This window comes from Flavobacterium sp. RSP15, from assembly GCF_003968755.1.
GTDB lineage: Bacteria > Bacteroidota > Bacteroidia > Flavobacteriales > Flavobacteriaceae > Flavobacterium.
Genome location: NZ_RYDL01000010.1, coordinates 57,672 through 115,342, shown reverse-complemented (window position 1 = coordinate 115,342; position 57,671 = coordinate 57,672). Strand labels below are relative to the sequence as shown.

The window sequence follows — 57,671 nt, the reverse complement described above, 5'->3', positions numbered from 1 at the left end:
CGGTAGGGTCTGTTTTATTTTAACTAAATGGTATTTTATTCCTCTTCCTTTTGTCCCATCATCATTAAATAAGCTTTCAGGAACTCATCAATTTCTCCATTCATAACGCCGTCAACGTTGCTGGTTTCATAACCGGTGCGAACATCTTTGACTAACTTATAAGGTTGCATGACATAATTCCTGATTTGGGAACCCCATTCAATTTTCATTTTACCAGCTTCAATATCAGCGCGTTGTGCTTGTTTCTTTTTTAACTCGATTTCGTACAATTGAGAGCGTAACATCTGCATGGCACGCTGTCTGTTGTCTTGCTGCGATCGCGTTTCGGAACATTGTATTTGAATTCCGGTAGGTTTATGAAACAATTGTACTTTAGTCTCCACCTTATTTACATTTTGTCCACCAGCTCCGCTGGATCGCGAAGTAGTAATCTCAATATCAGCAGGATTGATGTCAATTTCGATACTATCATCTACCAGTGGATACACGTAAACGGATGCAAATGAGGTATGACGTTTGGCATTGCTGTCAAAAGGAGAAATTCGTACCAGTCGATGCACGCCGTTTTCGCCTTTTAAATATCCAAAAGAATAATCGCCTTCAAATTCGAGTGTTACGGTCTTGATACCGGCAGCTTCTCCTTTCTGGAAATTCAGTTCTTTGATTTTGTAACCGTATTTTTCGCCCCACATCATGTACATGCGCATGAGCATTTCGGCCCAATCACAACTTTCGGTTCCACCGGCACCAGCAGTAATTTGTACCACAGCACTCAAAGTATCCCCTTCGTCCGAGAGCATGTTCTTGAATTCAATGGCTTCAATATGCGCTTGAGTGGCGTAGTAATGTTCGTCTAATTCTTCTCCGGTAAGTTCACCTTCTTTGTAAAAATCATAGGCAAGTTGCAATTCGTCCGTCATTTCGACTGCTTTATTGTAATCTTCAATCCACTTTTTCTTATTTCGCAGATTTTTTACAATGATCTCAGCTTCTTTTGGATTGTTCCAAAAATCAGGGGCAAAGGTTTTCTCTTCTTCGTTTGAGATCTCAATTAGCTTGGCATCAACGTCAAAGATACCTCCTCAACGCACCAAGGCGCTCTACAATACCTTTAATTTGTTCGGTAGTTGTCATAAAATTATATTAATTTGGTTGGTCTGTTTTCAATAATTTATCAAAATTGCTGCCGTGTACTACATTTAGTGTAGTTTTAACGGAACTAGTTGGAATTAATAAACGGTATTGTGTAAATTTGTGGCACAAAAATAGAAAAATTTTACGAAGGGACAATTCGCGAATTGTCCGTACTGAAAATAAAAATAAATATGGAAATAAATTTAGTTAGCGACACAATCACGAAACCTTCACGTGAAATGCTGGTTCATATGTTAAATGCTGAAGTAGGCGATGATGTTTACAAACAAGATCCTACAGTTATAGCCCTAGAAGCCAGAGTTGCTGAGATGTTTGGTATGGAAGCGGGTCTTTTTTTTCCATCAGGAACGATGGCCAATCAAACAGCGATAAAATTGCATACCCAACCCGGAGAACAATTAATTGCTGACAAATATGCACATGTATACCATTATGAAGGCGGCGGTGTTTCCTTCAATAGTGGCGTTTCTTGTTGCTTATTAGACGGAAACCGCGGAATGATAACTGCAGAGCAAGTGGCTGGAGCCATCAATGATCCGGAGTTTTACCACAGTCCTTTAACAAGTTTAGTTTGTGTAGAAAACACCACTAATAAAGGTGGCGGCGCTTGCTATGAACTGGAAGATTTGCAAAAAATAAAAAAGGTTTGTGATGCTAATAATTTGAAATTTCACCTGGATGGAGCCCGAATCTGGAATGCTTTGGTAGCCAAAAATCAAGATCCAAAAGCATTTGGGGAATTATTTGATACCATTTCGGTTTGTTTGTCTAAAGGTTTGGGAGCACCAATTGGTTCGGTGTTGTTAGCGGACAAAGCCACGATTCACAGAGCATTGCGAATTCGAAAAATATTAGGTGGCGGAATGCGTCAGGTAGGCTATTTGGCAGCAGCCGGAATTTATGCATTGGACAATAATATAGAACGCCTTGCTGAAGATCATAGACGAGCGAAAGAAATTGCAGAAGTTTTGAAAAAGGTAAGCTGGGTTGCATCAGTAGAGCCGGTTGAAACTAATATTTTGATTTTCTCGTTGGTTCCAAATTGTATCGAAAAGAATTTAATTGAATTGTTAAAGCAAAAAAATATTTTAATCAGTTCCATGGGGCATGGAAAACTGCGAATAGTCACGCATCTTGATTATAAGGAAGTTATGCATACCTATGTGTTGGAAACTTTGCAGAAGTTAGTATAGTTCTTCTTGGAGAATTTGTTTAAAGTTTAAGGTTTAAAGTTTTTATCGTGATCAAAAAACGTTAAACCTTAAACTTTAAACTTTTTTATTTAAACAAATCTTCCATTCCGGGAATCATTGGCATATCCATTTTAGTAACGACATCCAGTTCGCTCTGATTGACATTTGTCGCTTTTTCGATTGCTTTATTCAATACTAAAATCAAATAATCTTCCAGTTGCTCTTTATCTGCTAATAGAGTGTCGTCAATAATAATTGATTTTAGGGTTCTGTTGGCAGTCAAAGTAACTTTCAATAAACCATCAGTGCTTTGTTCGTCTATAAGAACAGTATCTAAACGTTTTTTTGTGTCTTCTATCTTTTGTTGGGTCTCTTTAAGTTTGCCCATCATTCCCATTAAATCCATGTTTTAATTTTTTAAATTAATTTGATTTACAAAATTACTATATTGCATAGTTATAATCAATAAAATATTCATGAAAAATAAACTCGTCTTAAGTTGTCTTTGTGTTATTTTTGCACCATCAATTACTAATATAAAAGCGCAACAAATGTCAAAAAATATTCCTTCTCCCGTAGCTAAAATAATTCCAAAAACTTTAGAAAAACACAACCAAAAACGGGTAGATAATTATTTCTGGTTAAACGAGAGAGAGAACCTGGAAGTGATTGATTATTTGAATCAAGAAAATACGTATTATGAAGCCATGACTGTGGATACAAAAGGGTTTCAGAAAGAATTATACGAAGAAATGAAAGCCCGCATCAAGGAAGACGATCAATCGGTTCCTTACTTATACAATGGTTACTATTATATCACGCGTTTTGAAACCGGAAAGGATTATCCCATTTATTCCAGAAAAAAAGGAAGTCTTACCGCTACTGAAGAAATTTTATTCAACTGTAATGACTTAGCCAAAGACCATTCTTACTTTCAATTGGGTGGTTTGAGCGTGAGTCCGGACAATAAATTTGCGAGTTTTGGTATTGATACCGTTGGAAGACGTATTTATACGATACAAATCAAAAACTTAGAGACGGAAGAAATTCTTTCGGATAAGATTGAAAATGCTACTGGAAGTTCTGTTTGGGCCAATGATAATAAAACGATATTTTACACCAGACAAGATAAAGTTACCTTGCGGTCTGATAAAGTTTTTAAACATAAATTAGCCACAGATTCAACTACTGACATATTAGTTTTTAATGAAAAAGACGATACGTTCAATGTTTCTGTAGGCAAAGAAAAATCAAAAAAATATATTGTAATAGGCTCCGGAAGTACCTTAACAACCGAGTACAGAATTTTAAATTCAGATACTCCAGATGGAGAGTTTGTGGTTTTTCAACCAAGGGTTCGCGGCTTAGAATACAGTATTTCTCATTTTGGAGATTCTTTTTATATCATGACCAATAAGGACAAAGCAACTAACTTCAAGTTGATGAAAACCCCTGAAAACGCTACTGCAAAAGAAAATTGGAAAGATGTCATTGCGCATCGAAAAGACGTTTTACTGGAAGATATCGAAATTTTTAGAAACTATTTAGTTGTAGAAGAACGTTCCAATGGTTTGAACCACATTCGTATTATGCCTTGGAGTGGAGAAGGAGAATATTATTTGCCATTTGGAAGCGAAACGTATAGCGCATATACGACGACAAATGTGGATTTTGATACTGATATTTTGCGTTACAGTTACCAATCATTGGCAACGCCATCTTCAGTTATTGACTTTAATATGAAAACCAAAGAGAAAGAAATCAAGAAAGAGCAACAGGTTCTTGGGGGTAAATTTGATAAAAATAATTATATCGAAGAGCGTGTTTGGGCCACAGCAACAGATGGTACCAAAGTACCCATATCTATGGTGTACAAAAAGGGGTTGAAAAAAGATGGGAATAATCCGGTATTGCTTTATGCCTACGGTTCATACGGCGTTACCATGGATGCTTATTTTTCATCTACGCGTTTGTCAATTTTGGATCGAGGATTTGTATTTGCCATAGCACACATTCGCGGTGGGGAAGATTTAGGAAGACAATGGTATGAGGACGGAAAATTATTGAGAAAGAAAAACACCTTCACTGATTTTATTGATTGTTCTAAGTTTTTGATTCAGGAAAAATATACTTCACCAAAGCATTTATATGCCGAGGGCGGTTCAGCTGGTGGATTATTAATGGGAGCAGTAGTCAATATGGCACCGGAATTGTACAACGGAGTAATTGCGCAGGTTCCTTTTGTAGATGTTATCACCACGATGCTTGATGACACGATTCCGCTGACAACCGGAGAATATGATGAGTGGGGCAATCCAAACGAGAAAAAATATTATGATTATATGGCATCCTACTCTCCTTATGACAACGTAAAAGCTCAAAACTATCCTAACATGTTCGTTTCTACCGGACTTCATGATTCACAAGTACAATATTGGGAGCCTGCCAAGTGGGTTGCAAAGCTCCGTACTCAAAAAACAAATGATACCGTTTTATATCTTAATACGAATATGGATGCGGGTCACGGCGGTGCTTCAGGTCGGTTTGAAGCCTTAAAGGAATTAGCAAAGGAATATAGTTTTTTATTAGATTTAGAAAAAATTAAAAACTAGATAGCTTTTTTTTGTTAAATTTGTAACTTTCGTCGTGTAATCAGAAATTGCTGCAACTAACTATTTTTTTTATGAAAAAAAAAGTAAACGCTTACAATAATGTCTTAGAACTTATAGGTAATACTCCTCTTATTAAGTTAAATAAAGTCACTGAAGAGTTAGAAGGTGCTTTTTATGCAAAAGTAGAAGCTTTTAATCCGGGACATTCCTCCAAAGACAGAATAGCATTGCACATAATTGAAGAAGCTGAAAAGAGAGGCGTTTTATCTCCTGGTGATACTATAATTGAAACAACATCCGGCAATACGGGTTTCAGTTTAGCAATGGTGAGTATTATAAAAGGATATAGCTGTATTCTGGCTGTTAGTTCTAAATCATCTAAAGACAAAATAGACATGCTTCGCAGCTTAGGCGCTAAAGTGTATGTTTGTCCGGCGCATGTTTCTGCTGATGATAAACGTTCGTATTACAATGTTGCCAAACGTTTGCATGAAGAAACAAAAGGCTCGGTGTATATCAACCAATATTTCAATCAGTTGAATGTTGATGCGCATTATAAGTCTACTGGTCCAGAAATTTGGAAGCAAACAAATGGTGCAATCACACACTTAATTGCTTGTAGTGGAACAGGAGGAACTATTTCCGGTACTGCAAAATACTTAAAAGAACAAAATCCAAACATTAGAATTCTTGGAGTCGATGCTTTTGGATCCGTATTAAAAAAGTACCATGAAACTGGAGAATTCGATAATGATGAAATTTATCCGTACCGAATAGAAGGTTTAGGGAAGAACTTAATTCCATCAGCAACGGATTTTGATATTATTGATAAGTTCATGAAAGTAACTGACGAAGAAAGTGCTCATGCGGCTCGAGAAATCACAAGGAAAGAAGGTTTATTTGTAGGATATACTTCAGGAGCTGTTTTACAAGCCATCAAGCAATATGCTGATGAAGGAGAGTTTGATGTTAACAGTGTTGTTATTGCCATATTTCCAGATCACGGTTCTCGTTATATGAGTAAAGTATTTAGTGATGATTGGATGCATGAACAAGGTTTCTTTGACAGTATAAACCAAGAAGAAGTTCAAAAAATAGAAATGATAAAATAAGTTGAAATTAAATAAAAAGTCCCATTAGCTTTTGCAAATGGGACTTTTTTATTGATCATATAAAGAAGAATACTTTTTTGGTTAATCCAATAATTCAGGAGTACTAAGTATTAATTCGATTTTTTTAATAGTGATCGTGATCTGGCTCATTTGTAATTCTATGTTTCTAAAAAAGAGACTAATATCTCTGTTGACCCAACTTTCAGAAATAACTCTTGCTCCCAAACTAATTCTTAAAATAGCACTTTCAATTTCAGTAGTATATTTTACATTAACTGCTTGACCAATATGGCATTTTTGGGCAGCAAGCCGAATGATTTCTAATGAAGAACCTTCAAACTGATCCGATAAATCAGTATTTAATAACGTATATAATTTTTTTACATTATCAACAGATAAAACTTCATTATCTTTAAAAATAAAGAAAGGAAAAATGGTACGGATATTTCGTATTCCAAATTCTTTACTACTGTAACTCTTCGTTTTTGTTTCATCACCATAAATAGGCTGTAAAAAAGTGGCTTCTTTTATGGAATCATCAACAAAATTGCAAAACATCTCAATACCCATATTTCGATATAAAACAGGTGTTTTGTAGTATCTGTCCATTTCAACTACGGCCGCATTCCAACGCATATAGGAACCATAGTTATACCCATCGGATAATTCATTGGAACAAAACCACGAAGCCGGCCAATCAGAATGATTGTAATATTGGGTTAAACCTTTGGGCAATGTGTTTTTTACAGAATGTATTAATTTGTTGACACTTTTAGGTAGAATTAATGCACCGCAGTATGGAGGGCCCGTGAAAAATTTACTTCCTGTTATAGTAACAATATACCCTTTGTTTAAATAATTTTGTATGTCTTTTGGATCTAATCTAAGCTGTGAGCCATCTACAATAATCTGAATTGATAAATTTTCAAGTGTATTTAGTTTTTTTATAAATTCGTCACTGGGAGATTGATACCCTAATTTTGATTGGTCCATAGTATGTAACACGATGTGCCTGCCTTGATTTTTGGTCTTGATAACGGCATCAAATACTTCCTTATCTAATTGAGCAGAAGATTTTGATGCGCCATTTTCATCTCGAAAAGGGATTTTAATTAAATCAACCTCTCTAAAGCCTTCAATTTTAGTATCTTTTTTAATTGGATAATTTAGTGCAGTAGTGTTTTCAAAGTGGCATCCCTTTAAGGCGGCAGCAACGCCACTACCAGTTTCATCAGAGGCCACCAAAATGTGTGTAATTTCTTTGTCGGAAATAATTTGTGTTATAGCTGCTATTTGCAGCGACGAATCGGTACCTGATGGAGAAAAAATTATTTCACATTCCTCATTTAATTTAAATATTTTTCTAAGGTTATTTTTTAGTAATTCAGAAAAGTCGGTAGTAGTATTTTTAAAACTGTTTTTCAAGCTGTTTCTAATTAATATACTTCTCACTTTATCGGTTTTATCAAAAGCAAAATTTGAAACGCTGGACGCCGTAGATGAGGCAAAAGTAAATGCATCAGGTCTTGGGAATGGGCGACATCCGTATTTGTTTAGCAAATGAATTTCGTCGATATTCAATCTAAGATCTCCTCCAGACATCAATAAGTATTCGGTGGGTTTTGCTAGATTTTCAACAATAGGTTTCCAAGATTCTTTGAGTTCAGTATTTAAATTTTTTAAACCATGGAAAGATTGTAGCTCTTCGTTTATTAATGAAGATTCTGTATTTAAATAGGTGTCATTTTTGATTAAATTAATTAAAACATAATCAAGATCTTCTAATTTTTCTTTATCATCTTTAGGCAGTAAATTATAAAATATTCGAATCACTTTAAGTGCAGCGATATCGCATAAAACAGCCTCTTTTTTTTCGTTATTCAACGCTTTGTACCATAACTGCCATTCAATACCATATCTTAAATAAACTAGAGCTAAAATAGGTTTGTTCAAAAAGGACGAGCCAATAATAATCGATTTATTGGGTATAATTTTGAAAATAGTAGGCTCACTAGTTGAGGTGATTATATTGATGTTATTTATCTTTGGTACAGTATTAAACCTTTTTAAAATACGCACTAAATAGTTTACATTTTCTTTTTCAAATAAACTGGTTCTTTTATATTGATTTTCAATTAGAATGTTGTTTGTCATATATGTTATAATTTAAAACGTTCCTTAGAACGATATTCTGTATTAGGAATATTTAGTTAATTCACTACACGCATTCAATCAGTGACTACATTCTGCTGAAAATTGTCACAAAAAATAATTTTCCCTTTTATTCTTAATATTCAATGATGGTGCTCTATTTTTAAATAATTATGTTCTCACTTGCTGGCTGTTTCGCTTGTTTTTTGGGCGTCGCATTTATCAAAAAGTAGGCAAATATAAGAAACTTGATATCAGGAAAAAATATATTAAAAATACTCGTTTGCTAAATCTCATCGTGTTAATTATAGACCGTGAATTAAACTTATATTCACTAAATAATGGAACTTGTATTTTTTAATTAAATATTGTATTTTTTTATTTTTGATTTATTACTTGAGCACCTGATAAAAAAGGATATGGGACACTCCAGAGAATATTTAAAACAATAAATGACCGAGGCTTAATTTTAAAGTCATACATTTTCAGGCAAAAAAACTCCAGCCGAAGCTAGAGTTTAAGTTATTGTAGAAATTAAGTTTATGCTTCTTCCATAGTATGATACACGTTCATGACATCATCGTCTTCTTCCATTTTTTCAATTAATTTTTCTACATCGGCCATTTCAGCTTCCGATAGTTTTTTAGTAATTTGGGGGATTCTTTCAAATCCGGAAGAAAGAATTTCCAGTCCTCTGTTTTCTAATTCTTTTTGAATGGTTCCAAAACTTCCAAAGGGCGCATATATTAAAATACCATCTTCGTCTTCAAAAACTTCTTCAGCACCAAAATCGATTAACTCTAACTCTAGTTCTTCAGGATCAATTCCGTTTGCCGGGATTCTAAAATTACAGGTGTGATCAAACATAAATTCAACTGAACCTTGTGTTCCCAATGTGCCATTGCATTTGTTAAAATAACTCCTAACATTAGCCACCGTTCTGTTATTATTATCAGTAGCAGTTTCAACCAGAATGGCAATACCATGGGGTGCATATCCTTCAAATAAAACTTCTTTATAATTGGCCGTGTCTTTATCGATTGCTTTTTTAATGGCGCGTTCCACATTTTCTTTTGGCATATTCACTGCCTTAGAGTTCTGGATCACGGCTCGTAATCTAGAATTGGCATCAGGATTTGGTCCGCCTTCTTTTACGGCCATTACAATATCTTTTCCTATTCTGGTAAATGCTTTGGCCATTGCTGACCAACGTTTCATTTTTCTTCCTTTTCTAAACTCAAACGCTCTTCCCATTTCTATTTCTTATTTTGAACTGCAAAAATACAGTTATTCTAAACTTTATCCAATGATTTTATTTCTTGTAAAAAGGTAATTTTACCACTTTGGCAGGGACGTCATTTTTACGGATTCGGATAAAGATATCGCTTTCCAAAGCACTGTTTTCTGAAGTTACATACCCCATTCCTATTCCTTTATTCATTGAAGGTGACATCGTTCCCGAAGTTACAATTCCGATTACATTTCCTGTTGCATCTACAATTTCGTAATCGTGTCTTGGCACCGCACGTTCCTGCATTTCAAAAGCAACCAGTTTTTTAGAAACACCCGCTTCTTTTTGTTTTTTCAGATTTTCTGAATTCGTGAATTCTTTTGTGAACTTTGTAATCCATCCCAAACCAGCTTCCAGTGGCGAAGTCGTGTCATTAATGTCATTTCCGTACAAACAGAAACCCATTTCCAATCGCAACGTGTCACGAGCTGCAAGACCAATTGGCTTGATTCCAAATGCTGCACCTGCTTCAAAAACTTTAGTCCAAATTTGTTCTACTTCTGAATTTTTGCAATAAATTTCAAAACCTCCAGAACCAGTATATCCTGTAGCCGAAATAATTACATCTTTGATACCCGCAAATTCACCCACTTCAAAATGGTAATACGGAATCGCAGATAAATCTTTTGAAGTCAACGATTGCATTGCTTCAACCGCTTTTGGCCCTTGAATTGCCAATAATGAATAATCATCCGAAAGGTTTTTCATCTCCACACCCAAATCATTTTGAGCCGAAATCCAATCCCAATCTTTCTCAATATTCGACGCATTTACTACTAATAAATACTGCTCATCTTTCATTTTATAAACAAGCAAATCATCTACAATTCCACCATCATTATTTGGCAAACAAGAATATTGCGCTTTTCCGATAGTCAAAGTCGAAGCGTCATTCGTAGTCACTTTCTGAATTAAAGCCAATGCATTTGGACCCGTAAGCAGGAATTCACCCATGTGAGAAACGTCAAAAACACCCACGGCATTGCGCACCGTTTCATGTTCCGCATTCACTCCTTCATATAAAATGGGCATATTGTATCCGGCAAACGGTAGCATTTTTGCTCCCAAACTCTCGTGTATGTGCGTAAGCGCAGTATTTTTCATTGTGTTTTTCTATAAAATTTAATTTTGCTAATTTATTGATTTTATTTCGGGTGACAAAGGCAGAGCGAAGCAAAGTTTAAAGTTTCAAACGTTTTCGGAACAACACGTACCATATCATTTATCATAAGTTTTTTTAGGAGCTATTTCCTGCTTTTCACTGCAATCTTATTATTCGCCAAAAAGGCGTATAATAAGGATTTCCGTTATAATCAGGGCTAGGGAATTTCGGTTCAAATAACGAATTTGTTTCCTATTAAAGTCGTAATTTTAAACAAATAAATTTCCATGACGAATCCTATTAATATTGACCAAAAAGAAATTCTAAAACGCTTCAAACAATCAGACAAACATACCCACAAAGGTATTCAAGGACACGCTTTAATCATTGGCGGAAGTTACGGCAAAATAGGAGCAGTGAGCTTATCCTCTAAAGCGGCTTTGAAAACCGGCTGCGGATTAGTCACGGTTTTTATTCCGAAATGTGGGTACGATATTTTACAAATTTCAATCCCAGAAGTCATGGTTTTAACTGACAATCAGGAGAAATCAATTTCCAATATTACTTTCGACATTACACCACAAGCCATCGGAATTGGTCCTGGATTGGGTCAGGCCGTAGAAACCCAAAATGCGCTGCATCAGTTTTTAAAAACAAATAAAACGCCTTTAGTGATCGATGCCGATGCACTGAATATTTTATCCCAAAACAACGAATGGTTTTCTTTAGTACCGCCCAAAACAATCTTAACGCCACATCCCAAAGAACTGGAACGATTAATTGGAAAATGGCATTTCGAAGAAGAAAAAATGAATAAAGCAATCTCTTTCTCCAAACAACACGAAATTATAATCGTTATGAAAGGCGCACCCACCCGAATCATTGATGGTGAAACGGTATATGAAAATACCTCCGGAAATGCTGCGCTTGCAACCGCTGGAACTGGTGATGTTTTGACGGGAATGATTACAAGTCTCTTGGCACAAGCCTATGAACCCATTAGTGCCGCAATTCTTGGCGTGTATCTTCACGGATTAACCGCGGATATTGCTTTGTCAGAAACCAGTTATCAATCTTTTATCGCTTCAGATGTAATTGCAAATATTGGGAAAGCTTTTTTGAGTTTAGAAAAATTGGAGTAAATCGCGTACCTAAATGAATTTTACCCCACTTATTTGTAAGTTTGTAACCGAGCAAATTAGCTTAACCACTTTAAATTATGAAAAAAATACCTCTTTTAAGAACGGTCAATGTGACCAGATACATCACACCATTGCGCGAAGGTGGTTCCTTGCCAGCTTTGGCGGAAGCCGATGATGATTTTAAATACGTATTGAAATTTAAAGGTGCTGGACACGGTGTAAAAGCCTTAATTGCCGAATTAATAGGTGGAGAAATTGCCCGTGTTTTAAATCTAAAAATGCCAGAACTCGTTTTTGCAAATCTCGACGAAGCTTTTGGACGTTCCGAAGGCGATGAAGAAATTCAGGACTTGCTTCAAGGCAGTCAAGGACTTAACTTGGCATTGCATTATTTATCGGGAGCCATAAATTTTGATCCTGTTGTCACTTTAGTAGAGCCAAAATTAGCATCCCAAATTGTTTGGTTGGATGCTTTTATTACCAATGTAGACCGAACGTTTAGAAACACCAATATGTTGATCTGGCATAAAGAATTATGGTTGATCGATCACGGCGCAAGTCTTTATTTTCATCATTCGTGGACCAATTGGGAAAAGCAAGCACAAAGTCCTTTTGCACTGATTAAAGACCATGTTTTGTTGCCTCAGGCTTCTTTATTAATAGAAACTGATGTAGCATTCAAAAAAATAATGACTGACGATGTATTGCAAAATATCGTGAATCTGATTCCGGAAGTATGGCTCCATTGGGAAGATACCGATGAAACTCCGGATGCAATTCGGGAAGTCTATTTTCAGTTTTTAATAACGCGTTTGAACCATTCCGAAATTTTTATAAACGAAGCACAAAATGCAAGAAAAGCACTTATATGAGTATGCCGTAATCCGGGTTGTGCCAAGGGTAGAACGCGAAGAATTCCTCAATGTGGGTATTATTCTTTTTTGTAAAAAAGCAAAATTCATCAAGGTTTTGTATGCAGTAAATGAATCCAAACTCCAAGTTTTTTCAGATGATTTGGATGTTGAACAACTGCATTTAAATATACAGGCATTTGCCAAAGTAGCGCATGGCGAAAAATCAGGAGGACCAATAGGACAATTTGATATTCCATCGCGTTTCCGGTGGTTAACAGCACTTCGCAGTTCCGCCATTCAAACCTCAAGACCACATCCAGGATTGTGTGATGATTTAGAACAAACAACACAACGCTTGTTTGAAGAAATGGTGTTGTAATAAAATCTAAGAAAGACTGTTTAAGTGGCGCGCGAGGTGCATTCCCATACTAAAACAAGCTTGCAAGAGATAGCCGCCGGTAGGTGCATCCCAGTCGAGCATTTCACCAATGCAATAATTACTTTTTTTATCTTTTAGTTGAAAATTTTCGTCCACAGCATTCAGTTGGATACCGCCTGTCGTTGATATCGCATCGTTCAATAACGCAGCACCGGTAATTTCGAGGCTTAATTTTTTAATATTTTGAGCCAATAATTCTGGATTCAAGTAGATTTCTTTCGAAAGGTATTTTTTCAAAAGTCCAATTTGAGCGGGACTCAATTTTACTTCTTTCTGTAATGTTTCGCTCGTCTTTTTAAAAGTTGATTTTCTAATTTTGTCAAGCAAATCTTCATGACATAAGGTTGGTTTGAGATCTAGGAAAATTGTAGCTTTTTGTTGACTTTCCAATTCTTCCCGAATGTGTGGACTAAGAGCATAAATAGCATTTCCTTCTAAACCAAAACGTGTGATAACCGCTTCGCCTTTTTGTCTTTTATTCAAACAGCTAATCGCAATATTTTTAAGCGGACTGCCTTCATGTTCCAAGATGAAATCTTCCGGCCAGTTCACCCGATACGCACAATTCGAAGATTGAAAAGCAACGATAGGAATATTTTTCCTTGCAAATAAATCTAGCCAGGCACCATCAGAACCGGTGATCTTCCAGCTACCACCGCCCAGGGCAAAAATGGTGTAGTCGGATTTTATTGCTGTATCTGTATTGAAAACGATGTCATCTTTGTTCCTCCAGCCCGTCCAGGTGTGTTGGTATTGAATAGCGACCCCTTGCTTAGTCAAAACAGCCAGAATTGCGTTGAGTACTGTTATGGGTTTGATGCCACTTTCAGGATATACTCGTTTGCTACTGCCAATATAGGTTGGGATACCGATGGTATCTATCCACTGTCTAAAGTCTTCATTATCAAAATCAAGCAATGCTTTTTCCAAAAAATGAGGTGGTGTATAGCGTGCAATCAATTCAGCAATGGGTTCCGAATGGGTGAGGTTAAATCCCCCTTTTCCGGCCACCAAAAATTTCCTTCCCAGTGTTTTGTTTTTTTCGTAGACTGTAACCTTGAATTTCTCACAATCCAATAATGCAGCCAGTATAAGTGCTGCGGGTCCTCCTCCAATAATTGAAACTGATTTTTTCACGTCACAAAAATAGGTTTTGTTTCACCCATAAATGCCGTTACGTATTTTATATTAGCCAATGTATATGTAAAAAATAAAAAAGGCTGTTCAAAATAATTTTGAACAGCCTTTTTAGAAATTTTTTATCCACTAATATTTTGCCGACTCTCCGGCTTTCGGCAAGGATTGTTTTATAAATTGTCTGATATCCTCGTTGGCAGTTTCTAAATCTACTTTTCTCAAATACATCATGTGCCCGCTTCTGTAACCTTTCCAGGACATTCGATCTTTTAGTCTTCCGCTTGGATCCATTTGCCACATGTTGTATTTCGAGTTGAAATAATCACAAGCCCCGTCATAATAGCCGGACTGAACCATTACATGCAAATACGGATTTTGAGCCATGGCTTGACGCAGGTTTTCTCCGGTTTTATCATTGGAATCATTCCAAGGCCGCACAGAACCAAACATATTGTATTTGAAATCGGTTTTGTAATTCAAATTATTGCGCAAGTACATATTGATGGCAGGAGTAAAGGAGTGGAGCCAAGAAGTAAGTTCGGCATTAAAATCAGGACTGTCACCAGCGGTTTTACGGTCAATTCCTTTGTAACGAGAATCTAATCTTCCTACGGTAAATCCTTGATCGCGTAACAATTCTTTCCAGAAATAATCATAGGGAACATCTAAATTATTTTGTAAAACCACTTTTTCCGAAAGCCCGGAATAGCGCGCAATTTTGGACGCGATTTCTTTTCTTTTTTGATCGTCCAATGCGCCTCCTTTGCTCATTGCGGGAAGCAGTTCATTTATGGTGAATTCTTCTACTTCAGGCAGCATATCCGTTAAATCTTTGTTCTGTAAATCAGCAGGTAATTTTTTATGGAACCAAGCCGTAGCAGCAAAATAAGGCAGTTTCAGCGCAGCTTCAGAAGCGACTCCACGAGTGATTCCCAATTCAGTTGGCGATACTAAAATAACGCCGTTCAAATACATCCATTCACTATTTTGTAATTCTAGTGCCAATCCGGAAACACGCGTAGTACCATAACTTTCACCAATGAGATATTTGGGTGAAGCCCAACGATTGGTTCGGGATACAAATCCATTAATCCAATCAGCAAGGTATTTAATGTCGGCATTTACACCAAAGAATTTAGTGGTTGGTATTTCTTTACTTGTCGCTCTTGAATAGGCGGTATTAACAGGATTTACAAAAACAATATCGGCGACATCCAATATCGAATATGGATTTTCCTTGATTCCATAAGGCTGTAACGGATAGCCTTCATCATCAATATTAATTAAAGTAGGACCCGTGTAAGCAATCTGCATCCAAACCGAAGCGGAACCTGGACCGCCATTAAAGGAGATGACTAAAGGGCGGGCAGCACGATCTTTTACATCAGATCGCTCATAATACGTGTAAAATAATCCGGCAATTGCTTTTCCATCCTCGTCCCAAACCGGCATCGTCCCAGTGGTTGCTTTGTAAGGCACTTTTTGACCTTTGATAGTTGTGCTGTGTTCTGTTATGACCTGCGAATCCGGATTGAAAATAAGATTTGCAGCTGAATATTCTTCTTTTGGCGCAGGAGTAGCTGCTGGTGTTTTTGATGGTTGGGCATGCATTGTCGTAAAAAATCCAACTAAGAGCAACGATAGTACTGTTTTTTTCATAAAGAGATCGGTTTGAGGTGTTTTTTACAACAATTTTTTGATAAAATTTAATTTCACTAATGTATTGTTTTTTATTGGAGCATCTATAAAAGAAAGCAAAATTGTGATTTTCAAACTAAAAAATCTTTATAAAAGTAGGTTGAATAAAATAACACCGCTAAAATTCGGGAGTTATTCTTGGACTTCCAAATCTTGTTTTGATTCAAAATAGAAGGAAGTTGTTTTTTATGAACCGAGCTCAGCTCTTGGTTTTTGCCTTGAAACTGACTGACTTTTCCATTGATGATAACTTTTTTAACCAACATGTAGTACTTTATCTATCTTTTTAATCGGAAATATTTTTACGTTGTTTTTTATGAAACTATAAATCATCGACTACTCTTGGAAAAAATGCCGATTGCTTTTTTTATATATCGCGCTCTAGCTCTGTATATTTGCGTCTTTTCTCCAGTTCGTGAATTTTTTCTTGTTCAGGACTTAGTTTTAAATTCCCTTTTCAGGAAAACTTCCCTCTCTAAACTCCTCGAACTCTTTGTACCATTTGTGCAACTGCTATGCTGTTACTCCCAGTTCTCTGGCTAGTTTAGATCGATTGGTTCACTCATAACTCAATTGGATGGCTTTTTCTTTGAAATCTTTGTCATAAATTTCACTTACTTGTTGCATAAGTTAAAATCAAGGTTTTTATACTTTACTTTTTGTGCGGGTAAAGTTTGCGCATCTAGTATAGAGGTGAGAAGAAAATCGTCGCTCAATAATAAATAAAAAGGATTTGGAATATAATTTTACGACAGCGCGGGAAGATTGTTAGTTGTCTAATATTTGGAATAAGGAGGAAATGCAACTGCGGGGGCACGGGGCTCTTTTTAGTAAGCTGCGTTGCAAGCGCTACGAATTGTTTTTATAAGTCAAAGTAGGCACTCATTATAAATGTGTGCTTGTGGGAGGTTACGATTGTATCACACTGTTTATTTTTTGTTTAAAAAAGGTTTGTTTTTTGTTTAAAAAAGGTTTGTTTTGAAAAAAAACTTTTTTTGATTTAGATAAGGAATTGTCTTTTGCAGTGTGACATTAAAAGGGATTAAAGCCTTCTTTTAGTTGGTTGATTGTTGGTAAGAAAAGTGGTGAGGGTAAATTATCCCATTCAAACCATTCCCATTTGTCGAATTTATCAGGTTCCATAAGTTTTACTTCGCCGGATTCATAGTCTGAGATCATGCTAATTGTGATATAATGTTTATGTTCGTTTTCAAAAATATCGTTGGTAATGGTTCCAAAACGAAGATTTTTAATTTGAATTCCTACTTCTTCCCAGACTTCTCTGCGGGAACATTCTTCCCATGACTCACCAAACTCTAGGTGGCCTCCAGGGTAGCACCAGCTTCCTTCGCCATGTGTATTTTTTCTTTTGCCAAGAAGGATTTTGTTGCCTTTAATTATAATTACTCCAATGCCAACTTTGGGTCTGTTTTCCATTTATAGTTTTTATTAATGCCAAGATCGTATTATGAAGTCTCTAGCTGTTTTTTGTGTTTTGACAGCCATGTACGTTAGAGGTTTAAGAAATATCTTTGATGTTGTCGCGTTACTACCAAATTATTATTCTATCCTTCATTGGTAAAAACATTTTATCTTCAGGTTTTACATCAAATGCTTCGTAAAAAGGGGAGGTATTCATTAGAGGACCATTGACACGCCAAACTGGTGGGGAATGAGGATTGTTATTGATCCACAAGCGCAGGTATTCGTCTTTCATTTTTACTCTCCATATTTTGGCAATAGATAAAAAGAAGCGTTGGTCTGCAGTAAAACCTCCAATTTTTTTTGTGTCTTGTCCTTGTTGGGTCATTTTAAAAGCATCATAAGCGACCGCTATTCCCGCAATATCTGCCGTGTTTTCACCAACAGTCATGTCGCCTTTGATGTGTAAAGAGTCCAATACTGTATAGGTACTGTACAAATCGATAACTTGTTGTATTCTTGACTTAAATTTTTTATAATCCTCTTTTGTCCACCAGTCTTTTAAGTTACCCTCTTTATCGTATTGAGCGCCTTGATCATCAAAAGTATGGGTTATTTCATGGCCTATAACCATTCCAATACCTCCATAGTTAAGGGCGTCATCCACATTATTATCAAAATATGGCGCTTGTAAAATACCTGCCGGAAAGACAATCTCATTTGCCGTAGGATTATTATACGCCGTAACCGTTGAAGGAGTTGTATACCATTCTGCCTTATCAACAGGTTTGCCTAATTTTGCTAATTGTCGTTCATATCCAGCTGCAGCAGCCGACACGACGTTTTCAAAATATGTATCTCTTGCAATATGCACATTTTTGTAATCTTTCCATTTATCTGGATATCCTATTTTCTTGGTGATCGCAAACAGTTTCTCTTTCGCTTTTTGTTTTGTACCGTCACTCATCCATTCCAACTTATCAATTCTCACAGCGTAGGCTTTTTGTACATTATTCACCAGGATCAACATTCGTTTCTTGGCATCCTCCGAAAAATATTTCTTTACATACAATTGCCCAAGGGCTTCGCCTAGGTAATTATCAACAGCACTAGCCATCTTTTCGCCACGTGATTTTTGAACTGCCTGACCAGAAAGTACTTTAGTGTACTCAAATGCGGCATCTACAAAAGGTTTGCTTAAATCATCTGCATATCTTGCTATTGTATTTGCTTTTAAATAAATTTTCCAATTATTGATGGGAATAGTCTGTAAAAGGGTATTAAGGGTATCATAATAGGCTGGTTGGCCAACATCAAGAGAATCTGTGTGAGCACCTAAATTATTAAGCAAATCAGCCCAACCTATGTTGGGATGTCTTTTTACAAGATCTGTCACAGCTATTTTATTATAATTAGCTTGTACATCTCGAAGTTCCACTTTTGTTTTATGCGAATCGGCGAGTTGTTTGTCAATATCATAAACCAGATCAGCATTTTTTTTGGCCTCTTCGGCATTGCTGCCTGTATTTTGAAATAAAGTGGCAATGTATTTTTTGTATGATTCTTGTATGGCAACAGTTGATGAATCTGATTTGAAATAGTAGTCCCTGTCAGGCAAACCAATACCTGTTTGGTAGGTATGTGCTATGTTCCTACTGCTATTTTTATCATCAGGTGACACCCCAAAAGCTATAATTGAAGAATTGTCCATTTTTGCTTCACCTGTCACAAAATTCATTAAGGACGGTATGTCGTTGATAGTTTCAATTTTGGCTAGAAGTGGTTTAATAGGTTCGTAAGTGCGTTCGTCGATCCTTACAGTGTCCATGCCTGAGGCATAAAAATCAGCTACCTTCTGTTCCGGGCTCCCTATAGGATTCCTGCTTTGTGAAATACTGTCCAATATTCCTTGTAGGCGTATCCGTTGTGGATAATTCATAAACATGTAGGCACCAACTCCAGTTTGGGAGGCAGGAATTGGTACCGAATCGTACCATTTACCATTTACATATCTAAAAAAATTATCACCGGGCCGCAATTTGGAATCTATTCCTGTAATCGCAACATTATTCTTTAATGTCTGTTTCGAGCAGGAAGCAAAAGCTAAAAGTGCAAACAAAAGTAGTAGTAAATTTTTCATAACCTAGACGATATTTATTAAAAATAAATTGACAAACCTTTGAAAGCTGGCATTTTAAAATAGTATGCTTAGCAAAGATAATTTTAGCACCACAGTATACGAATTCAGTTTTAAAACCCAACTATTTTATGCTTTTTCAAATATATATAACTTTTATTACAATTTTGCAATTGGATCGAAATAACATCTTTGATATTTGTGGTGAAGAGAGGCAGCGTTTTTATTATTGCTTTTTACATAGGCGGTCCAGAGATTAGTTCGTGAATTTTACTTTGTACAATATGTTTAGTTTACCGCACGAAAGGATTACTTCGGCGAATTTCATTTCGCTCAGTAGAAGGAGTGATCATTCCTAGGATAACGAAAAGAAGAATCAGCAGAAGCAAGTGTGACGAAAGTTTTTTTATAATCTCCTTTATAATTTAAGCGCGATTAAATCTGCTGAATAAAGAAATGCAAATTGTTCAATAGGCTAGCGCTGGAAGTTTAAGTAACAAGAGGAAATAAACCAGACCAGACGATTCATCATAGAGCGTGTAAGGAGACCTCTTGGAAGTAGAACAATAGTAATAAAAAGGTAAATTATATCGCCATTAGAGTTAAGTTAGGATTAGATTTGAGTAATTTTACAAAAAAGAGGTAAAATAATACGCATTGTCAAATAAATTTTATGCAAACTCAGAATTCAAATATACAAATCAGGCAAGAACTCGTAAATAGTATCGTACATGGTTTTGGAATTATTTTTGGTATTGTAAGTATCCCTATCCTAATTGCATTTGCTATTAAAAGTGATAACACTTCTGGTATTATTGGTGCGGCTATATATGGCTTTTGTTTTTTACAACTTTTTACTTTTTCTACACTCTACCACGGAATGCAGAATGTTCAGGCAAAACGCACACTTGAAATTCTTGATCACATCAGTATTTATTTCTTGATAGCGGGTACTTACACTCCGTTTTTACTGATGTATATGCCTAATTCTTTTGGTATAACGTTGCTATCGGTTTTGTGGGGTCTTACAGCATTGGGAATCATTTATAAGATTTTTTTTATAGAAAAATGGAAGATTTTTTCTACGGTAATTTACATAGGAATGGGCTTGATTATGGTTGTTGGCGGACGTACTTTCTTTGAAAGTATTCCCTCTAATATCCTGACTATGATTCTAATTGGCTGCGCGCTTTACCTTATTGGTGTTGTTTTTTACTTGTGGAAGAAATATCGGTACAACCATGCTGTCTGGCATTTTTTTGTGCTCGCAGGTGCTGTTTGTCATTACGTAGCTGTTTTATTGGCAGTAGCGTCTAATTGATTAAAAAATGAAGGGGGTTGTAAGATAACAAAAGAAGCAACCTTAAGGAACGCAATGGGAGGTTCATAATAAGGAAATACAGAATTTATATTTGATTAAAAGGAATTGCGAATAGGATAAACAAAAGAATAAAAAGTCTCCATTTAAGTTATATACTTAATAATTAAAACGCTTTTTTTTGATCTTTATATAATTCAATTTTTAAAAGAGGATGAATGCTGAATAGATAGAAGACAACAAAAAAGATGATATTGACAAGTACCAAATTTAGTTGCAAGTAAGTGCTATAAGTAATAATGAAAAGCATGTTGTGAATATTACCTTAACATCGATAAAAAATTACTACTGGGTTTCTACGATAGTCAAGCGATAACGTTCTGTAGCTTTTTGTATATTTTCTGAAAGGGATTTTAACCAGGTCATGTGATTGGCAATCAAATAAGCTTCCTGAAGACCATGAAGCGTTTCGATATCTAATTCAGTGTGGCCTAATCTGATATTTTCATCTCGCAAATCTGATAATTGCTGATACTTCCCCAACAACTTTTCCTCCGCATCTTCAGCAGTTTCTGTAGTGACTTTTTTCTTTATTTGAGTATCGTCAAAACTATCGAAGGACATCTGTAGGGTATTGGATATCTTTTTGATGAGTATATTAAATTCTATAGAAGCAGGAGTGGTTTGATGATTACTGATAAAATTACCAATGGATGCGATGGCAGAAACCATGGTCTGGTTAAGAGTCACAATTTCATAAATCAGTTGAAATTCTTTCTGTTTCGATTTTGGGTCTTGGGTCAATCGCTGGAAGGCAGCATTTAAATTACTGATAGCAAGAAATGCTTCTTTCCTTGCCAAACTATAGGAGAGTTTGTGTTTAGAAGGATCTTGATATAACTCTTGTGTTGCTATAAGATATTCTTTGTTCCTTTTTAAAGCGTTCAGAAGTACCTGTTTTAGATTATTGGCTTCCCAACTTGGTAAAAGCATATAATTAGCAACAACTGCTATAGTGGCTCCAATGATGGTGTCGATGACGCGGTACTGAATCACTTCAAAGGCATCAGGATTGATTAAGGAATACACAAATATGATACTGATGGTGATCAATGCAGCGGAAAACTTATAATTCTGCTGAATTAATGCAAATGCAAATACCAATGAAACAAATGCTAATACCGAATAAACCACTACATTTTGAGTAAGCAGCACAATACCAACAGCAATAGTCGCACCAATGAGCGTTCCGATAATACGAGCTTTTGATCGCTCTTTGGTTAGACCGTAGCTAGGTCGCATAATAACGATAATGGTCAGCAAAATCCAATAAGTATTTTGGATGTCAAAAAGAAATCCAAATAGATAGGCAAATACTATCGCAATGGTAAGGCGCAATGAATGTCTAAACATGGTGGAATCCAAACTGAAATTTTGAACAAGGACATTCAGCCTGTATTCCTGAAGCGTTAAAAACTGACTCGAATCTTGTCTTTTTAAGGATATTTTAGAAGCCTCTTTAACATTGGCCATTACACGTCTAATAACTCTGATTTCTTGTAGCAGTTGCTCTTGATAATCGTATAGATTTTTCAATACTAAAGCACCTTCACGCGCTTCAGGTAATTTAACGGTATCGACGTAATTTTTGATAGATTCGTTGGCTTCTGCTAATGTACTTAATAGAATATCTTTATTTGGTATTTTATTCTTTTGAATCAATAATTCAGACAAACGGATGAGGTGATCGCCCATGATTTTGCTCAGATTTTTGGAAGCTTTTAGAAATTCTTTGTGCTCGCCAAAAATTTCATCGATCATTTTGTAATCCAAATGTTTTGCTTCTGTCAATTCGAAGATAGTAATAGAAGATAGTAAGATTAACAGTTGCTTTTCTTCATAATGCGAACGTCCGGAACGTTTACGTGCGGTTAGCAGTGTTTCTCGGAGTGTTTCCTGCTTTTCATTGATTTGATGTTGCAAAACTAAGCTTTGTTTAAGATATTTGTCACGCTCAGTTTTCTTTGTTAATAATTTGGCTCGTATTTTTAAGTATTCACCAATAAGGAAAAGCGTATCTGACAATAGCTGATTCTGATCTTTTACAGGCGCAAGTTTTTGAAAAATAACGGATACGACTAAATACCAAAGACCTCCGACACCCATTAAGGCAACCTGAACTAAAATATCATTCGCTGTTTCTTTTTGAATGGCAATTGCTATTACCATTGCCAACAAGCCAGAAAAAGATACGAAGGACGCTCTAAAACCATAAACCGAAAGCAGCGACACAGTAAAGGTAATAATTGCAAGTGCAATCAAAAAAAGGGGTAGGAAAGGTTTTGAAAATAGGATTATAGCCGTAATAATCATTGTTAATCCAATACTGATTAAAATAGCATTGACTTTACGCTTGGTGCTGCCCGGAATGTCGCCTGGCGCATTTAAAAAAGCACCTATAGCAACAGCTAGAGCATATTCAAAATACCCTAAAAGATACAGCACTGCAAGAGGTACAGCAATTCCAAAACCAATACGAATCCCTCGGTCAAAGTTCGAGCTTTTTAAAAATAATTCTAATTGTTTGAGTTTTTCTTTCAAGCGGGTTTGTAATTTGATTCCAAAGGTAGAATAATTGAGGGGAAGTATTGTCTCGTTTGCTTATTTTACGTGATACATTTAAAAGAATCAGAGAATGTCAAATAGTTTTATAAAACCTTATGAAGTAGACTGATTTTCCAAATTATTGCCAATGTCGGGCTCGTTTTGGTCTTCTTTTTTGAGGGATTTCACTTTTCTCTTTGTACTTCAAAAAAAGGAATAGAAAGTCAAGCTGGTTTAGAACTACTCAAACGTGAGAGTCAAACCGTACAAGAGATGTAGTTATGAAAATATTAAATCTATCTTACTTGATATAGGTCAAGGAGATTTCTGCTTCAGTATTGTAAATTTGTATTCATTAAAAATTTATACAACAGAATATGAGCATACCTAACATAGCAAAAGAAGATATTATCAATGCATTTCAATTTAGACATGCCACTAAAGAGTTTGACGCTGCTAAAATTATTTCAGATGAAAATATGGAATTTATTTTAGAAACCGCACATTTATCGCCAAGTTCTTTTGGTTTTGAGCCTTGGCATTTTATTGTTGTTCAAGACAAAGAGTTGCGTGAATTGATAAAACCAGTAGCTTGGGGAGCACCGGCAAAACTAGATACTGCAAGCCATTTTGTATTGGGTTTGTCTATGAAAGCACCAATGGTAAAATACGATTCCGATTATGTTATGTCAATGATGAAAGAAGTCAAACAATGGCCAGCAGATACCATAGAAATGTATACTAAATTCTACAGAGAATTTCAAGAAAATGATTTTGATTTAGATACGGATAAAAAATTATTCGATTGGTCATCAAAACAAACCTACATTGCTTTGGGAAATATGATGACATCAGCCGCTTTAGTAGGTATTGATAGTTGTCCTATTGAAGGTTTTCATCAAGAAAAAACAGAAAATTTATTGAGAGAAAAGTTTGGTGTGGATACAGATAAATACGGTTTATCCTTTATGGTTGCTTTTGGTTACAGAAAAGCAGATCCAGCAAACCCTAAATCAAGAAGAAATACAAAAGATATTATTACTTGGATGTAATTTCTTAACATTTCAATTTAGCTAGAAAAATAAGTAATGGTTACAAAGTGTAAAAACTTTGGAACCATTTTTAATATAAGTAACAAAAAAGGAAAGCGATACTAAATAAAAAAACCTTCCGATAGAAGCTATTAAATCATAACCTTGTTACCCGCTGGCGAAAATTATTTAAAACACTAGAATAGCCGTTTTAATGAATTTTTTCTTCTTAACAGAAAATTTTTCTATTGAAAATTACTTTAAATTATCAAAAAAAATAATTATAGACAACGAACAACTTCGTTTCATCAATTTTGCAATAGCGAGCTTAAAATCAAAACCGCAATAAATGAATAAAGAAAATAGAGCTGTTGATTCAATTCTGGTTCAGGATTTTAAAGGCAACCAAATCGATCTCATAAAAGAGTACCAAGGGAAACCTGTTTTGGACATAATCTATAACAACCAATGTTTTGAGTATACTGGACGCGCGATTCCTTTGGCATACCAATTACAGAAAGAAAATATAGGGCTACAAAATCGATTGTTCTATACACTTGAGGAACTGGATTAAAAACATTTTCAGAAATAGTGCCCTTTGTCCTAGAACGATCTGATCGTTTTAAGCTGGAATCGGTATAAACGATTTAAGAGTCACTCCAGAAAACTTAAATAGAGTTAGGAAAACAGTTAAATCTGTTTTAATTGATATAAGTCAATGATATTGGTGACACGGTAATGTAAATTTGTAAAAAATAAATAATTTATAAAAAACAACATGAGCAAACAACCTTTATTAACACCATATAAAAAAAATATTAATCTCAATAACAGAGTTGTCATGGCGCCTATGACACGTGGTAGAGCAGATAATGAAGGCAACGTTCCAACGGATGAGCTACATGGCTTGTATTACGAGCAACGGGCATCAGCAGGTTTAATTATTACAGAAGGCTCGCAAGTGTCTCGTGATGCTGTAGGTTATATCAATACGGCTGGTATCTACACAGATGAGCAAGTAGAAGGTTGGAAAAAAGTAACCAAACGTGTACATGATAAAGGAGGGAAAATCTTTATTCAATTGTGGCATGTAGGACGTATGTCTCATCCCGATTTTCATAATGGAGCATTACCATTATCCGCATCAGCTATAAATCCTAATGATAAATCATTTACTCCGGAAGGGTTTAAAGATACTGTTACGCCAAAGGAAATGACCATTGAAGATATTAAAACTACGGTACAAGATTTTAAAAATTCAGCTGCAAATGCAGTAAAAGCTGGTTTTGATGGAGTAGAAATACATTCCTCTAATGGCTATTTGTTTCAGCAGTTCTTTAACGGAACGTCTAATCATAGAACGGATGAGTATGGTGGAAGTATTGAAAATAAAGCCCGTATATTTTTTGAAGTTTTAGATGCGATCAAAGAAGTCATTCCGCAGGAAAAAATTGGAGCTCGTTTTAATCCATCATTAAACGGTCCATTCGGAACAACTATGGATGAAGACACAATCGCAACGTTTGAATACATCATTAAAAAATTGAATGATTATAATTTAGCATACTTGCATCTTTCTGAACCTTTTACAGATGTTTCAGAAATACCATATGCTGTGACACAAATAGCTAAACATTTCCGTCCTCTATATAATGGAACATTGATGATTAACTCGGCATTTGATCAAGAAAAAGGAAATAAAGTAATTGAAGAAGGGTATGCGGATTTAGTAGCTTACGGTAAACCATACGTATCTAATCCAGATTTAGTGGAACGTTTTGAAAACAACTTAGATTTAGCAGAATGGGATCAAAGTACGTTCTACGCAGGAGGAGCAGAAGGATATACTGATTATCCAGAAGCTTCTAAATAAATAGTAATACAAAAATTGAATAAATAGTAACTTTATAAACAACATAATAATGGCGACTACAACAGTAAAAGCATATGGTGCAACAGCATCAACAGAAGATTTAAAACCTATAAATATTGAAAGAAGAGCTGTAGGAATAGCTGACGTAAAAATTGATATCACTTACAGTGGTGTTTGTCATAGTGACATACATACAGCAAGAAACGAATGGAATGGATCAACCTATCCTGTAGTACCTGGACATGAGATCATTGGTCGAGTAGTAGAGGTAGGAAATGGTGTTAGTAGCCATAAAGTAGGTGATTTAGTAGGTGTAGGTTGTATGGTAGACTCTTGCCAGACATGTTCTTCTTGTCAGAAAGATTTAGAACAATTTTGCGAAAATGAAGCAACATTTACGTACAACAGTCCGGATAAACATCTTGAAGGCAAACAAACATACGGAGGTTATTCAACGTCAGTTGTTGTTGATGAAAAATTTGTACTACGCATTCCAGAAAATTTAGACGAAGCAGCAACTGCACCGCTATTATGTGCAGGAGTTACTACGTGGTCACCATTACGTCATTGGAATGTGAAAAAAGGAGATAAAGTAGGAATAGTAGGCTTAGGAGGATTAGGTCATATGGGCGTTAAATTTGCCAATGCATTAGGTGCACATGTGGTTATGATTACAACATCGCCAGAAAAAGGAAAAGATGCTCAACGTTTAGGTGCTCATGAAGTTTTAATTTCCAAAGATGAAGACGATATGAAAAAACACCAAAACAGTTTCGATTTTATTTTAAATACTATTCCTGTAGGTCATGAAATGGATCCATATTTAGGATTACTTAAAATTGATTCAACAATGGTTTTAGTTGGTGCAGTAGAACCTTTGAAGCCATTTCATGGTGGAAATATCATTATGGGACGTAAGCGTATTGCTGGTTCTTTAATTGGGGGTATTAAAGAAACACAAGAGATGTTAGATTTCTGTGGCGAACACAATATTACTAGTGATATTGAGCTTATCAATATGCAAGATATTAACACAGCTTATGATCGTGTTACAAGCAATGATGTTAAATACAGATTTGTAATTGATATGAAATCGCTTAAATAAAAATAATTTTTTTACAGTGCATTAAAAAACAGCATCTAAAGTAATTTTAGATGCTGTTTTTATTTGTAGTAAATTATTGAGCTAAATTAAGTTTAATTTCTTTTTCCAAAAATAGCTCAGATATAGAGCCTACAGATTTAGGTTGTGAGAGCGCTTACGCTTCTGCCACTTCGCTCCTTATTGGCTTTATGGTAAGGGTACTTCCATCATGGCTCCGACGGGAAGCTAAAACTTCTTTTGTATTCATAAGGAGTGCCAGTGGAAGAACGTGAATTGATTATTAATTTGAGGCACTGAATGCAATACTGTTTGAATAGGCTCTGTTAAGTTAGCTGCGATGCAAACGCTACGATTCTTTTTATAAGGAAAGTAGGCACTTCATTACAAACGAGTCAGAGGGTGCATATTCTTGCCATGGCGCGTTGTCACGTAACGTAGTGTAATAATAGTCAGATTCTTCTTTGAAAACAAAATTGTAGTAAACATGAGTTCCGTATCTGGAAAGTCAAAAAAATTTTTTCGACAATGCCTGATGTAAATATTTCGGTGTTATTGAAAGTCTCATAATTCTTTATGATTTTGTTTAAAAAGAACCTTACCCGGATATTTCTCAGCATAAGCAAGGATTAAATCCACACTGTATTTATTGCTTTTGTGTTGAGTGACATGATCTTTTATATCAGAGGGATCTGTAAAACCAATATCCGATGCAATATATCCCATGCCATAAAAGTGACCTTTTTCAACCCAAATGCAACTGCGTTCTTCAGCAGACCTGCCTTTGTCTATAATGGCAAAGCTTGGCCTGTTTTTTATTAAAAAATCAATGGCGTTTTCGACTTGCTCGTTGTGTAGTTCCACTTCAGGTAAATTGGTCCGGTCTGGTTTTGGGATAAATTCTCCATGGTCGTCCATACCGTAGTTACAGAATCGGTTATCAATGCCAAATTGTTCGGATAAGCTGCGCAATACATTGATGCCTTTATACAAATTATTGAAAGACTCTATGCACGACTGAAATTTGCCTAACTTTCCAATGGCCAGGTATTTGTAACCGCTGCGGGCTTCATATTCATACAGCCCATACTTAGGGTCAAAACGTTTGAGTGCCCTGTTGTAAGTAGGCCATAGTTTCTTAATTTCGGTACATTCCAGCAAAAGCGCCATTAATTCTGTAGCACATACTTCAAAGGAAATCCCGTGTATGTCCCGCAGGAAATTTTGCCTTTGTGGCGTGATATTATGGCCACTGAAATGGGAGGCTACCCGTTTCTTTAAGTTAATTGCCTTTCCTACGTAAATCACTTTTCTTGTCTGATCATAAAAATAATATACACCTGCTTTTTCAGGTAACTGCTCAAAGTCAGCAGGCGGTAGGTTAGGAGGCAAGCGCTGGTCTTGAGCAGTTTTTTGTATCATTTTTTCGATTACACCTTCAACGTCCCATTCCAACAAACGGGAAAATAATATGGCAGTTGCATCCGCATCACCACCGGCACGGTGTTGGTTTGTTAAAGGGATGTCTAGCGATTGGCAAAGCCTTCCCAAGCTGTACGAAGCCAATCCTGACTTAATTTTTCTTGCTGCGCGAACGGTGCACAATTTTGGCGCGGTCCATTTGAATCCGCTTGCTTCGAGTTGGTGCCGAACAAACGAATAATCAAAGTTGACATTATGGGCAACGAAAATGCGTCCGGTAAGCATTTCTAAAACTTTTTCGGAAATAGTATCAAAAATAGGTGCATCCCGAACCATTTCATTGTTAATGCCGGTTAGCGAAAAAATGGCAAGCGGTATTTCTTTTTCTGGGTTGACTAGTGTTTCCCAGCGGTCGATTACGCTGGTTCCGTTATGAATAACAATGGCAATTTCTGTTATGCGACTGTTACTGGCATTGCCGCCTGTGGTTTCTATATCTACTATTGCGTATTCCTGATTTTTCATTTTGTATATAACGTGAATTGTATTGTTATTCTTGTATATGAAGTTGGTGAAATCGCTCCTTCCTCACTTGCTAAAAGAGTCAAACAGACTCTTTTTTTGTACCCACCTCCATTTTATGTCTTGGCAGATTAATTTCATATTCCTGTGGATACGGTGCCCGATGGGTCATGCTGACATCTTCCCGAATTTGTTCATGGACTTTATATTGTCTGTCAGAAGTATTGGAATACCTTGGATCAGGGAGGAATGACATTTTGGCCATTTTGATAACCGTAATGGTGGGAAAATGATAATCCACTTCTACAGTTCCCAAGAGCAAATAACAGCCACCGCCTTGGAACGGATATTTTTCCAGACTTTTAGTAAAATGTGCGGTATCGAAATATTCGCCCTCTATGTCTACCCAAGTTCCAAAATACATGGTTCCCATTTTGGTAGGTACATGTTTTCTTGAAATAAGGTAAGCCAGCATCTTTACCGTTTTTTTATGGTGTTTTAATAAATCTTTCGCCATTACGTCCCCTCGATATTTGGTCTGCAATAAATCGAAAGGGGTGCAGGAAACCGGAAAATTCAACAGTTCGATTTCATCAAAAGCATCTTCAAAAGGGGAGCGTTCGAGTATGGGCAGTTCATATTCTTTGATTGGTTCCTGAAGCAGCATCCCATTTCTGTTTTCGGGTTTGAAATTGACCAGTATGAGTCTGGCAGTCACCAATAATTGATTTTTTGTTTTTCCCGTAAAACGAAACGCTCCAACAAAAATCAAAATTTGTATGCCTTCAATACCGATGGGAATGCGGTTGATGAAATCTTCCAAAGAGATGAATTCGCCTTGTTCCTCCCGTTCTTGAACTATAAAATAAGCTACTTTACTTTCCAAACCTTCCAGAAGCATGAAGCCCAAATAAACGTCAATGCCATATACCGTAGTTTCATAATCGCTCTTGTTTACACAAGGATTCTGAATGGTTGCACCCGACATTTTGGCTTCATGTACGTATACTTCGGTACGGTAAAAACCACCCTGATTATTGATCACCGCTACCAGAAATTCAATAGGGTAGTAGACTTTTAAATATAAGCTTTGGTAACTCTCAACAGCATAAGAGGCGGAGTGAGCCTTACAGAAGGAATAGCCAGCGAAAGATTCAATTTGTCGGTATATTTCTTCACTCAACTTAAGCGGATGTCCTTTTTTCGCACAGCAGGCAAAGTAATTGTCCTTGACTTTTTGCAAAGCAGCTTTGGATCGTCCTTTCCCACTCATGGCCCGACGCAGAATATCTCCATCGGCAGCGGGAAGTCCTGCATAATGTAAGGCAATTTTAATGACGTCTTCCTGATAGACCATAACCCCATAGGTTTCGCCTAGCTGTTCTTTAAAAACGTCATGAAAATATTCGAACTTATCGGGATGGTTGTGCCTGAAAATATATTCTTTCATCATACCGGATTGGGCGACACCCGGGCGGATAATGGAGGATGCTGCTACTAAGGTTTTGTAGTTATCGCATTTCAGACGTCGCAATAAGCCACGCATTGCCGGGCTTTCGATATAAAAGCATCCAATTGTTTTTCCATGGCTCAAAAAGTGATTGGCCTTCGCCTCATTTTTTGACAATGATGTATCCCGAATATCGACTTTGATTCCCTGATTTTTCTCGATTAGTTTCACACTGTCATCGATATGACCGATCCCGCGCTGACTGAGAATATCAAACTTTTCAAAACCAATATCCTCGGCAATGTGCATGTCAAACAACACGATTGGAAACCCTTTCGGGGGCATTTCCAAAGGCGTGTAATTTGTAATTGGTTCTTCGGAAATCAGGATTCCACAGGAATGCATGCTGCGTTGATTTGGGTATTTTTCAAGCAACATCCCGTATTCTTGCACTAGTTTTACTATTGGGTTTTTATCATGTAACGCCATAGGGTTTTTAGCCAATGCGTCCAATTCTTCTTTGGGCAGACCAAACACTTTACCCACTTCCCGGAATATGGAACGGTATTTAAATTCCACATTGGTTCCGCAGAAAGCGACATGATCGGCACCGTATTTATCAAAAATATATCGGAGAATGGTATTGCGTTCTTTCCAGGACCAGTCAATGTCAAAATCTGGTGGGCTCTTGCGGTTTACATTCAGGAAGCGTTCAAAATACAAATCCAGTTCAATAGGGCAGATGTCGGTGATGCCAAGGCAGTAACTCACGATACTGTTGGCTCCGCTACCCCGACCGATATGCAAAAAGCCCTGACTTATACTGTATTGAATGATGTCCCACGTGATCAGAAAATAGCTGCTGAATTCTAGTTGATCAATCACCTTTAATTCTTTCTCCACTCGAGCTGTTGCTTGGAAATTATCGGTACCATACTTTTTTAACAATCCTTCGTGAGCGAGTTTGGTTAAAAGCTGCATGTCGCTTTCCCGACTCCCGGAATAATACTTTTTGTTTTTGGGCGTTTTGAAGTCGAATTCAAAATGACACTGATCCATTAGTTTTTGCGTGTTTTCGATAATTTGAGGATAATCCTCAAATTTTGAAAGCAGTTCCTCCAAAGGAATCATTACTTCAGACGTTTTGCAATAATCGTCCACAGTCAATTTGGACAAGATGACATTGGTATCAATAGCTCTCAGGATTTTATGCAAGTTGAATTCTCTTTTACTCCGAAAGGTGACGGATTGCAAAATCACCATTTTGTTGAGCAAAATCTTCCATTCCGGAAGAAACAATTTGGGAAGCTGATCGGGAGTAATGCCTATATATTCATGGTCTTTTAATACCGCAGGTTTATTTTCGAAAGGATAAATAATGACTACTTTTTTAAAATCAGGAGCGGATACTGGTAAAGGAGTATTTTCAAAATTATGTTTGGTCAGAAAGCGATTCATTTCGGCTAGCCCACCGGCATTTTTTGCCAAGCCTACATAACGCAGTTGATGGTTGCAACGGAATTCTATTCCGACGAGTGGTTTGATATTTACTTCTTCGAAGCTTTTTATGAAATCATAAATGCCAGTAACGGTATTAATATCCGTTAATGCCATTGTTTTTACACCACAAATAACAGCCTGCTGGACGAGATCCAACAGCGGGATGGTGCCGTAACGCAGGGAATGAAAAGAATGACAGTTGAGGTACATGGGGTGTTAGGTTTTGGGTAATGGGTTTTTGAGTTGTTGTCCCTCGACTGCGCTCGGGATGACAATGCGGTTTTGGTTGTGATTTTTTTATTTATTTAGAGGATCGTTTTAAAATTTCTGATTTGTTATTGGGTTTGAAGCTTGCTCCGGCGCACCGCATTACGGCGTCAAAGCCATAACGGCTTTTCATTTTATCCATGGCTTGATACAAAGACAGCATTTCTTCGGTATCCTCAAATAAATTGATTTGATAGGTTCCACGAACGAGTCCACTGAAACGAATTCCGATTAATCGGAGCCGCATGCGACGCTGGTAAACTTTATCAAATAAATCGGTAACAGATTTAATCAACATGTGATCGGCTGAGGTGTAAGGTATTTTGCATTGTTTGGTTTCTGTGTCGAAATTGGAATATCTTATTTTAATAACTACCGTGGAAGTCAGCCATTCTTCAGAACGCAACTGAAAAGCCAGTTTTTCCACCATTCCAATCAGTATTGATTTCAATTTTGGAATATCAATGGTATCCTGAGTGAAAGTATGCTCCGTTGAAATGGATTTCCGTTCTGTATAGGGTTCCACCGGATTGTGATCAATACCGTTTGCTTTCTTCCAAATGTCGATGCCATTCTTGCCAATCATCCGTTGCAATACTTCGGCAGGCATTTCAGAAAGCGTTTGAATGGTACGGATTCCAATTCGAGATAATAACTGAAAAGTCACATCACCCACCATGGGTATTTTTTGGATTGAAAGCGGATTTAAGAAAGACCGGACTTTATTTTCCGGTATTTCCAAGTTTCCTTTTTGTTTGGCTTCTCCGGTACCAATTTTAGATACCGTTTTGTTTACCGATAGTGCAAAACTGATGGGTAAACCAGTTTCATTGGTAACGGATTGTGCCAGTTCGTTGGTCCATTTGTAGCTCCCATAGAATTTATCCATTCCGGTAATATCGAGGTAAAATTCATCGATGCTGGCTTTTTCCACAATTGGTGCTTTTTCTTGAATTACTTCGGTTACATCATGTGATAATTTAGAATACAATTCCATATCACCTTTCATCACTTTAGCCTGCGGGCAGAGGCGGAGTGCCATTTTAATAGGCATGGCGGAACGCACACCGAAAGTTCGGGCTTCATACGAACAAGAAGCGACAACACCACGATCTCCGCCACCAATAATCAAAGGGATTCCTTCCAGTTTTGAATTTCCCAGTCTTTCGCAGGACACAAAAAAAGTATCCAAATCCATGTGTACAATTGCTCTTTCCATCTTCTTTTCTTTTTATACGTTACAAAATTAGTACAGATGATAACAAATTTTATTATATTTGTTGTTACAAATTATAACAAAATGGCTATGTCTTTATTTTCTGACAACATAAGGAACCTTAGGGTGCAACAAAAGATTTCACAGGAAAAGCTGGCTGTATCCTTAGGGATAACTAGGGGTAGGTATGTCAAATATGAAGACGGAACCTCGGAAGCACCGTATGAAATATTGAAGAAAATAGCGCATTACTATCACATCAGTATAGACCTGTTGCTATCTGTGGATGTTCGAAAAATTCCCGTAGATGATTTGTTACAATTGGAAAATAACAGATTGGTGTTGCCGATTACGGTAGATAAAAAAGGAGATAACTTTATTGAAGTCGTTACACAAAAAGTAAAAGCCGGGTATTTGAATGGGTATGCCGATCCGGAATATATTGAAAGTCTGCAACAAATTTCATTACCATTTTTGGGATCTGGCAAGCATAGGGGTTTTCCGGTAGAAGGAGATTCCATGCCACCACATGAGGATGGTAGTATCATTGTTGGTCGGTACATTGAAAAATTAGGTGAAGTTATGGATGGTAAGACTTATATACTGATAACCAAAAGTGAGGGGATGGTCTACAAAAGACTGAATAAGAACAAAAAAAATATTCTGGTTTTGGAATCAGATAATATTTATTATCCCCCTTATGAAGTAAAGGCTTCTGATATTCTTGAGATTTGGGAGTATGAATGTAATATTGGCAGGAGCGATAGAAAACAAGAAATCTCTGAAGCTGCAAGTGTGAAAGATATGTTTTTGGAACTGAAAAGGGAAATTAACGATTTGAAAATTAAGCATTAGATGTAAATGAAGACTAAATGATACGTGTTTAAAGAATCACTTTATTCTGGTGGCAGTTGGAACAGGGAAATCTTTACCAAGAAGGTTGTATAACTCTCTTACTTTAGAACATTAATTTAAAGCTAGATGCCAACTTTTGCTGTTTTCTAATACTTTTATTCTATCATTCGAATGTGATGGTCTGTTCTGTTTTGAATTTTCACACTATCGAATTATAAAAGTAATTTAGGTTCGTCAATTGGATTTATTTCGTTATCTAAATCAAAAATTGTCTTATGCTCCGATTAGTTTAATTTTTCTGATTTGATATTGAATTGATTGAATAATTCTATTAAAGGCATTTAATCAATTATGTAGTCTAAATCGTATAGATATTTCTTTTCAAAACGATTTGAAGCACTCATTAATTTGAATAAACTATTATCTGTTTTGTAAATTACTTGAATATCATCAAATTTTTTAAATATTAAAAAACATACTCAAGCGTAGTATAAAAAGTTCTTGCATCAGAAGGTATTATTCCTGGTCCTGGGTAGCCAGTGGCTCTTCTTGTAAAATAACTATTGTTTGTAAAATTAGTGATTCCGGCTTCTAGTTTCCATTTTTTCCATTTATACGAGGTTGAAAAATCAGCTACATAATAGGCTGGAATTTGGCCAAAAATACCATACGTATTGTCATTTCTATCTGTTTTACTGTTGTTTGCTTCGGTAAATTGAGAGGAAACGTAGGTAAATTGTACACTTGAAATAAAGTTTTTATATCCAATTCCGGTTCCTGTTTTTATGTTATAGAGCGGTACAAATTCGACCTTATTGCCTTCAATATTTGGCGCATCCGATTTTAAATATTCTGAATTGGTAATCGCAATATTAGAAAATACATTCCAAACAAAGTTATCGTTTTCATTAAAAAATGTATTGTTTAAACTCCAGTCGAACATGGATTCAAAACCGTAGGTTACAGCAGTTCCTATATTGTCTCGCAATCTGACAATTGCCGCAGAGCCATTTGGGTTTCGGGTTTCATATTCTCCTATTTTATCACTGTAATACAAGCCATAAATACTCGCGTCAAAGGTTACTTTATTTCCAAATTGTCCTCTAATTCCAATATCAGAAGTATAACCCTTTTCATCTGTAATATCTTCAGCAATAACTTGACTTGGTGAAACCGTACGAATATCATTGAATGTTACCGAACGATAATTTTGAGAAATATTCCCATACAGTTCAATTCGGTTTTGTGGTTTATAACTTAATCCGACACCTACTAAAATGAAGTTTCGGTCTTTTATATTTTTCTCAAACTTAGTTTCATCTAAAATCACATTTCCTGCTAAATCAAGATTTATTTTTCGGTAGGAACCTTCGGCTTGTGTTTTTATTTTTTCAAATCTAAAACCCGGAGTTATAGAAAAATTAGGGGTTATTTTGAAAATATTCTCTCCAAAAACAGACATATTCAAATTGGGAAAAGTATAGTTGGATTGGTTGGCATAAAAAAGAAATTCAGCTTCTGCTAGATTAAAATTGGCATCACTACCCGAGCTTCCCGGACCTTGAAGGCCTGAATTTTTAGATTGATAATATTTAGCCCCAATCAAAAAAGCGCTAGTGTTCTCGTTAATTGTATAACGCTGCAAATAGCGTGCTTCGGCACCCCAATTGACAAATTTACCAATTATTAAATCCCTTTCAGTACCTAATACATCCGGGGCAGAAACTCTATTAGAACGAAATCCAAGTGCTTTACGACTCGCATCTAGACCAAATAATTGCAAAGAAAAATCTGCCTTATCATTAAATTTATGCTTTAAGCGAAGGGCAAATAAATTCCAATTTACAGCAAACCAGTTTCGTGTTCTATTGCTTTGTGTTGGATCCTTATCAAACATCACGTCAGTTAATCCTCCAGCTTGTTGTGCTAAATAATTGAAATAGGTGTAGTCAAAATGTAAGGAAGTTTTATCCGAAAATTGATAATTTAAATTTCCAAAATAGTTTTTACTTTCAAAGTCAGAATTAGGTCTAAATCCATTTCCTTGTTTGTAATTATAAAAGGTGTAGTAACTGAACTTGTCTTTTGTGCCACTTAATGACGTAAAATTGGTAAACAGACCATACGAGCCTACTGTAGTTCTCGTTGTAAACTCAAAGGGTTTTTTACTTGGTGATTTTAATTTGAAATTAACTAATCCGCCAAATTGTGTTCCGTACTGTAACGATGCCGCGCCTCGTACTACTTGAATTTCTTCTAATGCTTCGGTGGGTGTTGCATAATAACTTTCAGGATAACCCAAAACATCCGCACTGATGTCATAACCGTTTTGACGAGTATTAAAATTTGCTGTTCGATTTGGATCCAATCCTCGACCTCCAATACTTAATTGCAAACCACCATCAGAACTTTCATTTATAGTTAGTCCTACTACCTGAGCAAATATTTGACGGGCATTATTGGTTGCCTTGTTCGCTGTTATTTTATTTAATGAAATAACTTCGGTTTTCTTTCCGGCATAAATAGCCGTTTCTTCAATATCTTTTAATTTATTGAGAGCGAATATTTTCTCTTTCTGCTTATTGATTACCACTTCGGAAAGTTGTGTAACGCTTTCTAAAACAACAACAATTTTTTGATCTGATATTGACACTGTTTTTTCTAAAACACCATAGTTTTCTTTGTAAAATACAAGTTGATAATCACCAGATTGGTTGAATTCAATTGAAAACTCTCCTTTAGAATTAGAGAGCTGTTTAGTCCCGGAACTTTTGTTATAAACTTCGACTAACGTTAATTTATTACCGTTTTCAGCCGTAATTATTCCCGAAACTTTATATTGGGAAAAACTATTTATTGTGACGAACAAAAGTAGAATGCAACTAAAATCCTTTAATTTCATCGTTAAAAGGTAATATCCAAGTTTTGTGTTTGAAAGATTCATTTTCTTTGGCTAGATTTATTTTTGGTTCAATGTATAATTTGCTTAATCTTCCGTTGAGAGCGACGTAACTTTCTACTCTAACTACAGGGTTGTGAACACCTTGTTTTTGATAATAATCGTGTAAAAAATGTGCGTACTCCAAAATAAAATCCGGTTGAAACGACATTTGTTTTTCCTGAAAAGAAGTTAAAAAACGACTGTTGTCCACCATTATATTTTCTTTTGTTTTTGCATCGGTAACACTAAATTGGGCATAACCAGCTTTTTCCATAAGCATCACACGCCATGAAAACCGAAAGCCTTCTTCAGTCCAAAATAATTCGTCAGGATACAATAAATATCGAAACGGAAAAAGTACTTGGAAAGCTATAAAACAACTCACCAAAGCTATTTTAGTTTTGTAAATAAAATTAAAATTTTTAATTTTTTCTTTTCCATTCTCAAAAACAGCGAAAGTAAAATTGAATAATTTAGAAACAAATTGTAAGATATTTTTATGAAAATTACTATTAAAAAAAAGTAATGAACTGACAATCATTACGTACGGAAAAACGCCAATTGGGAAAAGTATTTTAGTCAGGACATGAAATACCACGACTAAAACAAAAGCGAATAGTCGGGTTCTTTTGTATAGTAGTAAAAAAGGGATACTTAAATCATAGATCATTCCCGTCCAGCTAAAGGCGTAGTGTACCCAATTCTCGTTTAATAAGGAACCAATTATTGGTAAATTGGAACTAGCAGGCAACCAGATTTTGAGTGGCATAGCTTCAAAAAGCCAGTCTGAATTGAGTTTTGCCAATCCCGCATAAAAATATACAATCCCGATAAGCACTTTTAAAATATCAATTGTCCAACTGGGTATTTTCTGAAAGGCAATTTTAGGATTTCTGTACGCATCAATAGAAAAGTAAGCATTTGCAGGTAAAAAAATCAGTATAAAACTCACCACCGTAATAAAATAATAATGGTTTAGGTAGGTCGTTTTATCCATGAGTTCTATATAAGTAAAACTCAGGAAGAAAATAATAATCGATAGTTTGTATTTGTATCCAATGGCAACAAATAAAGCGGCTAATCCAGAGATAAAAAATAATAAATACGTATAATTACCTAGTGGTTTTACCCATTCAAAACCGTAATAGGTAAAGTGAAATTGAGGTTGAATGTAAAACGTCTTAATCCAGCCATAACTCGCAAATCTCGCTAAACTTAAAACCATCATAAAACCAAACGCTAGCCTAAAAAAAGCTAGCGTTGATGCCTCTGAATATTTATTGATATATTTCGTTGTACTAAAATTCATAGTTAGTCGCCATCGCTATCTACATAATCAATAGTAACGTTTAATGCTTGCATCATATCTAGTTTTGTGTAGATTACGTTTTGCTGTAAGGCATCATACGCAGCAATCATTTTTGAATTATCAGTATTTACTTGTAGTGAAAAACTGTTGTTAAGGGAATTGTTTACAGTAAAAATTGTCGTAAACTGATTGTTTATAATGTCGCTTAATTTTTTATTATCTCTAATTATATTTAAAAAATCTAAATATGTTTTTAGACTTTCACCAGTTGTTGCATTATTGAAATGCTTACCATTAAAAAAATCTTGTTGTGCTTTTAAGGAAACATTTAGCAACTCTTTAGAAATATCTTTTTTGTAATAACCCTCCACTTTTTCGGGAAATTTAACACCGCTTGAAAAAACGCCTGACGGAATTCCTAATTTACCGGTCCGAATATCTTTTTCAAGATTTTTTACAAATAAATTTATCGTTTTATTTACTGAACTGCTTACCGTAGTTCCGTTATTAGCCACATAACTATTTCTAAAATTGGAATTCCAGTCGGTTACAACTGCGTCAATATTCGTTTTTAGTTTAATAACTACCGCGGTTAAGTACTGTTTGTAATTGGAGGCATTTGTATTTGTAACATAAAAACTTACAATGTTTGCATCACTTGTACCCAAACCATTTAGCAAATAATCTAATGCAGGAAAACCTTGTTTGTCAAGTTGAGATAACAATGCCAAATTGTAAGTTCCGGATGAAATATTTGAATCTATACCGATGGTATTTGTTGGATAAGTATTGGAAGCCATATTAAAATTGATTTCCTCAGCTTTACCTAAATTATACATTGATATATATTGATACGCTTTGTAAGCGTCTAACCAAGAAGATCTAACCGTTTGAAGATTTCCTTCAGTTGGCATTGAGACAAAAGTATTTGAGTTCGTTACCAATATTTGAACCTTTGCTTGGTAATTTATATAACTTGGAACAATGATATTATCAGCCCAGTTAGTTAAGAGTACTGTTCGATCATAATTATTTCCCTCAATAGTGCTCTCTCCCTCATTTGATGAGCAAGCCGCAATTAAAACAATGAGACTTAAAATTAATAGAATCTTTTTCATTTTTAAAAATTTTTACAAAAATACACAAAGTAAGAGAACTTAAATTCTCGTATTTTGTTTTTATTTAATTAATTTACTGTCGCAGCTTGCACTACTGTAAAACTGAATTTTGTTGCAATTTGGGATGAAATAGCATCGAGTTTTGCTCCCAATGTATCGATCGCCCACAAACCATTTGTTCCGCTCACCATAGAAGACAACATTGCATCTACTTCTATTTTTGTAAAGTAGGGGCTATTTGTTCCTGGTTTATTTGTATAACGCAATGCTATAATAAATCCGTAACCTTCAGACAAAGCGTGAAAAGCTTTTGCACCATTATCTGTTGCTAATTTACCTTTTCCTTCTTGTAAATAATATACAGCTCTAACGGCTGAAACCATTGCTAATTTTGCTTTAATGATATCAATTTGAGCATCACGAACAGCATAATCATTAGCAACAATCGCGGCTCTACCTTTGCGGAAAGCCATTTCAATATCGGCTTTTATAGTATTAAAATCAGTATCGGCATTGACCTGATTGATGTAGGTACTCCAATGTTTGAATACGTTTGGCGTAACCTTTAAATCATCTGAACCATATATGTAACCATAAGCTTCATCCCATGTATGTTCCATAGTTGTGTAAGACTTTCCAGCCACTAAAATTTTTGCGGTATTGTCTGCTTTATTAGTACTTTCATCTAATTTATTTAAACTTAAATAATTATTAGCTATTTGATCCATAAAACAAGCGCCCATCATTCCTTTTAATAACACTTGTTGAGGCTCTAATCCATTTGCTGCAAATAATCGTTTGCTTGTTCCATCTAAATAAACACCTGCAACACCCGCCGTCGCAGTTTTCCCCTGACTGGCAGCATCAGCATTGTCGAATTGGGTTTCAAATAAATCACGAACACTTACTTGTTCCGCTATTGAACCGCCACCAAGATATAATGAAAAATAATCTTTTGAAGAAGCTGTTTTATCTTTTAATTGTTTCCCTGAGGTGTTTAAACCTGCACCAGTATAGCGATTGTTTGTATTTAAATACATTTCAGACAAAACTGCATCATCAGCTACAGTTCCGTTTGTTGCGGCTGTACTAAAATATTTCCCCATTTCATCAAGCATTAATAATCGACTTGACTGACCTGAATAGTCTACAGTAGTTACTGCATTTCTTTCAAATGTATACGTTGTCGGAACTGTGTAGTTAAAAGATTCTTCAGCAGCTGCATTGTCATCATTTGAACACGAACCAAGTGCTAATACTAAAATTGGTAATGCAGAAAAAGATATTTTTTTAAAGTTCATTTCAGTTAATTTAGATTGAATTAAAATAATTTACTGCAAATATAAAACCTAAAATGGAACAAACAAGTTTTTATTTAAATTTATTCTAAATAAAATTTAACGATTTAATGAGCGAAAGCTATTTCAATTAGTGATGAATATGCTATCCCAATAACTACACTAAGTTTAGATAGGCTTATCACTCATGCTTATTGGGTTATCATAATGAAATGATATTGAATTTAATTCTTCTTCTAGTTCACATAGTAATGTGCGACTGAATATGATTATTAAATAGTTTAGGTTTGGTTAATTTCTATTTAATTTTAGTAATAAAAATCACTTAAAATAGTTTAAATCATTGGTTGAAAACAAATAAAAAAGTGACTATTAGTTATCTCGTTTATTTTCAATGACTTACCTCTAGTTTATTTTTTTTACTTGATGGTGAGTCACTGCAGCAAATTTGTCACGAAGTATTTTCATATTCTTACTTACTTTTTTGTCAAAAACCTTTGCATAATGCTGTGTGGTTCTTATATTTTTATGTCCTAACATTTTACTCACACTTTCTATTGGGACACCATTTGTTAACGTTACCGTAGTCGCAAAAGTATGTCGGGCAATGTGGAAGGTTAATTCTTTTTCGATTTCACAAACACCTGCAATTTCTTTTAAATAGGCGTTCATTTTTTGATTGCTTAAAATAGGCAGAAGGCGTTTCTCGTTTTTGCAAACGGGATGCTCAGCATATTTGTCGATGATATCTTTTGCCATTGGCAATAATGGAATTTTGGAAGCTGTATCGGTTTTTTGTCGGTTCTTGAAAATCCATTTATCGCCATCTATTCCCAAGGAAATATTGTCCAGTGTCAATTGTTTTACATCTATGTATGCCAAGCCAGTAAAGCAGCTAAAAACGAATATATCGGGAACGAGCTCCAATCGCTCGGAAACAAATTCTTTGTTTATCATTTGCTCTATTTCGGCTTCAGAAAGGAACTTTCGAATGACTTCTTTGACTTTTGCTTTGTAATTGGCGAAAGGATCCTTGTTTAGCCATCCATTGGCCAAACATTGTTGATGATTTTGTGGAAGTTCTTGATGTATTTTACAGCAGTGTTATTGGCACATTTTCGTTCACTGCGCAAGTAGAATTCATATTCGGTGATAAAGGAATGATCGATCTTCTCAATATTGATATCCGTGATGTTGTATTTCCAAGAAATAAAATCTTTAGTGTGTTTTAACGAAGTCTCATAGCGTTCCAGAGTACCAGGTGCGTATTCCTGACCCACCAGTTCTTTGATTTTACGATTGTGTTCCTGGAAGATAGGAATTAACATTCGCTCCCTTTCTTTTTTACCGGTTAACTCATTTTTGAAGGATTCAAAGTTTACCGGGATGTCTTTTTTAATTAAATTTTTCTCCACATTTAAAATCTTTGATTTTAAATTGTCAAGATGTCCATTGATTGAACGAGCTTCCTCCGAAGTCCCTCTCATTTTAGACATTTCGGATTGCCATTTGTCTGGGTCAACAAACTTGCCGGTGCTGTTATCCACTCGTCTACCATTGATGGTAATTCGTTGAAAAATTGGAGCCAAACCTTGAGCATTGACTTTGACTCTTTTTAAATAAAAAAGGATTGAAATTGGATTGTCCATAATTGGTAACCTTTAAGTTAATAGAAATTTAGAAAAACTATCAACTCAAAACAAGATGTTCAATGAATTAACCCATTGTTTCAAAAGGATTTACATAGGTAGGGGCACAATGTTTTTGAAATTTTATAGTGCCCCGAATTGTACTCCTTTAGAATGAGAAACTATTAATAATTTGGATAGGGAGTAAATTAAAAAACCCTCTAAATCATAGGATTTAAAGGGTTTTGGCAGGTTTTTTGAAATAACCAGCGGAGAAAGAGGGACTAATCGAAATTAGTAACCCCTTATATTCATTGACTTTAAAGCCAATTCTCAGAATGAGTGCACCGAATTATGCACCCTTTTTTTTGACTCAATTTAGCACTTAAATTGTATGAATCAAATTTACGGATTTAAGTCCAATTAATCTCATAAAGACGACCAAAAAATGAACGGGTTACATTGCAATTTTCAATTTGCAAGAATGATTTTAGTCAACGATTAAGTTCATTACCTGTTCCTGTTTCAGGCTGGTGTATTGGCAGAATTCTTCTATGCTCACCAATTCGTTTTGGAGCTTGTTAAGCTCTTTGCGGATGGTTTGCAACATTCTCACGCTTTGCCGGTAACTCTTCCCTGTAATGCGTTGTATGTCTTTCGGGTAGATACACAATCTCTTGTTTTCGATTTTCATACACTATCTATAGCTTTGGGTAGGCTTTGATATACTTTAAATTACTGTTGGCCAAACAGTAGTGGAGTAAAATTAATCAAAAAAAGGATGCGTTTACTCCCGATGAAACAAGGCGTGGAATTTTCTTTTATTCTATAGGATTGTTGATTTTTAATAATTCTCTTGCACTGACCGGTGCCAATGTATGGCCAAACATTTTAAGGACCTCGTTTACCTTTCCGAGATTTAGGTTTTCTTTGCCTTGTTCTATTTTACGAACAACAGTTAGTGCCACTCCAGCACGTTCCGCAAAAGCTTCTTGGGTTAGGTATACTTCATTTCTTTTCTCTTTTACAAAAGTGGCTAATGTCTTCATTGTTATATGCATTTGCATTGATTTTAAGAAAATATAGCGTTTTATATGTAAAAGCATATAGTTGTTTTTTTGGTAGGTTTACCGATACTGGGTGACATTTATGTTTAAAAATGCCATTTATACCACTGTAAGACATATGGAACAATAGTCTGTTCTAAATGATTGGTTTAAGTCTAATCTTTGTTTGGAAATCAATCGACAGATGTTGCAACGATAGATGATTGAGCAAATTTAAAACAGTATTAATTTAAAACATTAGAAATTATGGCAAGACAGAAAGGCATAATTAAGCTGAAAGGTACTATAGGAGATATTACTTTTTACAAAACCAAGGACGGGCATCTGGCTCGCGAAAAAGGGGGAATTGATGCAAACAGAATCAAGAATGATCCTGCATTTCAAAGAACCCGTGAAAATGGTTCAGAATTTGGAAGAGCCGGGAAGGCCGGGAAGATTTTGAGAACGGCATTGAGAGCTTTGCTTTTGAATACCGCTGATGGCAGAATGGTGAGCCGATTGACCCAGAAAATGGTTGAAGTGATTCAGGCGGATGTGACCAGCGTGAGAGGGTTACGAAACGTGATTGATGGGGAGGCAGAAATGCTTGCCGGCTTTGAATTCAATATCAGAGGAAAACTGGGCACCAGTTTATTTGCCCCATTTGTGGGAGCGATTGACCGTGCCTCCGGTGAAATCACTGTTGATCTGGAGCCGTTTGTTCCGGCAAACTTGATTGCCGCACCGAGTGGAACTACGCATTTTAAAATTATTTCTGCGGGAGCCGAGATTGATTTTGAAACGGAAACCTTTGTTGAGGCGCATTCCGAAACCGCGATTTTACCTTGGGATGCAGTGGCTACGGTTGCAATCTCCCAACTGAATACAGTTACTCCTGCAAGCACAAAACCGTTGTTTCTGGCTTTGGGAGTGGAGTTCTACCAAGAAGTTAATGGACAAATGTACCCATTGAAAAATGGCTCCTACAATCCATTGGCATTGGTTCAAGTGAGCGGATTGTAAGATGGTCCTGGTGTTGACACGGACGTATTTTCCAGAGGGAACGCAAGGGGTATTAGAATGGAACGGCACCATAGTTTGTTATACCATCGAATTGCCCTGGTTGGGAAACCAAAGGCGTATTTCTTACATTCCCGAAGGAGAATATGTTTTACAGAAGCGATTTAGTCCCAAGTTCCAATGGCACTTGCATTTGAAAAATGTTCCGGGGAGAGATTTGATCTTAATCCATCCCGCCAATGATGCTAAAACGGAATTATTGGGTTGTATCGCAACTGTAACACTGCACACAGGAATAGGGAAAGGAAGTTTTTCCCGAAAAGCGTTAGAAAAGCTGAAAGCTATAGTTAATGCGGCTTTGGCCAATAATGAAGAAGTAAAAATAAAAATCCAATCTAATCCTTCGACTCCGCTTATGATGACAAGGTAAAAAAGTAAAGAAATTATGAATATAGTTCAACGTGCGAAAGCACCAACCCCAAAGTTTTTTAAGGTTTTGAGAAGTATTGGAATGGCTCTATTGGCTATCAGTGGAAGTATCATTGCGGCTCCGGTAGTTTTACCTGTAGCCGTTGTCAGTATTGCCGGTTACGCTGCCCTCGCAGGAGGAGTCATTTCAATAATCAGCCAAATTACGGTAGATGATGAGGCCAACCGAGAGCAGGCCATCACCAATCGGTTGAAAAAAGACAATCAATATTTACCGCGAGATGGAATCAAATAACACCTTGCAAATTGGAACTGCATCAGGAACTTTGCTGAGTATTGTGCCTAATATCCTTTCTGAAGATATTATAAAAACGATTATCTTAGCGGTCGTAGGAGCAATAGTAAGTTTTACAGTTTCGCTCCTTTTAAAAGGATTGACAAAATTTAAAAAAAAACACTGAGACACTGAATCAAGTTCAATGTAAAAATGCAGCGAAAAATAATCCGGCTATGATTGGTACCCTTTTCCGGATGAATTGAGAAAGCCTGGTTCGAAAGATCAGGCTTTCTATTTTATAAGTCACAAAAAATAATTTTGATTGGGTTAAAAAACTGTTTTTCCCCAATTAATATTTATATTATCCTTATTTAATTTATTCAGAAGCCCAATTATCCATATAAGTTTCAAATACACTTAAAGGCACGGAACCAACCTGTAAAATTGCATCGTGAAACTTTTTGATGTCAAACTTGTCACCCAAGCTTTTTATATATTTGGCTTTCAATTCCGATATTTTCAATTCCCCTATTTTATAGGAAAGCGCCTGTCCTGGTATTGCCATATATCTTTCTGTTTCTGAAACAGAGGCTTGTTGCTCTCTTCCCCCCTTTTCCATCATGTATTGGATTGACTCTTCTCTTGTTAGTATTCCGGTATGCAATCCAACGTCTGTCACTAGGCGTATCGCTCTAAATAATTCGGATTTGTAGGCAGCCAATTTTTGATAAGGATCCGTGTACAATCCCAATTCTTCGCCCAATGATTCGGCGTACAAAGCCCAGCCTTCAGAAAAAACGGAATACGAGGCAAATTGTCTAATTTTTGGCAAATCCTGATTCTCTTGTTGTAAGGACAATTGAAAATGGTGTCCCGGAATTGCTTCATGGATAAAAAGGTTGTCCATCCCCAACTTATTGAATTTAGTAGCGTCAACGATTGGAACATTAAAATAACCGGGTCTGCTACCGTCCGTTGTGCCTCTTTCATAATTGGCAGCCGAAGTCGCGGCTTTAAATTTTTCGATTGCCTTCACCTCGAAGGCTGTTTTGGGAACAATATTGAATAATTTTTTCAACTTCGGTTCTATGATGGGCAGGATGGCTCTGTAACTTTCCAATATTTCTTCGTCGGTTGCGAAAGGGAAAAAGGAGGGATCAGTCAGGGCATAATTGAAAAAGGCAGTTCGGTCGCCCTGAAAGCCGATTTTAATCTTTAGATTTTCAATTTCTTTGGTAATTCGTTCCACCTCCCGAAGTCCGGTTTGGTAAATCTCTTCAGGTGTTTGATTGGTTGTCGTACTCATTCTAACCAAATAGGCATACATAGCTTTCCCATTAGGCAAATCATTATAGCCCGAAGAGGTTCTGGCTTTTGGTAAATAAACATTTTTTAAATAATCGGCCAGTTTTTGATAAGTAGGGATGATTTTTGTAATGATTGCGTTTTGATAGGCCAACCGAATCACTTTCTTTTCTTTTACTGAAAATGAGCTTGGTATATTTCGAACGGGTTCATAAAAGATATTTTTAAGTGTATCTGTAACAGTTTGAGCTTCCAGCTGCGGAATCATTTTAATCACCAAGGCTCTTGGAAGGACCATTTTCATTGCAAGACCTTTGTTAAAATTAGCTATCGCAGTATCGGCCCATATCGTAAAACCATCAATTCGTTTGAGCCAGTTTTCATAATCTTTCGCTGTTTTAAAAGGTTGAAAACTTTTTCCTGAACCAAGTGAGGGTAATGAACTGGGATAGCCCCTAAACTGGCTAAAGGGCATGTATTCAAAATTGAATTTTTCTCTTTCCAGTGTTTGCTTTATTTGGAGGCTCACGATATCAAAAGAAATTTTATCAAAGGAATTCAGCTTGTTTCTATCAAAAGATGCTAACTGTTTTTGATACATGATGGTAAAACCGTGTTGTTTTTTAAGGTAGGGTTCAGCGATATCGTTCGGAAATAAATCGTTGTATCTGTTGTCGCCTCTTTGTGTCGCTGTCAATGGGTTTAATAGTAAGCCGCCTTCGTAATAATTATCCAGAAATTTGCTGAATTTAGCATTGCTTGGGTTTTTTTGTGCCATTACAATTGTGCCAGTGAAAACAAAAAGTAGTACTGCTATTTTTCTAAGAAGAGATTTTAATTTATTCATATTAAGAATTGTTTAGAAAATGATTTAATACTATGCGTTAGATTAGTCTTTCGATTAAATGGCTGCTATTAGGGTATTTATGTTAAATAAATTTTTTTTCAATATGCTAATTTATGTTTTATTTTTTTAACTATTGCAATTATTTAGTTTGTACTCAAAGCGCTATTATTTACAATACCTCATCAATATCACTTTTCTCATTTCATTTATCAGTATAATATTCTTCTCGAATTGATCCTCTTTTTGTTCCAACAACCTCAACGCCTGAATTTGTTTTTTATGCAGCTCTTCTTCCTGCAGCATTTCATTTACCTTTAAGTTGAAAACTTTTTTGAAATCGTCGATTCGTAAAAATGAGATTACGGACCCAACCAGTGATTGATTCCAGAATCTTACTTTCCATAAACTATAGGCGCTAACCAGTAAACCGTTTCAGTGTCTTCTGGTGAATTCCGCTACGCTCCATTTGCCACTATTCATTCCTTTGTTGAGGATAAAGATTTGGTTTCCCTTGTAGGTGGTGTCTTTTTGGTGAGTCTTGATGATGAAGTTTGGCATAGTGCTGTTGGTTTAAAAAATTCGACTTAATTTTTTTGAAAAGAAAAAAAAAGAAAAAAGAAAGCCATATAATCAGCAGAAATGACGAACGGGAAGGGAGGAAGGCACGACCGACTGAAAGTGAGGAATGGATGCTAAATTTGCTGGATTTTTTTCTCTTTCTTTTCAAGAAATTGCAATATCGTTTTGTTGAGGTTTTTCTGGGGACGTTATTGTGATTGCTTCGTTTCTCTCGCAAGGCAATCAAACACCCCCAAGCACCGCAGAAAATGATGATTGTAGCGATAGCGGAAATCATTATTTATCGAGGAGCGCAGTGGCGGGGTTGCGGCAATCGAACAGCCATGCTAGACCGAGAACGGAACGTAGTAGCTTGCGGAGTAGAGAGAAGGAATAGCAGCGTCAAACGGCGAGGGAAAAATATAAGACAGCCAAAGGCGTTCCTTGATTTAGGGCGAAGTGACGTTTTTACGGAACGGCGCCAACCCTGATGGCTGTGCGAAGGAGCAACCGCTGAAAAAATAAAGGGCGACAGACATGATACTGCTGGAATGCAGTGGAACGTAGCCTGCGGAGTGTAACGGAATGAAGCGGTATTGTGGATGTAATAGCCCTGCCGAACGGAACAAAGAGAACGACCGAAGAGAGGCCGCTTGATTTCATTTTAATAGAATCTATCCTATTTGATTTTTTTATTAGTTAACATTTAATTGACAATAGAATAAAGACTTGTTAAAGATTTCTTAAAATCAAAAAGTTTACTAATAGTAAAATATTTATCAAATTTGCTTTGTAAAATTTACTAATAGTAATTATTTAAGAGTCTGATGAAAAATTTAAAAACGTGTATGATCTTATTATTGATGTTAAGTACATCTTTAATTTTTGCACAAACTACTACATTTAAGGGTAAGGTTGTTGATGAACAAAACGTATCGTTGCCAGGCGCAACTGTCATTATTAAAGGAAAAACCACTGGTGTGGGAACTGACATGAATGGTAATTTTGAAATTGAATTGCCAAAAGGGAATGAGATTATTACAATCTCCTATATTGGTTTTGATTCTGTTGATTTTAATACTTCTAAATTAACAAGTGCAGTTATAGTGCTTCAATCTAGTTCAGAAAGTTTAAATGAAGTTGTAGTAACTGCTTTAGGAATCAAGAAAGAAAAAAAGAAATTAGGGTATTCTGTTCAAGAAGTTGAGGGTGATTTATCAAGAGGAAGGGATGCAAATGTTATGAATTCTCTTGCGGGTAAAGTTTCGGGTTTAATAGTTGCCGCCTCATCAGAATTTTTTAGCAGTCCAAAATTATATTTGCGAGGAAAAAGTCCTTTGATTGTTGTAGATGGAGTTCCATTAGGTACGGATACTTATAATATTAGCCCGGACGATATAGAGAGTATCAATGTATTAAAGGGAGCTAATGCCGCTGCCTTGTATGGTTCTGTAGGAGGTAATGGTGCGGTACAAATTACTACAAAAAGAGGAACTAAAAATGCTAAAGGTTTTGTAGTTGAGTTTAATCATAATTCCTTATTTCAATCTGGATTTAATGCTATTCCTAATACACAAAATTCTTATGGGCCGGGGTCTTATGGTAATTATGCCTTTAAAGATGGTAAAGGAGGAGGAATAAATGATGCGGATTATGATCAATGGGGACCCAAGTTTGATGGGCAATTAATTACTCAATATGATAGTCCATTGGATACCAATGGAAATCTTATTGCAACGCCTTGGTTGGCCAGAGGGATTAATAATTTTAAAAACTTTATGGAAGACGGTTTGCTAATTACTGATAACTTGGCTTTGGCTTCCACCTTTGATAAGGGTAACATTCGATTCTCAGTTTCCAATACCTATCAAAAAGGGATTAATCCAAATACTAAATTAAACATCTACAATTATAACTTAAGTGGTCGATATAATTTAAGTGATAAAACTTGGGTAGATGCGAGTTCAAATTTTAATTTTCAAACTTCTCCTAATAACCCAAATGTGCAATACGGTCCTAACAGTTATTTGTATAACATGCTGATTTGGGGAGGAGCGGATTATGATATTAGAGATTTGAGAGATTACTGGCAAGAAGGAAAAGAAGGTTTGCAAGTAAAAAGCTTTGAATATACGCGCTATAACAATCCTTATTTTATGGCTTATGAATGGTTAAAAGGATATTATAAAAATGACTATTCCGGACAAATTAGTTTAAATCATAAATTTAATACCAATTTTGATGTTATTTTAAGAACTAATGTGGCATTGAGTAATTTGTTTAGAGATGAAAAATTCCCGTATTCCATGACGACTTATGGAAGAGAAAAAGCACAAGGGGATTACAAAGAACAATACGATTACAAATTCAAAAATTATTCGGATTTGATGCTGAATTATACTAAAACCATCAATAATTTTGATATAAAAGCCACTCTAGGTTTGAATAATAATACGGAAAAGTATAGAAATTCCTATGCTACTACGAACTATTTAATTATTCCGGGATTATATAACCTGAGCAATACCCAAACCCCGGTTCAACCCACTAATTATAAGAGTCACTTTGAAAGTAATAGCGCTTATGGTTCTTTAGATTTATCGTATAAATCATTCTTATTTTTAGGAGCTACAGGAAGGTTTGATACTGATTCCAGATTGCCGAAACAAAATAATACCTTCTTTTATCCTTCTGTGGGTGTAAGTGCTATAGTAAGTGAGCTAATTAATATTCCTCATGTAGATTATTTGAAAGTAAGAAGTTCTTATGCAAAAGTAGGCAGTTCTTTAGATATTTATAGTAACCAAGATACCTATAGACTAAGAGATCCATTTACTATCGATGGGAAAACTTATAATGCCGCATATGTTGGAGAGGTTTTATCCAATGCGGATTTAGAACCTGCATTTAACTCTTCAATAGAAGTTGGTTTAGAAACCAGAATGCTTAAAAATAAATTTGGATTTGATGTCACTTATTTTGAAAATACCAATGGGCCTCAAATTTTCGACTTAAAATATTCTGAAACTTCGGGATATTTAGGGAGTAAAGCGAACGGAATTACAACAAAAACAAAAGGAGTCGAAGTTTCTTTGTTCGTTAAAGCTATAGCAAGTAAAAAGTTTAACTGGAATTTTAATGTAAACTGGTCTACTTATAAAGAGTATTTGAAAGAAGTTTATGCTGGTATTCAAAACAATGGTTTAATAAAAATTGGAGAACGAGTTGACGGGTTTTATATCTATGATTTTATGAGATCTAATACCGGAGCACTAATAGTGGGTGGTGACGGAAAACCTTTAATGAATTCGTATCAAACTAAGATTGGAAACAAGGCACCAGACTGGGCTTTAGGAGTTACCAACAATCTTAGTTATAAAAACTTTGTATTGAACTTCAGTTTTGATGGAAGATATGGCGGTAAAATCGAAAATTATGTCAATCTTAAAATGTGGCAAAGTGGTAGACATGAATTTAGTGATACTCCGGAAAGAGCCAATGATGTACAAGGTATTAAGTCTTATATCACGGATGGAGTAGTAGTTACTGGAGGAGAATTAGTTACTGATGGACAAGGCAATGTGTTGACAGATAGCAGAACTTATACCGCGAATACCACAAAAATGTATTTTCAAGATTATGCCAAATCATATCATGGTAAAACTGCGGCTAATATTATTGATAAAACCTTCTTTAAATTAAGAGAAGTAAGTGTTACTTATAATTTGCCTCAATCTGCGCTGAAAAATTCATTTATAAACGGAGCTTCTATCTCATTGATAGGAAGAGATTTATTGTATTTCTCTAAAAATAAGAACATCGATTTGGATCAATTTCTAAACGAAGGTTCTTCGCCTTTGCAAACACCAACCGTAAAAAGTTATGGTCTTAACTTAAACTTTAAACTTTAAAAATAAAAAGATGAAAACATTAAATAAGTATAAAAACATACTAATCATTGCACTAATTTTTATAATTAGTTCCTGTACCAATTTTGATGAATTAACGAATGATCCGAACAGAGCCACGAGCGTTCCGCCTTCCATGTTATTATCTGAGGTGTTAAGAGTGACGAATAATCTCGGTGAAGGTCCTTGGTCTGATGCACAAAGAGACAACCAATTTTGGACAATATCGTTTGATTATTACGGATCTCAAGATTATAATTGGGGATCAGCACCTTTACGATATACGACCTTATCTAATGTTGTTGCGATGGAAAAAGAAGCTGCAAATTTAGATACCAAAAATAAATACGGTGCTTTGTCAAAGTTTTTTAAAGCTTACTTTTTAGATTTTATGACAAAAAGAATGGGAGACATCCCGATGACAGAATCATTAAGAGCAGCAGGTGTTGATGCCATTACACAACCTAAATACGATAGCCAAAAAGAAGTTTACGTAGAAATATTAGCACTTCTTGAAGCGGCAAATGATCAAATAATTATTGCTAAGGGAGAAGTTGGAACTGGAGCTGTTGAAGGGGATTTTTTATTTCAAGGAGATTTAGACAAATGGCAAAAAACCATTAATGCTTTTCATCTAAGAATTTTAATCAGTTTGAGTAAAAAAACAACAGAAATAGATGTTAAAACAAAATTTAATCAGATCGTATCCAATCCAAAAAAATATCCAATTATGACCGGAATTGCTGATAATATGGCCCGTAGTTTTTCAGATGAGAATGGCAATAATTATGAATTAAATCCAAGTAGTTATGGTTTCAACAGAAACAGAAATATTATGGGAGGAACCTATTTAGATATTTTAAAACAAAATAATGATCCTAGAATCTACAAAGTAGCTGATCCTGCTCAATTTTATTACGATGCAAATGATCCTTTAAATTTAAACGCTTATATCGGTGCGAATACGGGTGAGGACCAAGGCGCCATGCAAGTCGCATCAGATGAAGGAAAGTTTTCTTATCCAAACGAAAAAAGGTTTTATAGTACTTACAGTGGAGAAGAGTATATTTTAATTGGGTATGCCGAACAACAATTTGGAATTGCTGAAGCCATTAATAGAGGATGGATTGCAGGTGATGCGGCTACTTATTATAATTTAGGGATCAAAGCTTCAATGGAGTTTTATGCTGTTTCCACAACTGACATCGATACTTTTTTAGCTAGTGCCAATATTGTTTATAAGGGAAATACAGCAGATGGATTAGAACAAATTTTGAGTCAAAAGTATGTCGCCTTTTTTCAAAACTCAGAGCGCGAATCCTATTTTAATTATAGAAGAACAGGAATTCCCGTTTTTAATGTAGGGTCTGCTAATAAAAATGGGTTAAGAATTCCGATGCGATGGAAATATCCACAATCTGAATTTGAAACCAATAGTATGAATGTCAATGCTGCATTGACTAGTCAATACGGAGGATCAGATGATATCAATGCCATAATGTGGTTGTTAAAATAATCAAGGATGCACTATATAAAAATTTTAAGTATGGCCATAGGGATTTCTTCCTTATGGTCTTGTACAGCAAAGGCGCAGATCAGCGCTCTTGAAGCAAAACCCAAGCATGTAATTGTGATTGGTTTTGATGGATTGAGTCCTGCTGGGCTGGAAAATGCAACAACGCCTAATTTTCATAAAATCATGCAAGAAGGAGCATCCACGCTTCATGCCAGAGCAGTATTACCTTCTAGTTCAAGTACTAATTGGGCTTCTATGATAATGGGAGCAGGTCCAGAGCAACACGGTATAACTTCAAATAGTTGGGAAAAAAATAATTTTGTTTTGCCGGCGGTTACCCAAAGTGAGGATTTTCTTTTTCCAACTATATTCCATTTGATTGACAAACAAATTCCAAATGCTGAAATTGGAGCCATTTATCATTGGGACGGGTTTGGACGTTTATTCGAAAAAAGCGCGGTTGATTATGATGTAAACCCAAAAACAGAAGATGAAACTGCAAAAGTAGCCAATGCCTACATTAGTGATAAAAAACCAACCTTCACTTTTATTCACTTTGATCATAACGATCATGCCGGTCATGAATATGGACATGGAAGTCCGGAATACTACAAATCTGTGGAGAAAGCAGATGAACTATTGGGAGCGGTAATGGAGGTTATAAAAAAATCTGGAATGGAAAATGAAACCTTGGTCATTATTTCTTCTGACCATGGTGGAGTTGCAATGGGGCATGGTGGGGAATCACTCGAAGAAGTAGAGATTCCATTTATACTTTGGGGAAAAATGATTAAGAAAAATTTTAAAATAATAGATCCTGTCTATCAGTATGACAATGCTGCAACAGTAGCTTTTGCTTTAGGGCTAAGAACTCCCAAAGCCTGGATTGGAAAGCCAGTAAAAAATGCATTTGTGGGTTTTTCAGAAATGGATGATTACCCTTTGACAGAGCGATTGAAAGAACCAATAATGTTTCCTAAAGCTGTATACAATAAAAAAGCAGGAGGCTTGTTCGATGTCGTTGCTGAAATTAGTATTGAAAATCCAAACCAGGATGGAAAAATATTTTTTACAGTTGATGGAACAATGCCCACAAAATTTTCAAAAGCCTATACCACCCCTTTTAATACTAATCAAAATACAGTTGTCAAAAGTGCTATTTTCAAGAATGGAAAAATTAGTAGTATGGTTAGTGAGGCCTACTATAGAGTAAAATCAAAAAAATTATTAGCACCAGTAACTTACGAACTTTTTTACTTAGACAATCTAAGTAGTATCCCTTCCTTAGAGAGTAGAATACCAGATAGTAAAGGAAGCTGTTTTGAAATCACCACAGATGGTCTAAAAGAAGAAATTAAAAGGAATACTGCTATTCGATTTAGAACACAAATTAGAATTGAAAAAGCAGGGAGTTACACTTTCTATACCCGTTCTGACGATGGAAGTAAATTATGGGTAAATGCTGTTGAAGTTGTTGATAATGATGGTGATCATGGTGTAAGCGTAAAAGATGGAAGCATAGTACTTAAGGAAGGAATGCATCCTATGGAAATCGTTTATTTTAATGCCGGAGGCGGTGGCTGGTTGGATGTGTTTTATGAAAGTAAAGACATCCCAAAACAGATTATTCCCACAACAGTTTTAAACGCTCAATAGCTATTATAATTAAGATGCAACACAAAATCCCCATAAATAGTGTAACCGAAGGCGATATTAATCTTACAGCGGCGCGCAAGGATTGGTTGGCCACAGCAGTTGATGAAAAAACAAAAGTACTTTTAGAGAAAGATGCCCGATATTTTTTGCATCAGGCTTTGTCAACGCCTTGTCTGGATGTTTTAAACGATTGTAATGATGCTACTATAACTTCTGTTTCTGGTAAAAAATATTATGATTTTCATGGGAATAACGTGCATCAAATAGGGTATTCGAATCCTAAACTGATTAAAAATATTAGCCAACAGTTACAAAGTTTGTCTTTTTCGCCAAGAAGATTCACAAACGAACCGGCCATTAATTTTGCGGAGAAATTAGCCAGTTTATGTCCGGGAAGTTTAAACAGAATCCTTTTAACGCCTAACGGAAGTTCGGCTGTGGGGATCGCCTTGAAATTAGCGCGAGCCATAACTAAAAAGTTTAAAGTTGTTTCTTTCTGGGACTCTTTTCATGGGGCTTCTTTAGATGCAATCAGTGTGGGCGGCGAGTCTGTTTTTAGAGAATATATGGGGCCGTTATTGCCCGGAATTGAACGAATTCCTCCTCCGGTTACCTATCGTGGTATTTTTGAAAATAACGAAAATAAATGTTTAGAATACCTAGAGTATGTTTTTGCTAAAGAAGGAGATATTGGTGCTTTTATAGTGGAAACTATTAGAAATACCGATGTACAAATTCCATCGAAACATTTTTGGAAAGAGGCTAGAAACCTCTGTAACAGCTACGGTGTTTTATTGATCTTGGATGAAATTCCAATTGCTTTAGGCAGAACCGGAAAAATGTTTGCTTTTGAACATTATGATATCGAACCTGATATTTTGTGTCTGGGCAAAGGTTTAGGAGGCGGTATTTTTCCACAGGCTGCAACTATTACCAGAGATGAATATAACGTTTTTGGCGCTGTTTCATTGGGACATTATACGCACGAAAAAAGTCCAATTGGAGCCATCGCAGGGCTAACAACAATTCAATTTATTGAAGAAAATAATCTCTTAGCAAAAGTACAGGAAGATGCGATTTATATGCAATCCGAATTAAATAGGTTTCAAGAAAAATTCTCACTTATTGGTGATGTTCGCGGCATAGGTCTTTTGTGGGGCATAGAATTAGTAAAAGACCGAATTACCAAAGAAAAAGCGATTGTTGAGGCTGAAAAAGTGATGTATGCTTGTTTGAAGCGGGGCCTTAGTTTTAAAGTTTCGGTAGGAAATGTATTGCAATTATCGCCGGCATTAACTATTAGTAGAGTAGAATTGATGGATGCTTTACAAATTTTAGAAGAAAGTTTAGCATCAGTACAAAATTAGAAAAACAATAAAAATGAAATATTTACGCCTATTATTAGCCCTATTTTTGATCCCTTCTTTATCGATTCAGGGACAAGAAAATTTAGTAAAAATAACCATTCAACCCTATCTACAAGATGCTTATCCCAACTCTATAAAAATCCTTTGGGAAACAAATTCGGGAGAAGAAAGTATTGTAGAATGGGGATTGACAAGAAAATTAGGGAAAAGAACATCCGGAAAATCTTTTGATGTTAATTATAGTTCTGCCAGAATTCACGAGGTGAAATTAGAAGGATTAAATCATTATACCGCTTATTATTACCGTGTACTTACTAAAGGAGTTCAATCGGATATTTTTGAATTTAAAACGCCACCCTTATCCACTCAGGCAGAATCTTTTAATATCATTGCCATGAGTGACATGCAAAAGGATCATAACAATCCAGACAAATTTTCTGAGATTGTAAATCAGGGAATTCTGGACTATTTACAAAAAGAATTTCCGGGTAAAATATCTAATAATTTAGCTATGGTTCTAATTCCAGGGGACTTGGTAGAAAATGGTACGAATTATTCCCAATGGAAAAATGATTTTTTTAATCCTGCCGAAAAACTTTTTTCTACAGTTCCTTTATATCCTGTTCTGGGAAACCATGAAAAAAACAGTATTTATTATTTTAAATATTTCAGTCTTCCAGAAAATGGTTCACCTGCTTATGCGGAACATTGGTGGCATAAAGATTACGGAAACACGAGAATCATAGGCTTAAACTCTAATGAGGGCTACAGCGATAGTAAACATCAGTACGAATGGTTGCAAAAACTTTTAGACGAAACGGCTAAAAATCCTGAAATAGATTT

Annotated in this window: 42 protein-coding genes and 1 pseudogene (1 of these 43 only partly in view); 21 read left to right on the top strand and 22 right to left on the bottom strand. The window is 35.8% G+C overall.

The window, feature by feature from the left end; all coding sequences use genetic code 11:
• Positions 1-35 precede the first annotated feature (35 nt).
• Positions 36-1,134 (bottom strand): peptide chain release factor 2 gene (prfB, locus tag EKM00_RS11335; RefSeq protein WP_126456165.1). Its coding sequence is split into 2 segments (ribosomal slippage): positions 36-1,070 and positions 1,072-1,134, totalling 1,098 coding nucleotides; the frame shifts between segments, so codons are not numbered across the junction.
• Positions 1,135-1,325: 191 nt separating this feature from the next.
• Here prfB and EKM00_RS11330 point away from each other — a divergent pair.
• A complete protein-coding gene (locus tag EKM00_RS11330; protein WP_126456163.1) occupies positions 1,326-2,348 on the top strand; it encodes a threonine aldolase family protein in 1,023 nt (340 codons plus the stop codon).
• Between the two features lie 85 nt (positions 2,349-2,433).
• Here the strand turns inward: EKM00_RS11330 and EKM00_RS11325 are convergent, their stop codons facing one another.
• Positions 2,434-2,754 (bottom strand): YbaB/EbfC family nucleoid-associated protein, encoded by a 321-nt coding sequence (locus EKM00_RS11325; protein ID WP_126454841.1) that lies wholly within the window; start codon positions 2,752-2,754, stop codon positions 2,434-2,436.
• Between the two features lie 70 nt (positions 2,755-2,824).
• Here EKM00_RS11325 and EKM00_RS11320 point away from each other — a divergent pair, with 70 nt between their 5' ends.
• Positions 2,825-4,960, top strand: a complete 2,136-nt coding sequence (locus EKM00_RS11320) for a S9 family peptidase (protein ID WP_199734672.1) — start codon at positions 2,825-2,827, stop codon at positions 4,958-4,960.
• Positions 4,961-5,031: 71 nt separating this feature from the next.
• Positions 5,032-6,072, top strand: coding sequence for a PLP-dependent cysteine synthase family protein (locus EKM00_RS11315; protein ID WP_126463342.1), 1,041 nt, complete (start codon positions 5,032-5,034; stop codon positions 6,070-6,072).
• Between the two features lie 81 nt (positions 6,073-6,153).
• On the opposite strand, the gene EKM00_RS11310 is transcribed toward EKM00_RS11315, so the two are convergent.
• The 3 genes from EKM00_RS11310 to gcvT form a co-directional block, all read right to left on the bottom strand.
• Positions 6,154-8,226 carry a hypothetical protein gene (locus EKM00_RS11310; protein ID WP_126516247.1) on the bottom strand — a complete coding sequence of 691 codons (2,073 nt, stop codon included), beginning with the start codon at positions 8,224-8,226 and terminating at the stop codon, positions 6,154-6,156.
• Positions 8,227-8,763: 537 nt separating this feature from the next.
• Positions 8,764-9,477, bottom strand: coding sequence for a YebC/PmpR family DNA-binding transcriptional regulator (locus tag EKM00_RS11305; RefSeq protein ID WP_126516246.1), 714 nt, complete (start codon positions 9,475-9,477; stop codon positions 8,764-8,766).
• Positions 9,478-9,535: 58 nt separating this feature from the next.
• Entirely contained in the window at positions 9,536-10,618 is a 1,083-nt protein-coding gene (gene gcvT, locus EKM00_RS11300; protein WP_126516245.1) for a glycine cleavage system aminomethyltransferase GcvT, read from the bottom strand.
• Positions 10,619-10,903: 285 nt separating this feature from the next.
• Here gcvT and EKM00_RS11295 point away from each other — a divergent pair, with 285 nt between their 5' ends.
• The 3 genes from EKM00_RS11295 to EKM00_RS11285 all read left to right on the top strand — a co-directional run bounded on the left by EKM00_RS11295 (position 10,904) and on the right by EKM00_RS11285 (position 12,991).
• Complete coding sequence (locus EKM00_RS11295) at positions 10,904-11,758, top strand: NAD(P)H-hydrate dehydratase (RefSeq protein ID WP_126516244.1); 855 nt, start codon at positions 10,904-10,906, stop codon at positions 11,756-11,758.
• Positions 11,759-11,835: 77 nt separating this feature from the next.
• Complete coding sequence (locus EKM00_RS11290) at positions 11,836-12,630, top strand: HipA family kinase (RefSeq protein ID WP_126516243.1); 795 nt, start codon at positions 11,836-11,838, stop codon at positions 12,628-12,630.
• A complete protein-coding gene (locus EKM00_RS11285; protein ID WP_126516242.1) occupies positions 12,608-12,991 on the top strand; it encodes a DUF3037 domain-containing protein in 384 nt (127 codons plus the stop codon). The genes EKM00_RS11290 and EKM00_RS11285 overlap by 23 nt, the downstream gene beginning before the upstream one ends.
• A gap of 6 nt (positions 12,992-12,997) precedes the next feature.
• Here EKM00_RS11285 and EKM00_RS11280 read toward each other — a convergent pair whose 3' ends face one another.
• The 4 genes from EKM00_RS11280 to EKM00_RS11265 form a co-directional block, all read right to left on the bottom strand.
• Positions 12,998-14,188, bottom strand: coding sequence for an NAD(P)/FAD-dependent oxidoreductase (locus EKM00_RS11280; protein ID WP_126516241.1), 1,191 nt, complete (start codon positions 14,186-14,188; stop codon positions 12,998-13,000).
• Between the two features lie 129 nt (positions 14,189-14,317).
• Positions 14,318-15,847, bottom strand: a complete 1,530-nt coding sequence (locus EKM00_RS11275) for a S10 family peptidase (RefSeq protein WP_126516240.1) — start codon at positions 15,845-15,847, stop codon at positions 14,318-14,320.
• Positions 15,848-16,918: 1,071 nt separating this feature from the next.
• Complete coding sequence (locus tag EKM00_RS11270; RefSeq protein WP_126516239.1) at positions 16,919-17,323, bottom strand: nucleotide triphosphate diphosphatase NUDT15; 405 nt, start codon at positions 17,321-17,323, stop codon at positions 16,919-16,921.
• A gap of 112 nt (positions 17,324-17,435) precedes the next feature.
• The gene (locus EKM00_RS11265) at positions 17,436-19,448 is read right to left on the bottom strand and encodes a M13 family metallopeptidase (protein ID WP_126516238.1); all 2,013 of its coding nucleotides are present in this window, start codon (positions 19,446-19,448) and stop codon (positions 17,436-17,438) included.
• 670 nt (positions 19,449-20,118) lie between these two features.
• On the opposite strand from EKM00_RS11265, the gene trhA reads away from it, so the two are divergent.
• On the top strand, positions 20,119-20,766 hold the full coding sequence (gene trhA / locus EKM00_RS11260; RefSeq protein WP_126454813.1) for a PAQR family membrane homeostasis protein TrhA: 648 nt from the start codon (positions 20,119-20,121) through the stop codon (positions 20,764-20,766).
• A gap of 342 nt (positions 20,767-21,108) precedes the next feature.
• On the opposite strand, the gene EKM00_RS11255 is transcribed toward trhA, so the two are convergent.
• Positions 21,109-23,364, bottom strand: coding sequence for an FUSC family protein (locus EKM00_RS11255; protein WP_126516237.1), 2,256 nt, complete (start codon positions 23,362-23,364; stop codon positions 21,109-21,111).
• Between the two features lie 380 nt (positions 23,365-23,744).
• Here EKM00_RS11255 and EKM00_RS11250 point away from each other — a divergent pair, with 380 nt between their 5' ends.
• The 4 genes from EKM00_RS11250 to EKM00_RS11235 all read left to right on the top strand — a co-directional run bounded on the left by EKM00_RS11250 (position 23,745) and on the right by EKM00_RS11235 (position 27,376).
• Positions 23,745-24,419: an NAD(P)H-dependent oxidoreductase gene (locus EKM00_RS11250; protein WP_126516236.1), complete on the top strand. Its 675-nt coding sequence runs from the start codon at positions 23,745-23,747 to the stop codon at positions 24,417-24,419.
• A 328-nt stretch (positions 24,420-24,747) separates the two neighbouring features.
• The gene (locus tag EKM00_RS11245) at positions 24,748-24,972 is read left to right on the top strand and encodes a hypothetical protein (RefSeq protein ID WP_126516235.1); all 225 of its coding nucleotides are present in this window, start codon (positions 24,748-24,750) and stop codon (positions 24,970-24,972) included.
• Positions 24,973-25,176: 204 nt separating this feature from the next.
• Positions 25,177-26,271: an alkene reductase gene (locus EKM00_RS11240; RefSeq protein WP_126516234.1), complete on the top strand. Its 1,095-nt coding sequence runs from the start codon at positions 25,177-25,179 to the stop codon at positions 26,269-26,271.
• Positions 26,272-26,320: 49 nt separating this feature from the next.
• A complete protein-coding gene (locus EKM00_RS11235) occupies positions 26,321-27,376 on the top strand; it encodes an NAD(P)-dependent alcohol dehydrogenase (protein WP_126516233.1) in 1,056 nt (351 codons plus the stop codon).
• A 561-nt stretch (positions 27,377-27,937) separates the two neighbouring features.
• Here EKM00_RS11235 and EKM00_RS11230 read toward each other — a convergent pair.
• The 3 genes from EKM00_RS11230 to dinB all read right to left on the bottom strand — a co-directional run bounded on the left by EKM00_RS11230 (position 27,938) and on the right by dinB (position 33,753).
• Positions 27,938-29,320, bottom strand: a complete 1,383-nt coding sequence (locus EKM00_RS11230; RefSeq protein WP_126516232.1) for an exonuclease domain-containing protein — start codon at positions 29,318-29,320, stop codon at positions 27,938-27,940.
• Between the two features lie 79 nt (positions 29,321-29,399).
• The gene (locus EKM00_RS11225) at positions 29,400-32,477 is read right to left on the bottom strand and encodes a DNA polymerase III subunit alpha (RefSeq protein ID WP_126516231.1); all 3,078 of its coding nucleotides are present in this window, start codon (positions 32,475-32,477) and stop codon (positions 29,400-29,402) included.
• 91 nt (positions 32,478-32,568) lie between these two features.
• The gene (gene dinB / locus EKM00_RS11220; RefSeq protein ID WP_126516230.1) at positions 32,569-33,753 is read right to left on the bottom strand and encodes a DNA polymerase IV; all 1,185 of its coding nucleotides are present in this window, start codon (positions 33,751-33,753) and stop codon (positions 32,569-32,571) included.
• An 87-nt stretch (positions 33,754-33,840) separates the two neighbouring features.
• Here dinB and EKM00_RS11215 point away from each other — a divergent pair, with 87 nt between their 5' ends.
• The gene (locus EKM00_RS11215; protein ID WP_126516229.1) at positions 33,841-34,605 is read left to right on the top strand and encodes an XRE family transcriptional regulator; all 765 of its coding nucleotides are present in this window, start codon (positions 33,841-33,843) and stop codon (positions 34,603-34,605) included.
• A 466-nt stretch (positions 34,606-35,071) separates the two neighbouring features.
• On the opposite strand, the gene EKM00_RS11210 is transcribed toward EKM00_RS11215, so the two are convergent.
• The 7 genes from EKM00_RS11210 to EKM00_RS11180 form a co-directional block, all read right to left on the bottom strand.
• A complete protein-coding gene (locus tag EKM00_RS11210) occupies positions 35,072-37,507 on the bottom strand; it encodes a TonB-dependent receptor domain-containing protein (RefSeq protein WP_126516228.1) in 2,436 nt (811 codons plus the stop codon).
• Positions 37,488-38,855: an HTTM domain-containing protein gene (locus EKM00_RS11205; protein ID WP_126516227.1), complete on the bottom strand. Its 1,368-nt coding sequence runs from the start codon at positions 38,853-38,855 to the stop codon at positions 37,488-37,490. The genes EKM00_RS11210 and EKM00_RS11205 overlap by 20 nt, the downstream gene beginning before the upstream one ends.
• A 2-nt stretch (positions 38,856-38,857) precedes the next feature.
• Positions 38,858-39,973, bottom strand: a complete 1,116-nt coding sequence (locus EKM00_RS11200) for an imelysin family protein (RefSeq protein ID WP_126516226.1) — start codon at positions 39,971-39,973, stop codon at positions 38,858-38,860.
• Positions 39,974-40,041: 68 nt separating this feature from the next.
• On the bottom strand, positions 40,042-41,274 hold the full coding sequence (locus tag EKM00_RS11195; protein ID WP_126516225.1) for a DUF4856 domain-containing protein: 1,233 nt from the start codon (positions 41,272-41,274) through the stop codon (positions 40,042-40,044).
• 402 nt (positions 41,275-41,676) lie between these two features.
• Positions 41,677-42,327, bottom strand: coding sequence for a site-specific integrase (locus EKM00_RS15205; protein ID WP_370453934.1), 651 nt, complete (start codon positions 42,325-42,327; stop codon positions 41,677-41,679).
• Entirely contained in the window at positions 42,309-42,920 is a 612-nt protein-coding gene (locus tag EKM00_RS15200; RefSeq protein ID WP_370453933.1) for a phage integrase SAM-like domain and Arm DNA-binding domain-containing protein, read from the bottom strand. Before EKM00_RS15200 ends, EKM00_RS15205 begins: the two co-directional genes overlap by 19 nt.
• A gap of 800 nt (positions 42,921-43,720) precedes the next feature.
• Complete coding sequence (locus EKM00_RS11180; RefSeq protein ID WP_126516255.1) at positions 43,721-43,948, bottom strand: helix-turn-helix domain-containing protein; 228 nt, start codon at positions 43,946-43,948, stop codon at positions 43,721-43,723.
• 264 nt (positions 43,949-44,212) lie between these two features.
• Here EKM00_RS11180 and EKM00_RS11175 point away from each other — a divergent pair, with 264 nt between their 5' ends.
• The 4 genes from EKM00_RS11175 to EKM00_RS11160 are packed head-to-tail and all read left to right on the top strand — an operon-like array spanning position 44,213 to position 45,855.
• Positions 44,213-44,968: a hypothetical protein gene (locus tag EKM00_RS11175; protein WP_126516224.1), complete on the top strand. Its 756-nt coding sequence runs from the start codon at positions 44,213-44,215 to the stop codon at positions 44,966-44,968.
• Between the two features lies 1 nt (position 44,969).
• Positions 44,970-45,395, top strand: a complete 426-nt coding sequence (locus EKM00_RS11170) for a DUF5675 family protein (protein ID WP_126516223.1) — start codon at positions 44,970-44,972, stop codon at positions 45,393-45,395.
• A gap of 15 nt (positions 45,396-45,410) precedes the next feature.
• The gene (locus tag EKM00_RS11165) at positions 45,411-45,689 is read left to right on the top strand and encodes a hypothetical protein (RefSeq protein ID WP_126516222.1); all 279 of its coding nucleotides are present in this window, start codon (positions 45,411-45,413) and stop codon (positions 45,687-45,689) included.
• Positions 45,676-45,855 carry a hypothetical protein gene (locus EKM00_RS11160; RefSeq protein WP_126516221.1) on the top strand — a complete coding sequence of 60 codons (180 nt, stop codon included), beginning with the start codon at positions 45,676-45,678 and terminating at the stop codon, positions 45,853-45,855. The genes EKM00_RS11165 and EKM00_RS11160 overlap by 14 nt, the downstream gene beginning before the upstream one ends.
• 192 nt (positions 45,856-46,047) lie before the next feature.
• On the opposite strand, the gene EKM00_RS11155 is transcribed toward EKM00_RS11160, so the two are convergent.
• Together EKM00_RS11155 and EKM00_RS15265 are read right to left on the bottom strand one after the other, a co-directional pair.
• Complete coding sequence (locus EKM00_RS11155; RefSeq protein WP_126516220.1) at positions 46,048-47,823, bottom strand: DUF885 domain-containing protein; 1,776 nt, start codon at positions 47,821-47,823, stop codon at positions 46,048-46,050.
• Between the two features lie 165 nt (positions 47,824-47,988).
• Positions 47,989-48,381 (bottom strand): annotated as a pseudogene (locus EKM00_RS15265) (DUF6943 family protein).
• An 827-nt stretch (positions 48,382-49,208) separates the two neighbouring features.
• On the opposite strand from EKM00_RS15265, the gene EKM00_RS11145 reads away from it, so the two are divergent.
• The 5 genes in view from EKM00_RS11145 to EKM00_RS11125 are tightly spaced (at most 14 nt apart) and all read left to right on the top strand, a layout consistent with a single transcriptional unit that may run on beyond the window.
• A complete protein-coding gene (locus EKM00_RS11145) occupies positions 49,209-52,292 on the top strand; it encodes a SusC/RagA family TonB-linked outer membrane protein (RefSeq protein WP_126516219.1) in 3,084 nt (1,027 codons plus the stop codon).
• 10 nt (positions 52,293-52,302) lie between these two features.
• Entirely contained in the window at positions 52,303-53,805 is a 1,503-nt protein-coding gene (locus EKM00_RS11140; protein WP_126516218.1) for a SusD/RagB family nutrient-binding outer membrane lipoprotein, read from the top strand.
• Between the two features lie 6 nt (positions 53,806-53,811).
• The gene (locus tag EKM00_RS11135) at positions 53,812-55,461 is read left to right on the top strand and encodes an alkaline phosphatase family protein (RefSeq protein WP_126516217.1); all 1,650 of its coding nucleotides are present in this window, start codon (positions 53,812-53,814) and stop codon (positions 55,459-55,461) included.
• 14 nt (positions 55,462-55,475) lie between these two features.
• A complete protein-coding gene (gene pbfA, locus EKM00_RS11130; protein ID WP_126516216.1) occupies positions 55,476-56,828 on the top strand; it encodes a (R)-1-hydroxy-2-aminoethylphosphonate ammonia-lyase in 1,353 nt (450 codons plus the stop codon).
• A 13-nt stretch (positions 56,829-56,841) separates the two neighbouring features.
• Positions 56,842-57,671: the 5' portion of a purple acid phosphatase family protein gene (locus tag EKM00_RS11125; protein ID WP_126516215.1), read on the top strand. The gene runs 763 nt beyond the window's last position; the window shows 830 of its 1,593 coding nt (coding positions 1-830); it begins with the start codon at positions 56,842-56,844; its stop codon lies off the right edge, out of view.

What these genes read in the sequence shown, in the direction of transcription:
- EKM00_RS11165 (WP_126516222.1), top strand. Translation starts at nt 45,411, where the DNA reads ATGAATATAGTTCAACGTGCGAAAGCACCAACCCCAAAGTTTTTTAAG.
- EKM00_RS11135 (WP_126516217.1), top strand. Translation starts at nt 53,812, where the DNA reads ATGCACTATATAAAAATTTTAAGTATGGCCATAGGGATTTCTTCCTTA.
- EKM00_RS11215 (WP_126516229.1), top strand. Translation starts at nt 33,841, where the DNA reads ATGTCTTTATTTTCTGACAACATAAGGAACCTTAGGGTGCAACAAAAG.
- EKM00_RS11230 (WP_126516232.1), bottom strand. Translation starts at nt 29,320, where the DNA reads ATGAAAAATCAGGAATACGCAATAGTAGATATAGAAACCACAGGCGGC.
- EKM00_RS11155 (WP_126516220.1), bottom strand. Translation starts at nt 47,823, where the DNA reads ATGAATAAATTAAAATCTCTTCTTAGAAAAATAGCAGTACTACTTTTT.
- EKM00_RS11245 (WP_126516235.1), top strand. Translation starts at nt 24,748, where the DNA reads ATGAATAAAGAAAATAGAGCTGTTGATTCAATTCTGGTTCAGGATTTT.
- EKM00_RS11210 (WP_126516228.1), bottom strand. Translation starts at nt 37,507, where the DNA reads ATGAAATTAAAGGATTTTAGTTGCATTCTACTTTTGTTCGTCACAATA.
- EKM00_RS11250 (WP_126516236.1), top strand. Translation starts at nt 23,745, where the DNA reads ATGAGCATACCTAACATAGCAAAAGAAGATATTATCAATGCATTTCAA.
- EKM00_RS11265 (WP_126516238.1), bottom strand. Translation starts at nt 19,448, where the DNA reads ATGAAAAATTTACTACTACTTTTGTTTGCACTTTTAGCTTTTGCTTCC.
- EKM00_RS11160 (WP_126516221.1), top strand. Translation starts at nt 45,676, where the DNA reads ATGGAATCAAATAACACCTTGCAAATTGGAACTGCATCAGGAACTTTG.
- gcvT (WP_126516245.1), bottom strand. Translation starts at nt 10,618, where the DNA reads ATGAAAAATACTGCGCTTACGCACATACACGAGAGTTTGGGAGCAAAA.
- EKM00_RS11195 (WP_126516225.1), bottom strand. Translation starts at nt 41,274, where the DNA reads ATGAACTTTAAAAAAATATCTTTTTCTGCATTACCAATTTTAGTATTA.
- pbfA (WP_126516216.1), top strand. Translation starts at nt 55,476, where the DNA reads ATGCAACACAAAATCCCCATAAATAGTGTAACCGAAGGCGATATTAAT.
- EKM00_RS11225 (WP_126516231.1), bottom strand. Translation starts at nt 32,477, where the DNA reads ATGTACCTCAACTGTCATTCTTTTCATTCCCTGCGTTACGGCACCATC.
- trhA (WP_126454813.1), top strand. Translation starts at nt 20,119, where the DNA reads ATGCAAACTCAGAATTCAAATATACAAATCAGGCAAGAACTCGTAAAT.
- EKM00_RS11240 (WP_126516234.1), top strand. Translation starts at nt 25,177, where the DNA reads ATGAGCAAACAACCTTTATTAACACCATATAAAAAAAATATTAATCTC.
- EKM00_RS11275 (WP_126516240.1), bottom strand. Translation starts at nt 15,847, where the DNA reads ATGAAAAAAACAGTACTATCGTTGCTCTTAGTTGGATTTTTTACGACA.
- EKM00_RS11325 (WP_126454841.1), bottom strand. Translation starts at nt 2,754, where the DNA reads ATGGATTTAATGGGAATGATGGGCAAACTTAAAGAGACCCAACAAAAG.
- EKM00_RS11170 (WP_126516223.1), top strand. Translation starts at nt 44,970, where the DNA reads ATGGTCCTGGTGTTGACACGGACGTATTTTCCAGAGGGAACGCAAGGG.
- EKM00_RS11310 (WP_126516247.1), bottom strand. Translation starts at nt 8,226, where the DNA reads ATGACAAACAACATTCTAATTGAAAATCAATATAAAAGAACCAGTTTA.
- EKM00_RS11140 (WP_126516218.1), top strand. Translation starts at nt 52,303, where the DNA reads ATGAAAACATTAAATAAGTATAAAAACATACTAATCATTGCACTAATT.
- EKM00_RS11175 (WP_126516224.1), top strand. Translation starts at nt 44,213, where the DNA reads ATGGCAAGACAGAAAGGCATAATTAAGCTGAAAGGTACTATAGGAGAT.
- EKM00_RS11180 (WP_126516255.1), bottom strand. Translation starts at nt 43,948, where the DNA reads ATGAAGACATTAGCCACTTTTGTAAAAGAGAAAAGAAATGAAGTATAC.
- EKM00_RS11295 (WP_126516244.1), top strand. Translation starts at nt 10,904, where the DNA reads ATGACGAATCCTATTAATATTGACCAAAAAGAAATTCTAAAACGCTTC.
- EKM00_RS11235 (WP_126516233.1), top strand. Translation starts at nt 26,321, where the DNA reads ATGGCGACTACAACAGTAAAAGCATATGGTGCAACAGCATCAACAGAA.
- EKM00_RS11200 (WP_126516226.1), bottom strand. Translation starts at nt 39,973, where the DNA reads ATGAAAAAGATTCTATTAATTTTAAGTCTCATTGTTTTAATTGCGGCT.
- EKM00_RS15200 (WP_370453933.1), bottom strand. Translation starts at nt 42,920, where the DNA reads ATGGACAATCCAATTTCAATCCTTTTTTATTTAAAAAGAGTCAAAGTC.
- EKM00_RS11320 (WP_199734672.1), top strand. Translation starts at nt 2,825, where the DNA reads ATGAAAAATAAACTCGTCTTAAGTTGTCTTTGTGTTATTTTTGCACCA.
- EKM00_RS11205 (WP_126516227.1), bottom strand. Translation starts at nt 38,855, where the DNA reads ATGAATTTTAGTACAACGAAATATATCAATAAATATTCAGAGGCATCA.
- EKM00_RS11285 (WP_126516242.1), top strand. Translation starts at nt 12,608, where the DNA reads ATGCAAGAAAAGCACTTATATGAGTATGCCGTAATCCGGGTTGTGCCA.
- EKM00_RS11315 (WP_126463342.1), top strand. Translation starts at nt 5,032, where the DNA reads ATGAAAAAAAAAGTAAACGCTTACAATAATGTCTTAGAACTTATAGGT.
- EKM00_RS11330 (WP_126456163.1), top strand. Translation starts at nt 1,326, where the DNA reads ATGGAAATAAATTTAGTTAGCGACACAATCACGAAACCTTCACGTGAA.
- EKM00_RS11145 (WP_126516219.1), top strand. Translation starts at nt 49,209, where the DNA reads ATGAAAAATTTAAAAACGTGTATGATCTTATTATTGATGTTAAGTACA.
- dinB (WP_126516230.1), bottom strand. Translation starts at nt 33,753, where the DNA reads ATGGAAAGAGCAATTGTACACATGGATTTGGATACTTTTTTTGTGTCC.
- EKM00_RS11270 (WP_126516239.1), bottom strand. Translation starts at nt 17,323, where the DNA reads ATGGAAAACAGACCCAAAGTTGGCATTGGAGTAATTATAATTAAAGGC.
- EKM00_RS11305 (WP_126516246.1), bottom strand. Translation starts at nt 9,477, where the DNA reads ATGGGAAGAGCGTTTGAGTTTAGAAAAGGAAGAAAAATGAAACGTTGG.
- EKM00_RS11290 (WP_126516243.1), top strand. Translation starts at nt 11,836, where the DNA reads ATGAAAAAAATACCTCTTTTAAGAACGGTCAATGTGACCAGATACATC.